This window comes from Spongiibacter taiwanensis (assembly GCF_023702635.1).
In the GTDB taxonomy this organism is placed as follows: domain Bacteria; phylum Pseudomonadota; class Gammaproteobacteria; order Pseudomonadales; family Spongiibacteraceae; genus Spongiibacter; species Spongiibacter taiwanensis.
The window spans coordinates 913209-970879 of the sequence record NZ_CP098455.1 but is presented as its reverse complement, the minus strand read 5'-3'; the positions used below and the strand labels follow the sequence as shown (position 1 = coordinate 970879).

The window sequence follows — 57671 nt, the reverse complement described above, 5'->3', positions numbered from 1 at the left end:
TTCGCTAGTGGGCAGCGACGAGGATACCGAAGCGCTTTTGGCGTTGGCCCTGCAGCGCGCCAAGCATCGGGTAGTGGTCAAGCGCCCGCCCCATGCACCGCCAATCGCTGGGCCGTTACCCCAGTTTGCGGTTAGCGGCAAAGCGGTGCGTTTTGATATCTATCCGCTGCGGGCTTTTCCCACCTGAACAGCCGATCGCTCAAGCCAGCAGCTTTTCCAGCATCACTTCATACAGGTTTGAAAGCGTATCGAGATCGGCAGCGCAGACCTGCTCATCGACTTTGTGGATGGTCGCGTTGACCGGGCCTAACTCGACAACCTGGGCACCGGTGGGCGCAATAAAACGGCCGTCAGAGGTGCCGCCAGCGGTGGACAGCAAGGTCTCCCGACCACAAACCTGGGCGATGGCCGCCTGGGCCGCTTCCACCAATGGGCCTTCTGCGGTGAGGAAGGGCAGGCCGCTTAAATTCCAATCGATCCGGTAGTCAAGGTCGTGCTTATCCAGTATCGCCAGGGTGCGGCGCTTGAGGTCGTCCTCGGTCAGCTCGGTGGAGAAGCGGAAATTAAATACCACTTCGACCTCACCGGGGATGACGTTGGTGGCACCGGTGCCGCCATTGATATTGGAGATCTGGAAGGAGGTTGCCGGGAAAAAGTCGTTGCCTTCGTCCCAGACTTCGCTGGCCAGTTCCGCCAGTGCCGGCGCCGCTTGATGAATAGGGTTCTTGGCCAGATGGGGGTAGGCCACATGGCCCTGGATGCCGCGCACTTTTAGCACCGCGCCCAGTGAGCCGCGGCGGCCATTCTTGATAACGTCGCCGACTTCTTCAGTGGAAGAGGGCTCGCCCACCACGCACCAGGTAATTTTTTCATTTTGTTGCTCGAGCCATTCCACGACTTTTACCGTGCCATTGACCGAGGGGCCTTCTTCGTCACTGGTGATCAGAAAAGCAATACGGCCAGTATGGTCGGGATGTGCAGCCACAAAGCGTTCACAGGCGGTGACCATCGCCGCCAGGCTGCCCTTCATATCGGCGGCGCCCCGGCCCAACAACATGCCGTTTTCAATGACCGGTTCAAAAGGCGGTTGCTGCCAATTTGCCTCCGGCCCGGTAGGTACGACATCGGTATGCCCGGCAAAACACAGTATTGGGCCTTGCTCGCCCCGCACCGCCCAGAAATTGTCTACCTCGGCAAAGCGCAGGCGTTGGCAGCGGAAGCCAATGGCCTCCAGACGAGCCATCATCACTTCCTGGCAGTCTTCGTCTTTGGGGGTCACAGAGGGGCGGCGAATAAGGTCGCAGGCAAGTTCCAGAGTCGGGCTTAACGAGGTCATAGTTTGCGTCACAACGGAAAAGCGCAGAGTTTATCAGATTCCCGCCCGGCGGCGGCCGTAGGAGTTCGGAGCTGCCGCGATTTTGTCATAAAAGCATCGTTATTCTGTCATCCCCAAGCTCTAGTCTTTCCGATGCCGGGGATGGGCCCGGCTAGGATAGGCCTGGACAGGCACTGTCCGGAGCGATCATTCCTGGTTAGCACTTTTTTTAAAGCAAGGACAGGTGAGACGATGAGCCGATTTGAAAGAATCCACGGTAGCCACTCCCAAACCCACCAGCAGACCGTTCGTGCTGAAATTGCCCGCCAAATTGAGGAGTTTATTCAGCATGGTGGCCGCATTGAACAGTTGTCCGGCCCGAATTTTCAGCCCCATAAAGAAGTGCGAATCAACGGCGCTTCATTGAAAGATTCGCTATAACCACGCGGCACTTGCACCGCCAGCGTCTGGCATTAATGCCATTACTGGTTAAGATAAAATTCAGAACTCCGAGTGCAGTATCAGGTACTAAGCTATACGCCATGATGGCCGCTACGAGGAGATGGATATGAACAAAACAGTGATGGCATTGACCGCCGCGTTGGCGATGAGTATCTCTATTCCGGTGCTGGCAGCACCGCCCCATGGTCTGCCGCCAGGCCTGCAAAAGAAGGCGGCCCACGGCAACCTGCCTCCCGGTTGGCAGAAGAAGCTGGCCGTGGGGCATCGGCTGGATCGAGATATTTATGCCCACGGTCATATCATTTCGCCAGTGGATGATCGCGGCTATATCACGGTAGAGATTGAAGACCGCCGCCTCCGCCTGTTGGCTGCCACACTCGAAATTGTCGATATTCTCAACTGATCTCGGTGAGAGTCGAGAGAGAATCAAAAAGCCGCGTTCGTCGCGGCTTTTTTGTGTGCGAGTGCCCTAGATAAAGCGCAGTAACTGCTCTGGGGTATCACTAAAGTCTCTGACTGGGTTTGCCGTGCGAAGGGCCGTTTTCTCCCGGCCTTTGGAGTAGCTGTAGCAGGCGCCAGGTGGAGGGCCAAAGGTATCTGCAGGCTCTCCGGCGAGGGCCGCCATATCCCAGCGGCGGGCATTGGCGACCATCAGGCCCCGCTGCAAGCCAAAGGCGCACAGCAGAGCATCACCGCTGAATTGGGATTTCGCCCAGTGGGCAAAGCCCTTGAATGCCGACTGGCCAGCAAATTCGGTGGGTTCAGCCAGCTTACCCTGACGCACTACCCAGTGGTGAATGAGCCGATGGTTGAGAAAAATTTTGCCATCGATCGCCCCGTCAACTTCGTCACCCACCGCCACATCAAACTGCTGCAGCTCTTCTTCGCGCTGTGCAAATTCGATGGCCAGCAATGCCATGTCATACAAGTGGGTGCAGTGATGGTGTTGCGGGCTGTGCTGGCGGTAGATATCGGCATTGTCGCTGAGTGGTAGACCGATCAGATCGGTGAGTTGGCCCGGTGCGCCTCGACAGCTGGTTACCGGCGCGCGAATGACCTCACCCTGTAAGTCGGTAATGTTCCCGGCCTGATGTTGCATCAGCAATTTCATGGCATGGGAGCAGTCTTCCATAACGACTTCAATGGCGCCTGGCTTACGGCTTAGGAGGGTGCGTCGCCGATAGATTCCCTGACCGTAGCCGGAATTTGGTGGAGCGAATTCTTCTGGCGTGCCCATAACCTTTTACCTTTGTGGCACCTCATTTAAACGGTAACCACTATTATCTACTTTTGTTAGATAATAGTGGTTGAGGCGTCCCTTGGCCACTATCTCTTTATCTATTGACATTAGATTAATGCCTGCCTAAGCTATTTGCCGATAAATCGAATAACTGTTCATACGCCCTTGCCAAGGGCGTGTGCGACGTGAATTGGTAGCGCGAATAGGTAGACAGGAGAACGGAAATGGAAGCCAAAAAGGCAAGCGTTACGGCGGCTCCCATGGGCTTGACCGACAGTCAGTGGGAGGCCATCCAGGCGATTCGTCCCCTCGAAGAAATGGCGATGCCGACTGACGAAGCCAGCCGTCCGGTCAGTATTTATTTGAGCGATCAACGCTTTGAGGCAGAGCAGCGAGATCTGTTTAAAAAGGCGCCGGTGGTGGCGACCATGTCGGCGTACCTGCCAGAGCCGGGTATGTCCCTGGCCCAGGATTGCTACGGCGTGCCGCTGCTTATCACCCGCGACCGGGAAGGGGTTGCCCGGGCGTTCATTAATGCCTGTCGTCACCGGGGTTCAAAACTGGTGGAAGGCAATGAGCCAGTGAAATCCGCGCGGATTTCCTGCCCCTATCACGCCTGGACCTATGCGGCTGACGGCCAGCTGATTGGTATCCCCCGGCAGGAGACATTTCCTTCGTTGAAGAAGTGCGATCTGGCGCTGGTTCCCTTGGAAACCTTCGAGGGCGGTGGCTTCATCTGGGTGGGTTTGGATCACAAATATCAGCCCGCGCCGCTGGAAGGCACCGATCAAATTTGTGCCGATCTGGAAGCGCTGGGCCTGGACAAAATGTACGTGTACGGCCGTCGGCATTACGATTTGCCGACCAACTGGAAGTTTGTGATTGAGCCCTTTCTGGAGGGCTATCACGTGCAGCGCCTGCACGCCCAGTCAATTGCCAAGCTGTTTGATGATGTACCCAGTGTCTACGACCAGATTGGCCATCACCAGCGTCAGGTGTCCGGCAAAGCCAACTTCGATCCGGCCATTCTCGACGGCAATATTGACAACCTGCACAAGTACATTACCCATGCCTACCTGGCATTTCCCAACACGATTGTGGTGACCAGCCCCTACTATATCAGCGTGATGGTGCTTTGCCCCCGGGCCGCCAATCGCACGGTGGTGGACTACTACATGCTGGTGAAAAGCAAACCCGACAATGAAAAGGCCGAAGCGCTTTATGCCAAGTCTTACAAATTGATTGACGAGGTCTTTGGTGGTGAAGACTTCCGCGCGGCGACCATTCAGCAAGAGGCTCTTTCGGCCGGCGGTGTCGATACCGTGCATTTCGGTGGCCTGGAACGGATGATCGGTCCCTTCCATGACTCGGTGGAATCCTTTCTTACCGAGTGAGACCGTCGCGCCGAAAATAAACCTATAAATAAAATGCCAGCACTAAGGTAACGGGGGATACACCAATGGATTTTTCCTTTACTGACGAGCAACAATTATTGCGTCGCAGTCTGCAGGGATTTCTCAGTGATCGTTATCGCTTTGAGCAGCGCCGGGAAGTCGCGGCGGCGGAGCCAGGTTGGCAACCGGCTATTTGGCAGGCCTTTGCGCAGGAACTCGGTATTCTTGCGCTGCCGTTTCCCGAGTCCCAGGGCGGTTTGAATGGCGGCGCCGTCGACATCATGTTAGTGATGGAGGAAATGGGGCGGGCGCTGGTCGTCGAGCCCTTTCTTGAAACGGCGGTACTCAGCGGCACCTTGTTAAAAGCCGATGGCGGCCCCAAGGCCCAGCAATGGATTGGCGACATTATCGAAGGGCGCGCGGTGGTGAGTCTTGCCTGGTCGGAACCTCACAGCCGATTTAACCCAGCGGCCATAGAGACCGTCGCGCAAAAGGACGGCGACGGCTGGCTGATCAGCGGACATAAGTCGGTCGTGATTGCCGGCCCCTGGAGCAATGCATTTATTGTCAGTGCCCGCACCGCCGGTGGCCCTGGTGACGCAAGTGGTGTCTCGTTGTTTTTGGTGAGTGCCGATGGGGCCGGGCTCAGTGCTAAACACTATCCGACCATTGACGGCCGGCGGGCCTCGGATCTGCAATTTGATCAGGTTCGGGTGTCCGCAGATGATCTTCTGGGGCCTGTGGATGGCGGATTACCGCTGTTGGAAATGGCGCTGGATACCGCGCTGGCAGCCCAATGCGCCGAAGCGGTCGGGGTGTTGTCGGTGCTTCAGGAAGACACGGTGAGCTACAGCAAAACCCGAAAGCAGTTCGGGCAGGCCATCGGCAACTTTCAGGCCCTGCAGCACCGCATGGTGGATATGTATATGCAGCTGGAAATGGCGCGCTCGGCCTGTTTGCTGGCGACCCTGAATCTTGATGCCGACCCGATCGAGCGGGCGATTAACACCTCAGCGGCGAAGGTGACCGTGGCCAAGGCGTGTCGCTTTATTGGTCAGAATGCGGTGCAGTTGCACGGCGGTATGGGGATGACCGACGAGTTGAATATCTCCCACTACTTCCGGCGCGCCACCCAGATCGAGGTCGAGTTTGGTAGTGTCGATTTCCATCTGGCGCGCCATGCCCGCCTGCGCAAACAGGCGGCCTAGGGCCTGTTAATACTAATTGGATTGCGCCTGTTGCGGCTAAAAAATCGCCAATCAAGGAGTGAGGAGAGAGGTTTGGTGGTTCCAAATGAACGAAAGCTGGCCCCGCGAGCGCAGCGAGTGCTTTGGGTCCGAACAACGAAGAGTGGCGGGTTTTTAGCCACAACCCGGAGGGCTGGGGCCATTTTTTCCCCCCAGCTTTGTTGGAGGTCGCTTATTTGGAATGACCAAACTGCGTTCCCTCCGCCCGGGCGGCGTACCAGCTAGCTGGAGGCAAAAATGACCTCCAGCTGGTGCAATTCAATTAGTGTTAACAGGCCCTATTCTCCATCAACGGCGCGTTGAGATAACAATCACAGCCTCGCGCCCCATTTCACGGAGTAAAGCTATGTCTACGGTTGCAGCAAGTCAGTCGTCCTTTTGCGCCGAAGCCGATGTCGCCTCAGCGCTAATGGCGCGGCTGTCACTTCAGCGTCGCAGTTTCCATGAGGCGGGTATCCCCGACCTCTCGGTCAGGCTCAACCGTATCGAGCGCTGTGTGGATTTTGTGCTCGAGCAGCAGGATGCCATTGTTGAGGCGACCATTGCTGACTGGAAACACAAGCCCGCGGCGTTTATTAAAGCGGTGGAAATCATCCCCATCCTCAATCATGCCAAGCACATTAAAAAGCACCTGAAAGGGTGGATGAAAGACCACAAGGTCACGCCGGATTTCCCCTTTAATCTGGTGGGCGCAAAAACCTATATCCGTCACCAACCGCTGGGGGTTGTGGGTGTCATGGTGCCCTGGAACGGCCCTCTGGCGATGGCCATGGTTGCCGCTATGGATGCCTTTTCCGCCGGCAATCGGGTAATGGTGAAGGTCTCTGAGTTTTCGCCAGCCACCGCCGCGCTGATGGCAGAAACGTTGCCGAAGTACTTTGACGAGTCGGAGCTGGCGGTGGTTTTGGGAGAGGTGGAGGTCTCCAAGGCCTTTGCTGAATTGCCCTTCGATCACCTGATGTATACCGGCAGCGCGGGCACGGCCAAACATATTATGGCCGCTGCTGCCCGTAATCTGACACCAGTAACACTGGAGCTGGGTGGCAAGTCACCGGTCTTTGTTGCCGCTGATGCCGATCTGGCGTATACCGCGAAACGTTGCATCAGTGGACGTTTGATCAATGCCGGTCAGGCCTGTATCGGGCCGGACTATGTGCTGTTGCCCGGTGACAATATTGCGGCTTTTGTCGGTCACGCCAAGGCCTGCATTAACGCGTTTTTCCCATCGGATCGCGGCGCAGAGGATTATGCGTCTATTGCCACCGATGGCCATTTTCAGCGTATGCACCGCCTGCTGGCGGATGCCCGAGAGCGCGGTGCGGAAGTTATCACCATCGATATTGGTGCAGATGAGTCCCTGCGCCAGTTCAATCCCTGTTTGGTGATTAACCCGCCCGCCGACAGCCTGCTGATGCGCGAGGAGGTATTCGGCCCCATTCTGATTATCAAGGGCTACCAGAATATGCAGGAAGCGATTGACTACGTTAATGCCGGTGAGCGGCCGCTGGCGCTCTATTATTTTGGCAAAGACAAACAGGGTCAGCAACAGGTGATCAACCAGACCCTCTCGGGCGGTGTGGCGGTTAACGAGGTGATGATGCATCTCAGCCAAAGCCGCTTGCCCTTCGGTGGCGTCGGTCACAGCGGCATGGGGAGCTACTGGGGCGGGGATGCCGGCTTCAAGCGATTCTCCCATGCCCGCTCGATCTTTGAGCAGGGTTGGTATCGGGATATCGCTGGAATGATGGACCCACCTTTTGGCAGTACTATCGCCAAGGTGCTGAAGATGCAGCTTAAAAAATAGCGGCTTTGCAACACAGGTACATCACACCGCCGCATATTTTGACCCGCCTGCTCGATTTACGGTGACTCGGCCCGATTTGCCACTTTGAGCATGTATATCGTCATTACCACCATCCACACAAAGAAATCGGTTAGCGGCAGCCAAAAGGTGATCAGGCCATCCCAGGCAAAGGGGCCTGTCTTAAAGAAGAAAATAAACGCGGCGGGCAGAAACAAACTGCCCGAGACCAGGCAGTAAAAGCCAAGCCAGTGGGGCAGTACCGGCTTGGCCGATTTGTCGTTGAGCAGTCCTAATCCCAGCGCGATAAACTGAATCAAAAACGGGGCCACCGTGGTGGTAAATATCAACCAGCCCAGGTCGTTGATCAGGTAGGTGATTTGTGGGTCTCGATCAGGCCGGTAAGTGGCGGCCAGCCAGAAAAATAAGGCCAAATAAATAATGATGGCGCCCATGCAGCCCGATGCCAGTTGCGTCCAGGCCATGTGGGGGGCATTGCCCTCAATGCGTCGTAACTGGGTGGACAGGGCCGTTACCCAAGGGAAATAAAAGGTCACGGACAGGGCCGCGAGGATCAGGCCCAGCTTTATTTTCCAGGTGTCGGTTTGATAAAAGGTCGCGACTTCGGCTGCGCTGGCAGTTGGTTCTATCGGGGGCAGCATGCCGCCAATGATCACCCAGCCAAGGGCGAATAGGATCATAAACACGACCCCGGAGTAGATGCAGAGTTTTTGATTAGTAGCGTTCATATCTGTTTCCAGCAGAGTGTTTTCGTCAGGGTATGGTAGTGAATTTGCTGGTGCAGGTTCTATCACTTTTGTTCGTGAACGAATAATTTTTATTGATCGATAGCGCTCACCGCCGTTTTCCCTTTATGTCATTGACGGAGAAACGGTGGTGAGCGTCGGGGCGGGCCGATTAAAGACCTAATGCGGCCTTGGCGAGGATGTTGCGTTGAATTTCATTGGAGCCAGCGTAAATCGAACCCGCCCGCTCGTTGAAATAGCGCAGCGGCGCGAGGGCCGCTTCGGTGGGCCCAACAAACTCATCGGGATTGTATGGATAAAGCACTTTGCCGCCAGGGGCGCCGGCCTGAGGTTGAAAGGGCAGGCCAGCGTAGGCGGCCGCATCAATAGCCAGTTCGGTGACGTGTTGCTGCAGCTCGGTGCCCAGAATTTTCATTACCGACGCCGACATGCCGGGGGAGCCACCGGCAGAAATTGCCGACATGGCCTGGCGCTCGTACATTTCCAGGGTGGCGGTTTCGATTTCCACGCTGGCGAGTTTGGCAGCAAAAATCGGATCTTCGATTAAGCGCGGGCTGTTATCGCCGGGGATGGTCTTGGCCAGCTCGCGAATATCATTGAGCCGTTCGTGCATCAGCGGTGCGTAGGCGGCACCGCCCCGCTCAAATTCCAGCAAGTACTTGGCCACCGTCCAGCCTTTGCCCTCTTCACCAATAACATTGGCTTTGGGAACCCGCACATCATCGAAGAATATTTGATTCTGAATATGCTCACCGGTGAGTGAAACAATGGGTTTGACCACAATGCCGGGGGTGCTCATATCAATCAGCAAAAAGGTGATGCCTTTTTGGGGGCGATCTTCCTTGGCAGTGCGGACCAGACAGAAGCACCAATTGGCCTCATCTGCGTGGGTCGTCCAGATCTTGCTGCCATTGCAAATATAGTGGTCGCCGTCACTGACCGCCGACATTTTCAGTGAAGCCAGGTCGGAGCCGGCTCCGGGCTCGGAATAGCCCTGGCACCAGAAGTGTTCGCCACTGAGCATGCGCGGTAGAAAAAAGTTCTTCTGCTCCTCGCTGCCAAAGGCAATGATTGCTGGGGCGCACATCTGAATGCCCATGGGCGACAGCGGTGGCGCACCGGCGATGGCTCGTTCCCGGGCAAAAATATAGTGCTGGGCAATGCTCCAGTCGCAGCCACCGTATTCGACGGGCCAGTGGGGGGCGGCCCAACCCTTGGCAACCAGTTTTTCCTGCCAGTGCATGGAGGCCTCGTGATCGGCGTAAACGCTGGTCATGCCTTTGGCGGCCCGGCGAATGTCGTCAGTCAGGGCTTCGGCAAAAAACTGTCTTACTTCCTGTTGAAAGGCTTTGTCCTTTTCGCTCCAGGCAATATCCATCATCTGCGCCTCTACAATGTTGACCAGTTGGGACGCCCATCGGCGTCAATGCTGACTTGGCCGGGGCGGCCCACGGCGGATTGGGATTCATCCAGCAGCAGTGCAAGGCTGGCCGTATCACCTGGGTCGACCCGACACAGACAACGCTGACCCTGCTTGCCCAGGGCAACCACCACACCCTGCAGAGGCTGGCCATCTCGGTCATATTGAATGGTATAGGTTTCGATTGCCGCCTCACCGGTGTAATCGTCTTGCAGTGGCGGCACTTCTCCGTAGGCGGCATCGGCCACGCTCTGAACTGAGTAACCCTCTGCCAGGGGCTCCCGGGGCGCCTTGCTACTAACAATCAGGCTGTGGTGCTTGCTGACAAAGCCACCCTGACCGTAGAGCAGCCCGGTTTCCCCCGGGGCGGCGCGCAGGGCTCTTACCATGGCGCAGGTGGCGTGGCTCATATAGTTGTTTAGCGGTCCGCCGAAGAAGGTGAGTCCGCCGGTGACGGTGGGCTCGCTGCTGTTGATATCGATACCCAGGCAGCGCAGTGCGAGTTTGGGGACAATTGGAAAGCAGCTGTACAGCTCCATCTTGGCAAAGCCTTTGGCATCGCCACCGACAAATTCCAGGGACTTTTCCAGTACGGCAGTTTGGGCGGCGCTGCGATCATAGCGGTCGCGCAACAGATAATCGTCGGGCTCGCTGGCGGCGGCGCCGCCGTGAATATAGATCAGGTTCTCCTCGGGCACGCCGGCGGCCCGGGCGGCGGCCAGGGAGCTGACGATGATGGCTGCGCCCTGGTTTACCGATGGGTTGGCGACCATCAGCTTGGGGTAGGGCCAGGAGATAATCCGGTTGCTGGGGGAGACCGTGCCAATCTCGTCAGCGCTGGGCGCGCCGGTTAACCAGGCAAAGGGGTTGTTTGCGGCAACGGCCGCAAATTTCTGCCACAACTGGGCCGAGTGCTGTGCACCCTCTGCGGGGGATTCCTGCCAGGCCTTTTGCGCGGCCATTTCATACAGGGGGTACATCTGGGAGGGGTCGCGCACGCCGATCAATTTTGATACCGGGCTGATCGCAATGCGGTCATTGGCAAAGCGCACGGCCTCTTCCTTGCTCGCCAGCGGTGTCCAATCCAGTTTGACACCCTGCTTGCGGGCCTTGGCCATGGCGTTCATTGCTTCGCCGCCAACAAAGGCGGCGACGCGCTGCTCGCCCCGAGCGATGGCCAGCGCCGCGTCGTGGATGAGCCGAATCGGGGTTTCGCCGCCCATGCTGGCATTGTGTTGCCGGGCGGGCGCAATGCCGAGCTTTTCACATAGCAGCCCGACGGGATTGGTATAGCGCCAGGTGATCAGGCCAACCAGGTCAATGCTGTCGATTTGCTTCAGCAGGCCGCCGCCCGCATCCGCGTTAGCAGCTTCCAGGGCCTTGGCCATCAGCGCGACCGGTTCGAGGGCCTGGCTGATGTCGGCGGGCTTATCAGTGATCTCGCCAACGGCGACAATAACCGGGGTGGTTTCCGGGTTCATCATGGTGCTCACTCCCATACCGCCAGGCCATCCAGGGCCTCAATGCCGTGGTCAGAGGCGAGAATTGGATTGACTTCCAGGGAGACCAGCTCTGGCCCCAGGGCCAGCGCGGCATTGCCAATGGCGACCACAGTATCGGCCAGGGCATCCAGGTCGACCTTGGCCGCACCCCGGAAGCCATCCAACAGCACGGCGCCGCGTAGTTCACTGACCATCTCTTTAACCTCGTCGCGGCTGACAGGCAGCAGACGCAGGCTGGTGTCTTTCAGAGCTTCAACCCAAATGCCGCCCAGGCCCAGGGTGATGGCCGGACCCCACTGGGGATCGCGCATGGTGCCCACAAACAGCTCCACCCCCTTGCCGCGCATGGGCGACACTATCACCCCTTCAATTTTGGCACTGGGCGCTTTGCTGGTAACCGAGGCCATAATCTCTTCGTAGGCCTTGGCCGCCGCTTCCGGGCCAGCAATATTCAATGCTACGCCGCCGACTTCGGTTTTATGTTGAATATCCTCCGACAGAATCTTCAGCACCACTGGCCCGGCCAGGGTTTCTGCCGCAGTGGCGGCCTGTTCGGCCGAGGTGACCACATGGGCGGGAATCACGGCAGCGCCGTGGCTGGCCAGGTAATCCAGCACCGCGCGCTCGCTGTTGGGGCGGGCGCTGGTGGCGGCGCCGGTACTGCCAGGCAATACGTCAGCCGAGGCGGCATCGCTTGCGAGGATGTCGGTCATTGCGGTGAGCACATGATTGACGCCGCCGCCGGAGTAGACCATACCAAACTCGTCGGTCATGCCGCGGCCCTCGCTGCTGACGGCGCTGAAGGTGTGGCTGAGCATCAGGCCGGGAATATCGATGGCCTTGAATCCGGCGGCGACCTCGGCAATGAAGTTCTTGGCAAAATTGCGTTTGTCGTTAGTGGCGGGCACGTCAAAGACAAATCCCACCGCGCCTACGTTCGGGTCTTGGGAAATAATACGGATCGCAGTGCTGATCAAGCTGGGGTCCACCATGGCGCCGCCGGTGAGATCCAGCGGATTGTTCGGTGTGGCAAAGGTGGGCAGCGCGTCGGCCAGGGCGGCCTTGGTTTCGGGCTGGAGCTGGGGGATGTTCAGGCCAATTTCTTCGGCCTGGTCTACGGCAATCTCGCACAGCCCGCCAGACATCGCCATCAGGGCAAGCCCTTTGCTCTTGACGATCTTGTCGCTAAAGCTGGCGAACAGGTCGGTGGTGACAATGAGCTGCTCCAGTGAGTGCACCCGGACAATACCGAGCTTTTTGCACAGGGCATTGAACACCGCGTCGTCACCCACCAGGGAGCCGGTGTGGGCCTGGGCGGCCTTGGCCGCTGCCTCACTGCTGCCGACCTTGAGCACCACAATCTTTTTGCCGGCCCGGTTTGCCGCTGCGGCGGCTTTGATAAAGCCCTCGGGGTCGCGCACTGATTCGAGGAACAGGGCAATGGCTTTGGGTTCGGGCTGGGCACTCAAATACTCGATGACCTCGGCAACGCTGACATCGGCCTCGTTCCCGGTGGAGATCATGTGAGTCAGCGATACCCGTTGCTGGTGGGCGAATTGAGCTAACTGGGCGGCCAGCGCGCCGCTTTGGGAGACAATGGCAACGGCGGGGTTGGGCGCTGGGCCGCGCAGGGGCGTTGACCAGATGGTGGTGCTGTCTAGGTAGTTGGCAAAGCCCAGGCAGTTTGGGCCGAGCAGACGTATCCCCAAGGAGCGCGCTTTTTCGGTCATGGTTCTTTGCTTGCTGGCGCCTTCGGCCCCGGCTTCGGCAAAGCCCGAAGACAGAATGACCGCTGCTTCAACACCGGCGGCATGCAGGTCTTCAAAGGTGTCTAGCAGTACCGACTCTGGCACCATCAGCAATGCGGCGTCGATTTTCTCGCCAACGGCAGCGCAGCTGGTGTGGGCCTCGCAGCCGTGAATCACCCCGCCTTTGGGGTTGATAAGGTGGACCTTGCCGCGAAATCCGGCGCGCTTGAGATTATCGAAGGCCGAAACCGACCAGACAGAGCGGTCTTTGGCGCCAACCAGCGCAATGCTTTTGGGCTTGAACATACGGTCTAGATGGGCGATGGCGTCATCCACTGGAGGGCTCCTTATTAGAGTTGGTGTTTCGAGCGCGGGTTTTGCCGCGCCCGAGAGCGTAAAAGGATTCTAAATCAAACAAAAATTTAATTAAACGATTAACTAATTTTTATTCTGCGTATATGCTGTAGCAACAGATTTGATGCCGTGCCCTTGTGCGGTCCACCTGCGTGCCCGCAAGCTGGGCTGAGTATCATATCTGGGCCGCCAGGGCTCTTGACGCCGCTGCGGCCTTGCACAAAACTAACATCATAAGATAACTTGTCGCCCTATAAAAAGATAATGAGAGGAGTCATCGTGGCCAACACCCTGACAGAGGTTTTCGATTGGTGGGCGGTGGAGCGCCCCGAGCAACTGGCCATCGTCACCGCTGATGATCAGCTGACTTACCGGGAGTTTTACCAGTGGAGCCATGCTGTGGCCGACTGGATGGCCGGCATCGGTTTAGAGAAAGGCGACCGGATCACCATTTTGGCGACCAATCGCCTGGAGTGGTTGATTGTCTCCCAGGCCGCTATGGTTGCCGGGTTGATTCTGGCGCCGGTAAATCCCAAGTTCACTGTCTCCGAGGTGAGCTACCTCGTTGGAGAGCGCTACCAGTCCAAGGTGTTGTTCCACGACGATGATCGCAAATCCTTGGCAGAAAAGACCGCAGAAAAAGTCGGCAACACCCGGATTGAGTCGCTGTCGTTTGTCCATGAATTGCGCCACCAGCCGCGAGATACCCGTGTTGTGCGGCCGATCATTACCCCCGATGACGATGTGGTGATCATTCCCACTAGTGGTTCAACCGGCTACCCCAAAGGGGTGGTGTATACCCATCGCACCCTCACAGCCTATGCCTCGGATACCGCCGTCACCTTCCCCTTTGTTCCTGTGGCCCATTGCAAAGTGGTGATTTTCGGTCCGTTCTGCACCTCGGCTGGCTATGTGGTGTCCACCCAGTATTTTCATTACGGCGCCACCGTGTTTATCGAAGAGAGTTTTGACCCGGATCGGGCGATCGACCTGATTCAGCAGCATCGGATTACCTCAGTGCAGGGCGCGCCGATCTTTTTGGAGATGATGATGGCGTCGCCGAAATTTGCCGATGCTGATCTGTCCTCGATCCGTTTCTGCACCGTGGGTGGGGCTCGGGTCACGCAAAAATTGCTGGAGGCGTGGTTGGCCAAGGATGTGCTGGTGCGTCAGCTGTATGGCCAAACTGAGGCTGGTGGTCAGGCGACCGTTAGTACCGACACCAGCGCGATCAGTGATCCAGATAAGTGTGGCCGGGGCTCGGCCTTCACCAAGCTCGCGATCAAGGACGACAGTGGCAATTTCTGCCCACCCAATACTCCGGGGGAAATTGTGATTCAGGGGCCCGGTGTTATGGACCGTTACTGGGACGACCCGGAAAAAACCGCCGAAACGATCAAGGACGGTTGGCTGCATACTGGTGATCTGGGCATGGCCGACGAAACGGGCTTGATCACCTTCCTGGACCGTTTGAAGGACATCATTATCTCCGGTGGTCTGAATATCTCCGCGATGGAGCTGGAGCGGGTGATATCCGAGGTACAAGGGGTTGCTGAGGTTGCCGTGTTTGCGGCGCCGGATGACAAATTTGGCGAGACACCACTGGCTGTTATTTATGGCGAGGGGGTTTCCGTCGAGGCGGTGATCGCTCACTGCAACGAGCATTTGAGCAGTTACAAAGTACCTCGCTATGTTGCGCTGGAGAGTGAGCCGCTACCGCGGCTGGCCACCGGGAAAATTGCCAAACCCGCCTTGAGGACCAAGTACAAAGACGCCCATGAAACGCTGCCCCGGGTACGTTGAAACACTCTCCTAGGAGCCGGTGCAGTACACACACACAGTGATGCCAAATTGATTACAGCCAATTGGCTGGGTATTGCTATCACCAGCGTATCCCGGTGAGCATGGGGTACCACAGAGGTTAAGGTTATGACAGCAGAAGTAACGATGACCATCAACGGAGAAGGGGTTGCCTCCGCCGAGGTGTTGGAGGTCGTTAATCCGGCAACCGCTGAGGTATTTGCCCAGGCGCCCCGGGCGAGCGAGAGTCACCTGAATGCGGCTGTTGCTGCAGCCCAGGCGGCGCTGCCCGCCTGGAAGGGTTTGCCCCACGCGGAGCGGGCCGCGCTGATGGTCGCCGCGGGCGACGCGATTCTCGCCAATGCCGACGAGCTGGCGGCCCTGTTCACCGCTGAACAAGGGCGCCCGCTGAAACAGGCTCGGGAAGAGGTTATGGGTGCGGGCATGTGGTTTAAAGGCATGGCCCGATTTGAATTGCCGGTTGAGGTGGTAGAAGACTCCAAGCGTCGCCGGGTAGAAGTTCACCGGGAAGCCATTGGGGTGGTGTGTGCCATCGTGCCCTGGAATTTTCCCGTGCTGCTGGCCTCATGGAAGATGTCCCACGGCTTGCTCGCGGGCAACACGATGGTGCTCAAGCCGTCGCCCTTCACCCCGCTGGCGACCTTGCGGATTGGTGAGATCCTGCGCGATGTGTTGCCTCCGGGCGTGCTGAACGTGATCAGCGGTGGCGATGAACTGGGCCCGATGATGACTGCCCATCCCGGCTTCGCCAAAATTTCCTTTACCGGTTCGACCGCCACCGGCAAGCGCATCATGGCGTCAGCGGCCCAGGACCTGAAGCGGGTGACCCTGGAGTTGGGCGGCAACGATGCCTGTATTGTCTTGCCAGATGTTGATCTGGACGAGGTCGCCCCCCAGCTGTTTATGGGGGCCTTCTTCAACACCGCCCAGGTCTGTATTGCCACCAAGCGTCTGTATATTCACGACAGCATTTACGATGCCCTGCGCGACAAATTGCACGCGCTGGCCAAGACCATGAAAGTGGGCCCGGGTGACCAGTCCGACAGCGTGTTTGGCCCGCTGCAAAACCGCCCCCAGTTTGAGCGGGTGAAAGGCATTATTGCCGATGCCAAGTCTAGAGGCCTTACGGTATTGGACGGCGGGCCAGTGCCTGATCAGGGCTACTTTTTGCCGCTGACCTTAGTGGATAATCCGCCTGAGGACGAGGTGGTGGTGAAGGAGGAGGCCTTTGGCCCGATTTTGCCGCTGCTGCGCTATCAGGATATTGACGAGGTGATCGCCCGGGCCAATAACAGCGAATACGGGCTGGCCGGTGCGGTTTGGTCCAAGGATATTGATCAGGCAGTGGCGGTAGCCAAACGCCTGGATACCGGCACGGTCTGGATTAACCAAAACCTGCAAACCACACCGAGCACTCCCCTAGGCGGGCACAAGCATTCCGGGATCGGGGTGGAAAACGGTTTGGAAGGGCTGCTGGAGTTCACCCAGGGCAAAACCATCTTCATCCCCAAGGCGGCTACAGGGTAACCGTCTGCCGACCGCTGGGCTGATGGCAGCCCAGCGGCTCTTTTGGTCGCAAAATACGAAGCTGATGTTATGAAAGCAATTCGCGTACGCAAGCCCGGTGGCCTGGATAATCTTTACCTGGACGAGATCGCCTCCCCGCCGCCGGCGCAGGGGGAGGTGACGGTTCGTCTGCATGCCAGCTCCCTGAATTATCACGACTACCTCGTTGCGATCGGCGTACTGCCCACTGAAGATGGTCGCATTCCCCTGTCCGATGGTGCCGGGGAGGTGATCGCCCTTGGTGACGGGGTAACCGAGTTTGCCGTTGGCGACAAGGTAGTGGGCACCTTCTTTGCTGATTGCCCTGCCGGGAAAGCGTTGATGCGCCATCACGGTGGCATGATGGGGGATCGCCGCGACGGCTACGCCCGTCAGGAAATTACCTTGCCGGTCACTGGGCTGACACCAATGCCGGCGGGGTACCACTTTGCCGAGGCTGCGACGCTGCCCTGCGCTGGGGTTACCGCCTGGCGAGCACTGGTCATCAATGGCGGCATCAAGCCCGGCGATTCGGTGTTGGTCCAGGGGAGCGGCGGGGTATCGGTGTTTGCCCTGCAATTTGCCAAGGCAGCAGGCTGCCGAGTGATTGCCACGTCATCATCCGATGAAAAACTGGAACGGCTGAAAGCCCTCGGGGCCGACGAACTGATTAATTATCGCAGCCATCCCAAATGGTCAAAGGAAGTGCAACGGCTTACCGACGGCAAGGGGGTCGATCATGTGGTGGAGGTTGGCGGTGCCGGCACCTTTGGTCAGTCAATATATGCCAGCGCCGAGGGCGGGCATATCGCCATGATTGGCGTGTTAGCCGGGCGCAATGAGGGCGCGGTGCCCACCGATGTGATCATGGGACGTCAATTGCGGGTGCAGGGTGTGATTGTCGGCAGCCGACAGGATCAGCTCGATATGATCCGCGCCATTGACCAGCTCGGGATTCGGCCGGTGGCTGATACACACTTTCCGCTGGAGGCGCTGGCCGATGCTTTTCGGTGCCAAGAGCGCGGCGGTCACTTCGGCAAAATTGTGATCGATATTGATTGAGGTGCCGGGGTGAATTTGCAGCTCAGCGCCGAGGACCTGGATTTTCAGCAGCAAGTCAGGCGATTTTTTGCTGAGGACTACCCCCTCGACATCAAGCAGAAAATTGCCCGGGGGGAGCGCCTTACCAAGGCTGATCAGGTTCGCTCCCAGCAGGCCTTACAGGCGCGCGGCTGGCTGGGCATTGGTTGGCCGAAAGCGCACGGAGGGCCGGGCTGGACACCGGTGCAGCGGTATCTATTTGAGTCTGAGCTGGAGCTGGCCGGTGCGGCGAATATCATTCCCATGGGGGTGATTTATCTCGGTCCGATTCTGGCCGCCTTTGGCAGCCCCGAGCAACAACAGCGCTGGCTGCCGAATATTCTCAGTTCCACCCACTTTTGGGCTCAGGGCTATTCCGAGCCCGAGTCCGGCTCCGACCTTGCCAGCCTGCGCACTGCCGCGGTGGTGGATGGCGACGATTATCGGGTCAATGGCACCAAAATCTGGACGACACAAGGTCACTGGGCAGACTGGATCTTTTGCCTGGTTCGAACCAGCCGGGGGGGGCGCAAGCAGGAAGGGATTACCTTTTTGTGTATCGACATGCGCTCGCCCGGGGTGTCGGTGCAGCCGATTATTTCGATGAATGGCGCCCATGAGTTGAATCGGGTCGAGTTTGACAATGTGCGGGTGCCCCAGTGCAATCGTATTGGCGAAGAGGGCAGGGGCTGGCATTACGCCAATGTGCTGTTGGGTAACGAGCGCCTGTCTTACGCCCATATCGGCAAGAAAAAGGCCGACCTGGCGCGACTGCGCCGCCTGGCCAGTAAGTGTCGTGATGGAGTCGGTGGGATCATGCTGGATGACCCCTTGTTCGCCCACAAATTGGCGGCCATGGAGGTGCGCGTTGCGGTGCTGGAGGTGTCCGTGCTGCGAGGGCTGAGTGGCGATCTGCCCCCAGCGGCGATTTCCAGTCTCAAAATCCAGTGCACTGAATGCGCCCAGGGGATCACCGAGCTGTTTACTGAGCTGGCCGGTGCAACGGCCTTTCCCGACATGAATTGCAGCGACTGGTTTGCCCGCTTGGGCGCCACGCCGGCCTTTGTGGTGAAAGCCTGGGATGATTACTTGTTTGAGCGCGCCCAGAGCATTTATGGTGGGACCAACGAAATTCAGCGTACTATAATCTGGCGCGCACTGGAGGCAGGCTAGACTGCCACTGGGACTGTTTTCAAGCGGTGGCCAGCCGGTTACTTCTTGAAAAGCCGTCCCGGTATTTTGTCCGGTGCGGGTTGTAGGAGTGCAATACATGGAACTGGTCGGGCCCACCTCGCATACTTATTATTCCCAGCGCCTGCGTCTGCATTATGTGGACTGGGGCAATCATGGCGCGCCGCCGTTGGTACTGCTCCACGGCGGCCAGGATCACTGCCGAAACTGGGACTGGATTGCCCGGGAGTTACGCCATGACTGGCATGTTATTGCGCCGGATCTGCGCGGACATGGTGACAGCGCCTGGTCTCGCGACGGCTATTACAGCTACGATGCCTACCTGTGCGATCTGTATCAGCTGATTGACCAAAAAAATCTGGCGCCGGTTACTATGGTGGCCCACTCCATGGGCGGCACCATCGCCATGCGATACGCGGCAATCTACCCGGAAAAAGTCCGCAAGCTGGTGTTGATCGAAGGCCTGGGGATGAACCCCGACATTATCGATGGCGCCCAGACCCGAAGCTACGCCGAGAAAATGCGCGACTGGGTGGCCTACCGCCAGGGCTTGTCGTCGCGCACCCCGCGTCGCTACACCTCAATTGACGAAGCCCTCGCCCGGATGCAGGAAAAGAACACCCATCTAAGTGATGAAATGGCGCGGCATCTGACGGTGCACGGCATTTGCCAAAATGAGGACGGCAGTTACAGTTGGAAGTTTGATAATTACTGCCGCCACCTTAGCCCCATGGATATTACCGAGGCGCAGATCAAGGAGCTGATCGGCATGATTCAATGCCCGACGCTGTTGGCCTGGGGGCGGGAATCTTTTATGGAATCACCCGAGGATAATGGGCGTTTTCAGTGCTTTCAGGATGCGCGAATCATTCACTACGAGAAAGCCGGCCATTGGTTGCACCACGATCAGTTGACCGCGTTCCTGGCCGATCTCAAGGGCTTTATTTAGGGTTTAAGACCAATTGAACTGTGACGCCTTTTTAGCCGTAAGCCGAGGGGCCGGGCGGCGCTGCTCTCAGTCATAATCTAATCAGTGTTAACCGGTCTTAGGCTGCCCAATACACGAAGGGTACGAAACATCGGCGTTAGAAGGCTGATAAAAACCGCCGTACCGTGGCTTCGAAAATAGTGTCCTCATTGCCCTGGGCCGCTTGGGTAGCCCGGGCGAAGTGCTGATATTTTTCGCTATTGATAGCAAATCCGGGGTCGATGCCGTTGGCCCGGCTCATGGCGCCGAGCAGAGCGGAGCCAAAGGTCAGTTTTTCCACCCCTTCCAGCACCATCATCTGCAACTCTGGCTTGACGTCGTAGCGCTTAATCCAGGATTCGTAGGCCCCCATCATCAGCTGGCGCGGAAAAAACTGCAGCATCAGCGGCGCCGCATTGGGGTGAAGAAGAATGGAGTGACGGGCGGCAATGGCCTGCTGGACCAGCGTTTCCCGCCAATCTGTACCGGGGGTCGCCTGGGGAATGGCAGCCTGATTCAGAATCAGTCGTGCGACTGATGCCAGCATCTCTGCTTTGTTCTCAAAGTGGTAATAGAGCGACGGTGCTTTCACACCCAGCTTTTTTGCGACCCGTTGCAGGCTAAGCCCATCAAGTCCTTCGCTATCGATAACCTCAAGAGCTGCAAGTGTGGCGCGCTCTTTCGAAATAATCGGTTTGGATGGTCTGCCCAAAGTCACTCCCAGGTGTTATTTGATTTGCCGGCAAGCCAGGCAGGCTGATGTCCTGATTGGCTTTGTTGCGCTGAATAATAGTGTCTGACGGGGAGATTGTACAATGTCGCCAAGGGCAGCGAGCCCGCCGCCGCTGGGTCAGCGCAGGGCAGGTTGGGCGCCGCCTGCCTAGACGCGGCGTTGTTGACCTTGCCAGTAAGGTTCGCGCAGGCTTTTCTTCAGAATTTTGCCCGAAGGATTGCGCGGCAGCTCGGTGACAAATGCTACTCGCTTAGGGCATTTGAAGGCCGCCAGATGCTGTTTGCAGTAGGCAATAAGTTGATCGGCCTCAATGCTCTGTCCGTCGGCGAGCACTATTACCGCCAATACCGCTTCGCCCCAGCGTTCATCTGGCACTCCGATGACCGCAGCGTCGGTGACCGCGGGGTGCTTGTAGAGGACGTTTTCGACTTCGATGGGATAGACGTTTTCGCCGCCGCTGATAATCATGTCTTTCATGCGGTCGAAAATATAGAGATAGCCGTCGTCGTCAAAATACCCGGCGTCGCCGGTGTGGATGTAACCAGCAACCAGGGTTTTTTGGGTAGCCTCGGGCAGGCCGTAGTAACCGAGCATGACCGCCGGTGATTTCACGATAATTTCGCCCACCTTATTGGCGGGCAGTGGCCGCCCCTGGTCGTCGATGATGTTAATGGTGGTGCCGGGCAGGGGCAGGCCCGCCGCGCGCAGCCTGGGGCTGCCGGGCACGTGGTCTGCCGTGGGAAGATGGACCACGGTGCCGCACAATTCAGTCATGCCGTATTGCTGGGCAAATTCGCAGCCCAGGGTTTGCATGGCCTCAAGCAACAGCGACTCGGGCATGGGGGCCGCGCCGTAGAGCATCAGTCGCAGGGAAGACCAATCGGCCTCCTGTGCGCCCGGGGTCAATATCAGCGCGCGGATGGCGGCGGGCACCAGAAAACTCTTGGTGATGCGGTGCTCGGGCACCAGGGTCATTACCTGCACGGGGTTGAATTCGGCCTCAATGACCGTCGTCGCACCGCCACGTAATGCCATACACAACAATCCCACACCGCCGACATGGAACAGCGGCATGACCAGCAGCGAGACGTCGTCATCTCCCCAGTCATTCCAGGATAGGCGGGCATCGTTCTCAAATTGCCAGGGGTCAAAAAATGCCCGCTGGGGCAGTACCACCCCCTTGGGGTTGCCCGTGGTACCACTGGTGTAGAGCTGCACTATCGCACGGTCTGGGGCGCTGTGGGGATCGAGCGCCTTGATTTCGGGAGCCGGCGATGTCGGCGCGTCGTCCAACCATTGCGCCAATGATGGCCAGGAGGATGTCTGGTCGTTGTTGCCATCGATAATCACCACCTGTTGTAGTGCGGGGAGTTCAGGTGCGAGCGCATGCAAGAGCGGGGCGAACTCGCGGCTGACAAAGAGAATGCCCGCCTGGCAGTCATTGATGATGTACTTTAATTCCGCTGCAGCCAGGCGCCAGTTGAGTCCCACACACACCGCGCCTTGGTTGCTGCAGGCCAGTAATAACTCGACAAATTCGGCGCAGTTTTTGGCCAGCACTCCAACCCTGTCCTCCGCGCCCACACCATGGTGACTCAGGGCGGTCGTCAGACGGGAGGCGCTGGCCTGCAAACCAAGGTAGGAGAGGGTGCGGTCGCCGCAAATTAAGGCGGGGTGCTCCGGCCGAGTCTGGGCATGGTAATCGATCAGCGCGGTGAAGCTGCGTATGCTGGAGGGGATGGCGGTGGTCATGGGCTGGCCTCGCGGGTATTTGTTCGATATTTATTGTGATTGACGACGGCGTACTCGCTGGATGGCAGCTTAGATTGGCGACTCAACTAAACCGCCGTCCACGGTAATACTGCTGCCATTGATGTAGCCGCCAGCATTGTTACTCGCCAGAAGCAGCAGTGGCACGGTGAGTTCGTCAAGGCGACCAAGGCGCTTGGTGGGAAAGCCTTTGATGTATTTCTCGCCCGCTTCAGAAGAAAAATAATCTTCGTTCATCTCTGTGTAGAACCATCCAGGGCAAAGGCTATTTACGCGAATGTTATTGCGGCTAAGCTCCATCGACATGGATTTTGTCAGCTGCACCACGGCCGCTTTGGCAACGTTATAGTTCGCTTTGAGCACGCCAGTATGCAGGCCATAAATGGAGCCGACGTTGATGATGCTGCCGGCTGTCCCTTTCGCGATCATCTGTTTCGCGGCAGCTTGTGCCATTCGCCAGGCGCCATTGAGATTGGTATCCAGCACCCAGTGCCAGTCCTCCTCAGACATTTCAACGAAGCGGGTGGGGGCGGTGGCCACACCGGCGTTGTTAATCAGAATATCGATGCCGCCGATATCGCGCTCGACGGTGGCAAAGGCGTCTGCGACGCTATTCTTGTCGGCCACGTCGAGTTTTAGGGCGTGTGCTGTACCGCCATTGGCGTTTATGTCGGCCACTAATTCGGCCAGCTTCTCCTCCCGGCGGGCGGCCACCACCACCGTCGCGCCTTCGCTGGCCAGCACCCGGGCAAAGTGCTCGCCCAGGCCACTGGAGGCGCCGGTGACTAGGGCCGTTTTGCCCGTGAGTTGGAAGTAATCGATGGCCATGATGTTCTCCTGCAGGTTCTTTTTATAGCGGCTTGCGACAGTTGGGTTATTCGGGTTGCGCTTACTCTGCCGCACCGGCGGCCAGGCATTGCCTGGCAAATTCGATGATCTGTTGCCGGGCCTTTTTCGCCTCTGGCATGAATCCCAGCAGGGGGTATACGTGGCATAGCCCACGGGCCATAGACAGGGTGCTGTGTCCGCCGCTGGCGCGGATCTTGTCATGAATTTCCACCGCAGTATCGCGCATCAGTTCGGTGTCGCTGGTAGTGATATAGCTGGGGGGGAAGTTGCTGAAATCCCCCGATAAAGGTGACATGCCGGCAATCAGATCGTTGTCGTCACCGCAGTAGAGTTTGCGAAAAAACAGAAAGGACGCGATGTGAAACATCGGGTCTTTTCCTTGATTCAGGTAATAGGACGCGCCAGTCAAATGCCAGTCACCCGCCGGTGAAATCAGCACCAGCCCGCAGGGCAGCGGCAGATTGGACTGCTTTAGTGCCTGCAGGGTCGTCAAACTGAGACCGCCCCCAGCTGAATCGCCCATCATCACAATATTGGCCGGTGAATAGCCGAGGGCCAGCACTCTGCGATAGGCATCCAGGCAGTCGGCTTCGCCCGCAGGGTGGGGGTGTTCCGGTGCAAGCCGGTAATCGGCCATGAACCCCTCACTCTGCAGACCATCGCAGAACGTCCGCAAGGTCATACCGTAGAGGTGGGGGGCGCGTAGGCAGTAAGCGCCGCCGTGGTAGTAGATCACTACTTTGCGCTTGGCAATGGGCAGCGCCGCGACCCGGTCGGGGCAGTAGTGATCGCAGTCGTACTCTCCCCATTGTTCCCGGCGCATGCCGGGCACGACGCCGAGTTTGCGCCCCCGCCGGCCGTCAAGTTTGGCCACCTGCTCGCGCAGCGCATTGAACTGGTCGTGATGGCAGAGTATGCGTCGGCGCAGGCGGAGAAATAAATTGAATAGAAAACTTTGCCAGCTCATCAGTAGATCCTTAGTAAGTGCCAGAGGCCGTTGTGCCGGATGTGGTCTGATTGGCCTTTTTAGCCGGGGCCTTTTTTGCCTGAACTTTTTTTGTCGGTGCTTTGTTTGCCGGGGCCCGCGTTGCTGTCGTACCCGTTGTAACTGCTTTTTTCGATCGTGTACTTTTTGCCGAGGCTTTAGCGGTTCTGCTCTGACTGGATGAGCCTACTGACTTTGCCGGAGCAGACTTTTTGGCCAGCGCCAGAGACTGTTGTTGCAGCTCATGAAAAGCGCCGGTGATGCACTGATGGTAAAAGTCGGGGTCGGGCATCATTTTTCGGCAGCAGATAAAGGTGAGGGTGATACTGCCGTAGTAGCTGTTAACGGTGTGAAACAAACCCGTGCCATCGAGTGGGCAGCCTGCACCGAGCCACAATCCTGCTTTGGCCCCCGCCATATACATTGGGAATTGGGGGCCGGGTACGTTGGTGATTATGGTGTGGAGCAGGGGCGCCCGGGCCGCCAGGTGGGTGGAAGACACCACCCGCATTCCCACCGAAGCAAGACCTGCGGGAATGGAGTTGAGAATGGTGGACATACGCTCCACCCCGATGGCGTTTGCGTAGGCTTTGGAGGCGACGGCGTCCTGGTGAATCAGCCGCAGTCGCTGCAAGGGATCGGCGATGTCCGTGCGCAAATGCAAGCGCATGCCAGCCACCTGATTGCCGCCCTCGGTGGTGTTTTGTTCGACGCTGCGGGTACTGATGGGGACACCCGCCACCAGCGAGTGCTCGGGCAATTCGCCTTTCTCCATCAGGTAACGTCGCATGGCACCGCCGACAATGCTGAGCACCACGTCATTGAGAGTGCAGTCGCCAACGATATTTTTTATCTCTTTCAAATCCTGCAGGTTCATCCGAAAGCCGCCGAAAACCCGGTGGGGCGTGATCGATTCGTTGAAACGAATGCGCTCCTTCACCTCGTGGTTTTCAAAGGCGCGCCCCTGAAAGCCCTTTTTCTCAGCGAAATGGGAGGTGTAGGCGTGCTTGGCTAGCTTGGCGGCCCGGGATGGCGAGCGCATGGCGTTGACGGCGGCGTTTTTGAGCAGCGTGAGGGTGCTTGGCGGTGCCTCACCTTGCCAGTTATCGGGATAGCTTGTAGGACGCGCATCGGGTTGCAGGTCGTGGAGGGCCTCAATGATCTGGTTGCCGGTAGCGCCGTCGATAGCACAGTGATGAATTTTCAGGTACATGGCAAAGGCGCCAGGAGGCATGCCATTGATGTTGTCCAGGCCTTCAATGATATATGCCTCCCAGGGCGGCCGATTCAGATCGAGGGGGCGACTGTGCAGACGGGCCAGCAGTATACAAAACTGCCGCCAGTCGCCGGGCTTGGGCAGTGACAGGTGGCGAACATGAAACTCCAGATCGAAGTGCTCATCTTCTACCCAGTAGGGACTATCCAGATTGAGCGGCACCCTGACCAGACGTTGCCGAAACACCGGAGATTTGTGAATGCGCTCCTGAAATCGCGCCAGGATATCCTTGAAGCGCACACCATTTTTGGCGGTGCTCTGGTCATAAATAAGAATTGGGCTGATGTGCAGTGGCTGGTGGGCGCTCTCGTTATATACAAAGATGGAGTCGATTTGTGAAAGCTGTTTCATCCCGGTTCCATTTTATGGCGGCGGTAAAAAGTCCGCTTTGTGATTGAAATATAGCGGGGCTTCGGGGCGCTTGATGGTGGTCGTCGCGCGCTTCGCTGAGGTTAATAAACGGAAAAAGCCTTGTGCTTGTCAATCGCTGTTAGATTAATCCTGAGTCATATTTTAAAAACATCAGAATCTGTATTTTTATGTCAATTCTGTGTCGTCTTCAGGGTCAATTTCACGTGCCGCTTGCAAGGTAACAGCGGCTGAAAGGGTGTCGCACGGGCTGTAAAAAATTATCAAATTATCTGTCTGCCGGTGTCATTGTCCCGGTGCCGGGGGTGCCAGACAATGTCGTTCGCTTAAGGCGAGTCGCCAGATTGGCTGCTGTGGCTTTGGGCCAAACACTTCGCTTGCGGACAGTGATAAAAATAACTGATAGGTAAGTGATTGATAGCCGTCAGGCAAGCATCAGATTGCAAAGACCAGGTAATAGGAGACGCGGCCAGTGCTACGCACCTGTTTCACAGAAGATCAGCAAATATTTCGGGAAGCCTACCGGCGCTTTCTGGAGCAGGAAGTCCTTCCCCATCGTGAAGAGTGGCGCAAGGCCGGCATTGTTCCGCGGGAAAAATTTCTGCAGATGGGCCAGCAGGGGTATTTGCTCACCTGGGCCGACGAGGATTTTGGTGGCCTGGGTGTAGAAGACTTCCGCTACCAGCAGATCATGATTGAGGAAGACGGTCAGCTGGGTGAGCCGGGTTTCTTCCACACCTTGCACAGTCGTCTGGTCGCGCCGTATTTAAAACACTTTGGTACGCCCGAACAGCAGGCCAAGTACATTCCCGGCTGCGTCTCCGGCGAGTGCATTATGGCCATTGCCATGACCGAGCCCGACGCCGGTAGCGACCTGGCCGGCATGAAGACCCGGGCCGAGGACAAGGGCGATCACTGGTTGCTCAATGGCTCCAAGGTCTACATCTCCAATGGCATTTTGGCTGACTTGGTGATTGTGGCCGCCAAAACTAATCCAGAGAAGCCCCGCGAAATGACCTTGTTTTTGGTCGAGCGCGGTATGGAGGGGTTTGAGCGGGGACGCAATCTGGACAAGCTGGGGCTTAAGGCCCAGGACACCGCCGAACTGTTTTTTAACGATGTGAAGGTGCCCAAGGCCAACGTGCTTGGCGAAGTGGGCCGCGGCATGCAGCAGTTGATGCAGGGACTGGCGGAAGAGCGCCTGATCACTGCCTGTATTTCGCTGGCGGCGGCCAATGCGGCTTTTGATCTCACCAAAACCTATGTGGAAGAGCGCAAGGCCTTTGGCGGGCCGCTGTCTCAGCAGCAGAACACGCGCTTTACCATGGCCAATATGCGCACCGAAATTGATGTGGCCCAGGCCTTTGTCGATCAGTGTGTGGCGCAGCATAACGACGGCAAGCTCACCTCGGTGGCAGCTTCCCAGGCCAAGTACTACTGTTCAGAGGTGGAAGGCCGGATGGTCGACCTCGGTGTGCAGTTGCACGGCGGTGCCGGTTACATGCAGGAGTACGAGATTTGTAATCTCTACGCGAATGCGCGGATCAGTCGGATTCTCGCCGGCACCTCGGAAATCATGAAAGAAATTATCGCAAGGTCCTTTTTTACTGCGAAATAGTCACCGCTGAGCGCCGCTGAGCGCTTGGCCAATTTAGTGTTGAGGAGAACAACGATGGATATCAGCAATAAAGTTGCCGTGGTCACCGGCGGTGCTTCCGGTCTGGGTGAAGCTACCGTGCGCGCTTATGTCGCCAAAGGCGGCAAGGTCGCCATTTTTGATATGAACGCCGAGCGGGGCAATGCCATTGTCGCCGAGCTGGGCGAAGACAAGGTGGCGTTCTTCAATGTGAACGTGGCCGACGAGGAGTCGGTGCAAAATGCGGTGAACGCGGTGATGGACAAATTTGGCGCGATCCACATTTGTAACAACTATGCCGGCATCGGCAGTGCGGCCAAGACCCTGAGCAAGAATGGTCCCTTCCCCTTTGCGGAATACACCAAGATTATCAATGTAAACCTGGTGGGTACCTTTAACGTGGCCCGTCTGGTTGCCGAGCAGATCGCCAAAAACGAACCCTACGACGGTGCCAATGCCCGTGGTGTGATCATCAACACGGCGTCGGTGGCAGCCTACGAAGGTCAGGTTGGTCAGCTCGCTTACAGCGCGTCCAAGGGCGGTGTGGTCGGTATGACCTTGCCGATGGCTCGTGATCTGGCGTCCTACGGCATCCGCGTGAACACCATCGTTCCCGGCCTGATTCACACGCCCCTGTTTGAGTCACTGCCAGAAGCCGCTTACAAGTCGCTGGAGCAAAGTGTGGTCAACCCTCAGCGTCTGGGCCGGCCTGAAGAAATTGCTCACCTGTCGGTGATGATTGCCGAAAACGAATACATGAATGGTGAATGCATCCGTCTGGATGGCGCCATTCGCATGCAGCCTCGCTAAGAAGGCTATTGGCGGGCTGTCGGCGCAGATCGGCACCCGCTCCGCGCTGGGATTTACTTCAGGAGCCTCTGCACAACCCGGTGATACCTCAGGCTTTGCATGAAAGTGTTCCGCAAGGCGGCGTTATGCGGGAAGGCTGGTTGCCTTTCGAATAACGTCAACGCTGCGGAGCGCTTTCAGGAAAAGCCCCGGAGGGCGGGCCTTTGGGGCGCACTGGACGGCGTTGCTACGCTCACCAAGGACAACCAGCCTTGATCTTCGCGCAGCGCCTTGCCAGTACGCCCCAAAGACTCCGCTGAGGCATTACCGGGTTGTGCAGAGGCTCCTTAACACCTAACACGGCGCTCATTGAGCCGCGCCGGGGAGAAATAACATGACAGACGCAGTTCTGGTGAGTGTCGAAGACGGCATCATGGTCGTCACTATCAACCGTCCCGAGGCCAAAAACTCGGTCAATAAAGCGGTGGCGGTAGGCATTGCCGAGGCGATGGAGAAGCTGGACAGCGATCCGGACATTCGCGCGGCCATACTGACCGGCGCCGACAATACCTTTTGTGCCGGTATGGATTTGAAGGCTTTTGTCAGCGGCGAGTTGCCGATGGTGCGTGGCCGGGGCTTTGCGGGCCTGTGTGAACAGCCACCCCGCAAACCCTTGATTGCCGCGGTTGAGGGCTATGCGCTGGCCGGTGGCTGTGAATTGGCCCTGAGCTGCGATCTGATTGTAGTCGCCGAGAACGCCAAGTTCGGTATCCCGGAAACCAAGCGTGGCCTGGCTGCCGCTGCCGGTGGCTTGATGCGCCTGCCTCGCCAGATTCCGCCGCGTATTGCCAAAGAGTTGGCGCTGACCGGTGAATTTATCAGCGCCCAGCGCGCCTATGAGCTTGGCCTGGTGAATCGCATTGCGGCCAAGGGTGAAACGCTGGATGGCGCGATGGCCCTGGCCCGGACGATTGCGGCCAATGGCCCGCTGGCCGTTATGGCTTCCAAACAAGTCATCGACGAGTCCCAGGATTGGTCGACCGAAGAGATGTTCAAAAAGCAGGCGAGCATTATTGATCCCGTGTTCTCCAGCAAAGACGCCATTGAGGGTGCCAAGGCCTTTGCTGAAAAGCGCGCCCCCAACTGGACCGGGCAGTAATTGCCACCGACTGAACTGCGATAGAGGACAACAAGATGAGTGAAGCCTGGATTATTGACGCCTGCCGGACCCCACGCGGCATTGGCAAGCCCGGCAAGGGCGCGTTGTTTGGTATTCATCCCCAACACCTGGGTGCAACGGTGCTCAAGGCGCTTGCTGAACGCAACAGCCTCAACACCGCCGAGGTGGACGATATTATCTGGGGCACCAGCTCCCAGCGCGGCGAGCAGAGCGGCGACCTGGGCCGGATGGCTGCCCTGCAGGCCGGTTATGACGTGCACAGCAGTGCGATGACCCTGGACCGCTTCTGCGGCTCAGGGATCACCACCGTCAACTTGGCAGCAGCAACCATTGCCTCGGGTTTTGAAGATCTGGTCATTGCCGGCGGCACCGAGATGATGTCCAACTACGGCCACGCCGGTAACGATTTGCCAGCCTTCATGGACAACGGCAATATGGTGCTACGGGAAATGCATCCCCAGCCCCATCAGGGTGTCTGTGCTGACGCCATTGCCACGCTGGAAGGCATTGATCGCCGGGCACTGGACGAGCTGGCAGCCTTGAGTCAGCAACGCGCAGCCAACGCCATTGAGAAGGGTTACTTCGACCGGAGTCTGGTTCCAGTTTATCGCCAGGACGGCAGCCTGGCCCTGGATAAAGAAGAGTTTCCCCGCCCGGGCACCACGGTAGAGGGCCTGAGTGAGCTGAGAGCCTCTTTTGAGAAACTGGCCTATATGCCGCTGGATGAAGCGGGCACCACCTATGCCAGCCTGGTCAACAAGGTGTACCCCGATCTGAAAATTACCCACGTTCACCACGGCGGTAACTCCTCGGGTGTGGTCGACGGCGCCGCCGCCATGCTGCTCAGCTCGCCAGAGTACGCCAAGAAAAATGGCCTTAAGCCCCGCGGCCGGATTGTCGCCATGGCCAACATGGGTGATTCACCGACGTTGATGCTTAACGCGCCGGTGCCTGCCACGCGCAAAGTGCTGGCCAAGGCTGGGCTGACGGTTGATGACATCGATCTGTTTGAAATTAACGAAGCCTTTGCGGTCGTTGCTGAAAAGTATATTCGCGACCTGAACCTGGATCGTAGCAAGGTCAACGTGAACGGCGGCGCAATGGCGCTGGGCCATCCCATCGGTTGTACCGGCGTGATGCTGATCAATACCGTGCTCGATGAGCTTGAGCGGCGCGATCTGAAACGCGGCCTGGTGACCATGTGCGCCGCAGGCGGCATGGCGCCGGCCATTATCATTGAGCGTTTCTGAGGGTCGGCCAGTGAAAACGCGCATTACTGAAATGCTGGGCATCAAATACCCGATAATCCAGGGCGGTATGATGTGGGTGGGGCGAGCCGAGCTCGCCGCCGCTGTGTCGAACGCAGGCGGGTTGGGTATTTTAACGGCCCTGACCCAACCTTCACCGGAGGCCTTGTATCAGGAGATTCTGCGCTGCAAGGAAATGACCGACCAACCCTTTGGCGTCAACCTGACCATTTTGCCCACCATCAAGCCGGTGCCCTACGCCGAGTACGCTGAGGCGGCAGTGAAGGGCGGCGTTAAGGTGATCGAAACGGCGGGGCGCAGTCCCAAGGACTTTATGCCCTTCTTTAAGGCTAACGGTGTTCGGGTTATCCATAAATGCACGTCGGTTCGCCATGCCATGTCGGCAGAGCGCCTGGGGGTGGATGCGGTCAGCGTGGATGGCTTTGAATGCGCCGGCCACCCCGGCGAAGACGATGTCACCAACCTGATTCTGTTGCCTGCCGCCAAAGCCAAGCTGAGTATTCCCATGATCGCCTCCGGCGGTATTGGCGATGCCCAGGGCATGCTGGCAGCCTTTGCGTTGGGCGCGGAAGGCATCAATATGGGCACCCGTTTTGTGGCTACCAAAGAAGCGCCGGTCCACGAAAAGGTGAAGCAGGCCATGGTGGAGGCTGACGAGCGCCAGACAGCGTTGATCTTCCGCACGCTGAATAACACCGCCCGGGTATTCCGCAATAGCATCGCCGAGCAGGTATTGGAGATTGAACGTCAGGATGGCGAAACCGACTTCAGCGATCTGCAGCCGCTGGTTGCTGGTGCGAGAGGCCGGGAGCGTGTGCTGGAAGCCGGTGACACCGAGGATGGCATCTGGACTGCGGGGATGGTGATCGGCTTGATCAATGATATTCCCAGCTGCGCCGAGCTGATCGAACGGATGGTGACTGAGGCTCGCACCCTCGCTGCCGAGCGAATGCAAAGCGTATTTCTCTCCTGAGCGGAAAATAAGCTCAGCATAAAACGCGCTTTAATCAGCGCGTTTTTTTATGCCTGTCATTTTTCTAAGCAGAAGGGGTACGGGTTATCTTGCCTTCATCCCTGCGGCGGGCTAGGGTTGCGTGAAATATCGGTGAGAGAAAATCAGTGGCTGCGTATCGGCAGGTGATCATTTTTGTTCTAGTGTGCGGCCCGCTTGCCCTCAGTGGTTGTACCCGGGGCGATGTCGGCGAGTTCTTCTTCAAACGCAGCCTTGTGCAACGCCTGGTCGAACTCTGCGGCAGCGACGACCCGGACTGTATTGCCGCCGTACATGAGCAAACCGATGGCTGCATGGTAGAGAGTAACTTCCCCCGGCTACTGCTCAGCGACTACCGCGACGATGAACTGCAACGTTTTACCGAAGCATTTTATGCCTGCCTGGTAGACCCGCTGGGTAATCCGTATTTTGTGGTTGCTCCTGGATGACTGCCGGTAAAGCGAAAGCTTCTTTTACAGCGCACACGCGCTGGCTATGTTTACTCAGCTCCACCGCCCCAGCATGAATCCTTGTATTTGATGGTATGCATTTAAAAGTCATACTTGACGAACTCCCACTGAGCGACTGGAGTGGAATGTAGTTCTGTCGGGGTCAAGGTCTGTTGCTGGTCAGAAGCAGACAGTCATCAAGGCTCCTTCGGCGAAAACAAAACTGCTCCCAAATCGCCACTTTCTCTTTTTTCAGGAGCCACAAGCTCACTATCACCTTTTTGCTGATGCTAACTTATTGATTTTTATGTGAGTCGGTATATGATCAGGTGAAAAGGAGCTTAAATCAGATAGAGGGACCTGGTCTTGCTAATATCAATCACTGATTCCACAAAATGTGCCCAAGTCCATGAAGTAGCAAGGATTTCGGACGTCATTCCAAATTTAGTCCCCTAGATAGGGAGCCTCAGTGATATAAGGCCCCGGTCTTTATAATAATGCTGTTATATGTCACGAGGAATTTCAGGTTAATGTGAATCGAAGGGAGTGGCTAAACTCTGGGGCTTGTATTGCTTTCGCCTATGCATATATAGGCAGGCGTTTACTTGTAACAATTTAGCCGGGAAACCGGGTTCACCGCGGATATTTATTGAATGAGTATTTCACCCAAAACAAGAGACTTCCGCGTAGATTCCCCAGAACCCTTCCCCTCTACCGTATCCCCATTAGCTACAAGCCAAACCTTCCTCCGTTTGGGCCAGTAATGGGGAAGTCAAAAATTTGGCCAAAATGGTATCCTCCTTTTCAACACCCCCTCCCAGTGCGGGGACTAGCGGGGCAAATGCTATGTTAGAAAGATTAGAAAGACAACACATAACAAAGTGTTGTTGTCGCAGCGCAGAAAGCCGCTCTGCTGGGACGCCTTCGCTGGCGCTCCGGCGCCCCAAAACACGGCGTGTGAGGCTGCAGAAAAACTAAAAGCAGATTAGTGGCTCGTCGTGTGATCTTTTTTTGATCTAAAAATCGAGCTATTTTTTGAAATTAAGGGAACAGTCTATTGCGCAAATACTCTGGATTTTGCATAGGAGCGCATGGTGAGTTTGATTTTTAGAGAGGTTCTAGTTTTTCTACAGCCTCTTATGCGTAATACACCTACTGGATAATTGACTAACACCCGGGGCTACTAACCAGCCAATAAACATTCAGTTATTTAAGACTTTATATGGAAATTAACTTCTCTCAAATTAGAACACATGATGGTAGTAAAAACTCAGGCTTTGAAGAGTTGATTTGCCAAATTGCCCATCTTCAAAAACCAGATGATGGAAAGCGGTTCATTAAAAAGGATGGCGCTGGAGGTGATGCCGGTGTTGAATGTTACTGGATTCTTGAAAATGACTCGGAAATATGTTGGCAAGCTAAATATTTTTTAGATGGAATGAACTCCTCCCGTTGGCAACAAATAGATGAATCATTTACTACAGCCTTAGAAAAGCACCCCAAGTTAACACATTATATTGTCTGCTTACCTCTAGATAAAGCTGATAGCAGAAAGAAAGGAAAAGGTGGAAAAAAAGTAGTTTCTGTCGAAGATGAGTGGCTAGAACACATTAAAAAGTGGGAGGGCCAAGCAAATGCTGTTGCTCGTAAAATTACATTCTCATACTGGGGTAAGCATGAGATTACTACTTTTCTTTCGATTGATGACCCCCTTTACTCTGGTAGAGCTTTGTACTGGTTTAACGAACCATTTCTCGGAACAGGGGTATTCAGAAATATCGCAAAAAGGTCGCAAGACAGCTTGGGAGATAGGTATACCCCTGAGTTTCATGTTGAACTTCCCATTGCAAAGAGTTTTGACGGCCTATGCTTGAATTTCTCATGGTGGGATCTTCTCAAAGAAAGGAGATCAGAGCTAAAAGACGCCAGCTCAGATGTTATTTATTTTTTAAAAAAAGAAGACAAAAAAGGAAACATTTCATTAAACAGTGAAAGAATAAATATCTTAGATGATCACCTTAATGATTTTTTGGATGAATTTGGTAAAGGGATTGCAGGCAAGGATTTTCACAATCGAATTTCAAAAATAAACTCTTCACTAGAAGAGATATCTAAACTATATGCCGAAGTATATAAAGATGTCCATGATAAAATCGATTGGTCTGAAAGAAATGATAACTCTAGAAGTAGTCTGTATAAATTAGACAATGTAATAGATGAGCTGGCATCTTTCATAAAGCAAAAAAAGGCCATCTCGTCCCAGACAAAAGCTGCACTTCTTTACGGGGAAGCAGGAATAGGTAAATCACACCTCCTATGTGACTTGAGCTTTGATAGAATCAATATGAATTTACCCACATTGTTTTTATTAGGTGCTCAATATCAAGGTGGGAACCCAACGGGTTTTTTAAAGGAATCATTAGACTTAAAAAACTATAGAAGCTCCCAAGTCTTAGGTGCTATAGATGCAGCCGGTGAAGCATCGGGGGCAAGAGCACTCATTGTCATTGATGCTATAAATGAGGGAAATAATAGAGATGACTGGCATAACCAAATAACAGGATTTTTGTCGGATTTATCGCGATTCCCATATATTGCTGTTCTGTTTAGTTGCCGCAGCACTTATCTAAGTTACATTCTTCCCGATAGTGCAGACGAAGGCTTGTTGCCACGTATAGGGCATTATGGGTTTAGAGGGCATGAGCATAGGGCTGCGGAGAAATTTCTTTCCCAGCAAGGTATATCCAAACCAAGCGCACCAATATTGGCGCCTGAGTTTACAAATCCACTTTTCTTGAAAACATGCTGCCGAGCGCTAAGGCAAAACAACCAGAGCTCATTTCCAAAAGGGCTTAATTCTATTACCTTATTATTTGATTTCTATGTTTCAAGTATTGAAAGGGTTGTAGCAAAAAAGAAAAGATTCAATCCGAATGAGAATATCGTTAAGTCCACACTTATCAATATCGCTTCAAAATTATTACCAGATAATCTTGAGGGGCTTCTGAAGCCGTATGTTAGAAAGCTGGTCAATGATTACGATCCAAACCCGAATTATGGGGATAGCCTTTTCGATATATTGATCGATGAGGGCATTATTTCTGAGGATGTTTCTTATAAAGGCGAACAGCGTGGAAATCTTATTATCAGATTCACATATGAACGATTTAGTGATTATTTTATTGCTCAGGAATTAGTAAATCGGGAAGATAACATTGAAGCTGCCTTTTCAGATGGAGGTTCTATAGGGCAATTACTCAAAGATAATGGTTACTACCGCTTTTCTGGAATATTCGAAGCATTGGCCATCATTATTACTGAGCGTTTCAATAGGGAATTAGAGGATTTGCTGCCTGATGATATTGAAGTTGGGAAGTGGCAGCTTGATGAGACTTTCCAGAATACTGTTTTGTGGAGAAGTCCAGGCTCTTTTTCTGAAAGGACTCTGGAGCTTTTAAATAACTTAGAAGGTCATTCCTACAATCACCCAGCACTGGATATTTTGTTGAAACTATCCACGGAGCCCAATCATCCATGGAATGCTGAGTTGCTTCATCGAAACCTTGCGAAGAAAGAGATTGCTGAACGAGACCACTTTTGGTCTATACATATAGCACACGGTGATAGCTCTGAAGAAGATGATGAATATGAATCCATCATTAGAACAATTATTGAGTGGGCACATTCTGGTGAAATAGAGTCTGTCGGAGAGGAAAGAATTAGGCTCTGTGCTATTGTCCTTATTTGGTTTTTGACTACTCCAAATAGGCGAATAAGGGATCGATCTACGAAATCCCTGGTTAGAATTCTTTCTTCTTACCCCCATCTTGTTGAAGACTTATTAAAAGCATTTTCGAGCCTAGAGGATACATACTTATCCGAAAGGCTTTATGCAGTTGCATATGGTGTCGTTTGCAACACCGACAAAGAAGATACTATTGAGGATATAGCGAGCACCACATTTAATTTGATATTTAGGGGTGGTGAACCAACGCCGCATATTCTGCTTAGAGATTATGCTCGCGGGATTTTAGAGTATGCCTTGCATATTGGAGTACTTCCGGCAGAAATTGCTCCCGAACAATTCAGGGCGCCTTATAACAGCACCCCAGAATTGGATAATCCATCCAAAAAAGAGATAGAAGGCATAGCTAGAGACGAATTTTCATCAAGAATCAAAAGTTCTTTAATGGGTTTTCCTGGCGACTTTGGAAACTACACCATGGGCTGTGTTCATAATTGGTCTTCAACACCTATTGCCTTACCAAAAATTGAAAATGGCCATGAGATCAAGGTACGATTTGCACACGAGCTATTAACTGGCGATGTGCAAGAAGAATATTTAGAAAAATTAGAGCTAATAAAAGCAGATAATTCTTCACTTTCACCAGAAGAGTTATTAATGGCTATTAGAAGAATTGAGCGCGATTCCGAAGACTACAAGCGCAGCTTTGAGGATCAAAGAAAAGAACGAGAAAAGTTTGATTGCCGGATAAACGCGCAACTCAATGACGAGCAACAAGAGTATTATCGTTGGCTTTCTGGGATCAGTAATGATAGGCCAGCAGCCTTTAGTAGGAAATGGGCTCAAAGATGGGTGTGTAAGCGAGCTCATGAGTTTGGATGGACTGAAGAGCTATTTGGTGATTTTGAAAGAATGTGCTCACACGGAAGGGGTGGTGGTCCCAGTGGTGGAGCAATGGAGCGTGTCGGGAAAAAATACCAATGGATGGCCCTCCATGAGTTTTTGGCCAGACTTTCTGATAACTACCATTGGACTAATCGAGGTTATAGCGATGTTCCTGATGATGATATTTATGAAGGGCCTTGGCAAATATACAAACGTGATATTGACCCTACTATCTGGGCAAGACAATCTGGAGAATTCAAAACCTATCACAACAAGCGTTGTACTTGGTGGCAACCTTACAGCTTCCCATTCCCAAATGAAAATGACTCTGCAGCCAAGGCTAAATTTTTGTGGGACGAAGATGTTTTGCCTGAATTCTCTGAGTTACTGCAAAGGACAATGCCTGCCGACAATTCTAATTGGCTAGTTTTACATGGCTTTTGGTCTGAAAACAGGAAATATTCAGATGATAAAACTGAAAGCCCCTATCTTGATGGGTGGTTCAGAATTAATTCTATCTTAATCCGTAAAGGAGAGTTTGATTCTTTAGCTAAAGGAGTTGAGGGAAAAGCGCTTTGCGATCCCCACATAGTTAGCGCGCCATCAACTCAACACGAAGGCTTTTTAGGAGAATATCCTTGGCATCCAATATATCGCCACCTTTCTGGGTGGAGGGAGCCAGATGAAGTCTTTAGGAAACAGATTGCAGTCGAACACCTTGTTCCATTTGCTAAATACGAGTGGGAGGATGGTGGTAAAGATTATTCTCTTAATAGTTCACTTTATTTCCATATGCCAGTCAAGGAGCTGATTGAGGAAATGGACTTGGTTAGACCCCCGGGTCAATGGGGGCGATGGGAGCACAAGGAGCAGCCTGTATTTTTTGATCCAAGCCTCGAAGAATACGGCCCTTCATATGCGTTAATGCGAACTGAGAAATTACAGAAATGGCTTGAAGCTAATGATATGGAGATCGTTTGGTTGATAGGCGGGGAGAAGCAAATGTTTTCTTCCGGTGCAGGGCAGTTTTTTGGTCGTTTGGTTTATAGTGGATTGTTTAAATATAAAGATGGCAAACCTGTAGGCAGTATATGGTACAACAGGGAAGAGCCGACAAATTGAGCAATAAAAATGACTTTCAGTAGTTATCTGCATAATCACATAACAACAGCGCTGTACTCGGACAATTTTTCCGCTACGCTCCAAAGTTGCCGGAGAGCTTGGTCGTTGAGGTTGTAGAATTCGTCCTCTGTGACTGTCCGCTATGTGACTAATGCGGTAGTACGTTCTCGAGGTGGCGGCCTTCATTTGCAAAATTCAAACTCCGTTACGCCGCTAGCGCCATTACACATTTACTAGCTTCGCCAGCATTCAGCCCGCATTCACGATTGACGATGGATCATTGTGGCAAAACCGGGTGGTGTGGCCGCACCAGACGAACATTCCGCCCGTTTGCGAATCTATTGCCCCATCAGGTAGTGCGGAGTGCATGTCATGATCAAGACAAAGTTGCTGATCGGTATCGCGGGGGCTGTGGTTCTGAGCGGTTGTACGGTGTATCCGCACGGTGTCGGATACAGCAGTTACGAACGCTACCGGGGCCACTATCATTCCTACGGCCAGTATTACGGCCAGCCCTACCACAGGGACCGGATTTATTATTACCGCGACCGTGATCAATATCGCCGGGATGATGGCCACCGCCATTCGGGTGGCCGTTCGCCTACCCGGGTAGATATTCAGTATGACCGGGATTCACGCTGGCGAGGCGACGATCGCCAGCGAGATAACCACGACCGTGACCAAGGACATAACCGCGATCAGCGTGACCGTCGTGATGGTGATCGCGGCAAAGATCGGGGCGGCGACCGTCACCCGCTCGCTGGAGACCGCGATCGAGATAATCGCTTTCTGGGTGGGCATGATCGCGGTGGTCGGGATGAGGGTGGTCGGGATCACCGGCAGAATAGTCAGCCGCACGCCAATACGCGGGGGCGGGTGAATGATGGCTGGCAATCCAAGCGCCCCGGTCGCTCATTGGGCGGTAGTGAGCGCGGGCAGGAGAAAAAGCGAACACCGCGGATTTTTCAGTGAGCTGCAGTTTGGTCAGTTGAGTTGCAGAGTGGTCTGTTTTACTGGGCCACTTAACTTAGCCCACCGCTGCCCCTGTTGGCAGCGGCCCGCGTTTACTTCTTAGGTGTTGGTGAGCATTGACGAGTCGCGCGAGTGTGCCCGGCCTGGTGTCTTGTAGCTAGTGGGCACTAAACGCCTGAATGCAATAGCCCTTCTTCAGTGCTTCCTGAATCTGCGGATCGCGTCCCAGGCCGCTGTCATTGTCCATTAACACCTTGTCATCGAGGTGCTTGCGCTTTTCGATTTTGACGTCCCGAAACCCCTCCCGCATGACTAGCAGTTTGGCCAATTGCTCGGCGCCAAACAGGTCAGCAAAGTGAATGTAGACGATAAAGGGGACATCTTCTCCCTCTTTGAAATCGCCTTGGGTGGATTTGGATACGGCATTGACGGAAAACAGAAACATCGCGGGCCCCCTAGTTGCTGACCACGGCCAAGCGCAAGGCGGCCATATTGAGTTGCAGGGAAGATAGCGCCTGTTCACCCCGTTCAGTGTCACTATCAAAACTTGCCAGGGTGGCGGCGTCAATGTCTGGGTTGCGCTGGCTGAGATTCTCCAGCCGTTGCCGCTCCTCGTCGCGCTCTTGCCGGTAGTTCTCCAGTGCTTGCTGTTGCCACTGGCCACTCGCCGTTTGGGCCAGTGCTTCGAGGTGTTGAATCATTTTGCCGAGGGGTTCTCGCACCTGACGGAGCAGGGCGGGGGCGAGGGTTTTCTTTACGCCTTTGCACAGTTGATTCAGTTTGCTGTGGGCCACCGCCTGACTTAAATCCCGGTGCTGGTCGTCAATGACCAGACGCAGGCAGTGACCGGGCAGCTGGCGTTGCAGCTGCAGCCAGGCCGGCGCGTTGAGGCTGGGATTAAAGAACACTTCCAACAACAGGGTGCCGGACTTCAGGCCCTTGACGGGCAGGGTACACAGTGACGCGCTGCCGAAGTCACTGGTCATGATCACGTCCATGGCACTTCGCAGCAGGGGATGCTCCCAGCTCAGGTAAACCATATCTTCACGGCTGAGGGCGCGCTGGCGGTCAAAGGTGCCGGTCAGTCCCTCTTCGGGCAGGTGGGGCAGGGCCTCAATCTGCATGTGGTCGCCGGGGCGCAGAATCACCGCATTCTCGCTGTGTTCTTCGTGTTCAAGACCGAATTGGTCGGCAAAAATGTCGAGGTAGTTGGCCAGGGCGTCGCTGCGCTGCTCGGCCTCCAGCTGGGCAACCAGCTCTGCAGCCTCCAGGGGTTTGCAGGAGTTGAGTTCGAGCAGGCGGTTACGGCCCCGGCTTAAATTGTCGCGCAGTTCGGCAACGGTTTCCCGAGCCTGATTAAACAGGGTGTCCACTTCGCTTGCGGCAGGCGCGGGCTGTAACAACAAAGCCTGCAGGGAATGGCCGAAGGCTTTCACCATGGCATCGCCGACGGTGCAGGGCGCGTCGAAAATACCCAGCGCCTGTTCATACCAGCGCAGCATCAATGCCTGGGGGCTGTTCTCGTAGAAGGGGACATGGAGCTGGATATCGCCCTGTTGGCCGATGCGGTCGAGGCGACCAATACGCTGCTCCAGCAGATCGGGGTGCCAGGGCAGATCAAACAGCACCAGATGCTGGGCAAACTGAAAGTTGCGACCCTCACTGCCAATCTCCGAGCACACCAGCAGCTGGGCGCCATCTTCCGGGTCGGCAAAATAGGCGGCGGCCCGGTCGCGCTCGACCAGGCTCAGGCCCTCAAAAAACACGGCGCTGGCGATACCCCGGCGCAGGCGTAGATACAATTCCAGATCTTGGGCGGTGTCGGCCTGGGCACAGATCAGTAGAACTTTTTCGTCCTCCATCTGCAGCAGCCATTTTTCCAGCCAGGCCACTCGCGGGTCGGTGCTCAGCCAATCGTCGCCCAGTACCTGTTCGGGGCGTAGCAGATCATTGACTGAATCCGGCGCGGCATTGCGATAGCCCTCTGGGGCCGGTAGCGGATGGGGCATTAACTGGCGCTGGGGAAACCCGCCGACTGAGCTGCGCGTATTGCGAAACAACAGGCGGCCGGTGCCAAAGCGGTCGAGCAGGTCGCGTACGGCCGCTTCCCGCTGCTCGCTGGAGCTGGCCTTTTTAAGCGTGGCAATTTGCGCTTCCGGCAGATAACGGGCCAGGGCGGCGATAAAGTCGCTGTCTGCCAGACTGGCCTCGGGGGTATCGAGCAAACCCTGGATCAGGTTGCTGATATCTTCATAGCCCTGCTGCTCTTCACGGAAGTGTTCCAGGCTGGGGAAGCGGGCTGGGTCCAGCAGGCGCAGGCGAGCAAAATGCCCCTCAATGCCGGTGTTTTCCGGTGTGGCCGTGAGCAGTAAAACAGCCGGGGTTTGCTCGGCAAATTGCTCCACACAGCGGTATTCGGCGGAAACGTCGCCGTCTTCTTGCCAGTGCAGGTGGTGGGCTTCGTCGACCACCAAAACATCAAAGCCTGCCGCTAAGGCCTGCTCCCGGCGCTGGATGTCGTCGGTTAACCAGTCCAGTGAGCAGAGCACCAATTGGGCGCTTTCAAAGGGGTTGTCGGCGCCTTCCATGGCGGCCAGCGCCGATGCATCCGGCTCATCCTCAAGTTCATCCATGGCGAAGAAGTTGTCTTCTTCGTCCTCGGCACCAAGGGCGCAGCGCGTTTCATCGAGGACCGAAAACTGCAGGTTGAAGCGGCGCAGCATTTCCACCAGCCACTGATGCACCAGGCTGTCGGGCACCAACAGCAACACCCGCTGGGCGCGCTCCATCAGCAGTAGCTGATGGACGATCAGGCCGGCTTCAATGGTTTTACCCAGGCCAACTTCATCTGCCAGCAGGGCTCGCGGTTGCGGGCGGCTGGCAATTTCTCTGGCGAGGAAAAGCTGGTGAGGGAGGAGCTGAACCCGGGGGCCGAGCAGGCCAAAGGTGTTGGCGGCTCGGGTGGCGTTGCCCTGCTCCAGCGTGGCCGCGCGCAACTCGAAGCGTTTGGGGTGCTCAAGTTGGCCCGCCAGCATGCGCTCTTTGGGGCCGTTCAGGCTGATAACCGCGCTGAGAATCTGTTCCGGCACCGGGTGAATCTGGCCGTCTTCATCTTCGGCCATATAGACGATGCAGCCGTTGTGTTCCTGATGGTCCGTGACCACCAGGCGGCCCTGGTCGGGAACCGAGATTTCGTCGCCAACCTGGAACTGCACCCGGGACAATGGGGCGGCAGCGGCGGCGTAGGTTCGTTCTTCTTCAACGGCGGGAAAGGCGATGACCACGCGGCGATTTTCTGCCTCAAGGATGATGCCCAGGCCTAAATCAGGCTCGGGGTTACTGATCCAGCGTTGGCCGGCAACAAAAGCTAATGACATGGGACTCTGCGTTCTGCTTCTCCGGGGCCGGGAATGGTACGCGGCAGCGGCCACAAGTGGAAGGTGTTGAGGTGGAAATAGGCCATATCCGGGCTGCCAAACGGGGCAGGGATGTCATTTTTGGTGCGTTAAATTGGTGCAGATTGGTGCTGGGCGCATTTGCCGCAAAGTGTTCGGTTATGAGGCAATTTTAGATTGATAATGGTGCAAAAAATTTGCATCTTTAAGTTTTGCGCCCGCACCGCTTCTGATTCGGTGCAAATAAAACGAAATAAAAACAATGACATAAAATCGGCTGCGGAAGGTGGCAAGCAATTTGCTGAAGCTTGAGCAAATTCCCCGCGCTTGGCTGGCAAAAGGCGAGCGTGGGGCTGATTGAGAGAAGCGATAGCCGATGACCGAGCTCCATATCGTCAAGTCTGAACCCGCTGCGTCCCTGCCGATTATTATCGTTGGCACTGGGCCGGTGGGTATTCGTCTGGCGGAAGAGCTGGTGGCCCGGGGTTGTGTGCGGCCCATTGTGATGTTTGGCGATGAGCCCTGGGAGCCTTACGACCGGATTCGCCTGTCGTCGCTATTGGCGGGGGAGGCAGATCTGAGCGAGCTGCAGGCCAGGCCCCGCTTTGGCGACACCTCGGTGAGCTGTCACCACAACTGTCCGATTGTATCGATTGATACTCAGCAGCAACAGGTGGTGGATGGTCAGGGCCGGGCGCACCGCTACAGTCAGTTGGTTTTGGCCGTGGGTTCTCAACCCTTCCGGCCGAGTATTCCCGGTGTGGATGCTCAGCGGGTGTATACCTTTCGGGATCTGAATGACACCCAGGCACTAATGGCCAGGTCTGCTGGCAGTCGCCGTGTGGTGGTTATTGGCGGCGGCTTGCTCGGGCTGGAAACCGCCAGAGCCATGCAGCGGGCCGGCACCGAGGTAACCGTGATTCAGCAAGCCGACCGCTTGATGAACCGGCAGCTGGATCACGAAGCGGCAGCGCTGCTCCGGGACAACATCAAGGCCAAGGCGATTCAGGTTCGGCTAGGCGAAGGTGTCAGGGAGATTCTGGTTGAGGATCAGGGTACCCAGCGGCCACGGGTGGCGGGTGTGCGTTTGCGCAACGGTGACGAGCTGCCCTGTGACACGGTGGTGTTGTCTGCCGGTATTCGGCCCAACGTTGAGCTGGCCCGCAATGCTGACATTGCCGTGGCCAAGGGCATTGTGGTGGACGACACCCTGAAGACCTCGGCGCCGAACGTGTACGCGGTGGGCGAGTGTATTGAGTTTAATGGCCAGCTGTTTGGCCTGGTGGCCCCGGGCTATGAGCAGGCCGCAGTGCTGGCCGCCCGGCTTTGCGGTGAAGAGGCCGTCTACACCGGGTCCATTAGCGCAACCGAGTTAAAGGTGGTGGGCTTGCCGGTGTTTTCCATCGGCGAGCTGGAGGAGGACCGCAAGCGCTCCTGGCGCTTTGCCACCTGGGTCTACCGGGATCGGACACAGGGCACCTATCGCAAGTTGATTTTTCGGCAGGGCCGCTTGACTGCGGCCATTGCCATTGGTGAATGGCCGGAAGTGAAACGGGTGCAGGAGGCGGTTTCCGCCCAGCGCCGGATCAATCCGATGCAGTGGCTGCGCTTTGTTGGCAGCGGCAACCTGTGGTCGAGCGATGGCGGTAGCGATGTTGCCCGTTGGCCGGCCAGCGCGGTGGTCTGCAATTGCCGTGGCCTGACCCGGGGCTACCTCAGCGACTCGTTGACCGAATGCGGCAGCAAGGTTGAATTGATCGCCCGAACCGGGGCCAGCTCGGTATGCGGTTCCTGCTCACCGCTGATCGCCGAACTGTGCGGCGAGTCGGCGCCCAAGCCGCCCCTGCAAAGTGGGTTGCTGGTTGCTGCGGTGATGGCACTGATTCTGGCGATTGCCATTCCGCTGGGGTCGCCGGTGCCCTATGCCCAGTCGGTGCAGGAATCACTGCATCAGTTTGCACTGCTCTGGTCCGACGGTCTGTACAAGCAGATCAGCGGTTTTAGCTTGTTGGGGCTAACGGTGGTGGGGCTTTATCTGTCGCTTAACAAGCGGGTCAAGAAGCTGTCCTTTGGCAAATTTACCTTCTGGCGCTTGCTGCACACCGTGCTGGGGCTGCTTTGCCTGATGATCTTACTGGCCCATACCGGGCTGCGTATGGGCGAAAACCTTAACGCTTACCTTATGGCGAATTTTCTGGCGCTTGCGGGTTTAGGGGCGGTGACCGCCATGGTGATTGCCGGGGAGACGTCCCTTGGCGCGATGATGGGAAAGCGCCTGCGGCGTTGGTGTAGCTGGGGGCATATTGTGCTGTTCTGGCCGCTGCCGACCCTGCTCGCCTTCCATGTGATTTCGGTTTACTACTTTTGATGCTTTTGTGAGAAACCTGGATGGGTGGTGGAAAAAAAGTCTTTTGGGGCCTGTGGCTGATCGCGACGATCGCAATCGCCAGCTATTTTGCCCTGCCACTGATCCAGCAACGGGACCAGGGAGTGTTTCTTATGGGTGATACCACCCACGGACACCACCAGATAGAAATGGAATGCAGCGCCTGCCATACCGATCCCTTCGGCGGCAAAGAGGTGCTGCAATCGGCCTGTGTTGCCTGCCATGGTGATGAACTGAAAAGTGTGAGTGACTCCCATCCCAAAGCAAAATTCACCAATCCACGCAATGCCGACAGGGTGGAGGCCCTCGACGCCCGCTACTGCATCACCTGTCATGTGGAACACCGGCTCGATAAAACCGAAGTCATGGGGGTGACGTTGCCCGAAGACCTGTGTTTTGAGTGCCACCAGGATGTGGCCGAGACGCGCCCCAGTCACGAGGGCATGGGCTTTGAAACCTGCGCCAGCGCCGGTTGCCACAACTTTCACGACAACATGGCGCTGTATGAGGATTTTCTGCTTGAGCACGCCAATGAGCCCATGTTTGCCGAAGTGGCCCGCGTGATTGGACGCAATGCCGGCGAGTTTCGCCGCAACCCCCATCAACGCCTGGACCTGGCCAGCGCTGATGGCGGCAGCAAAATGACCGCGGAGGTTGCCGAGCAATGGCAGCACACCGCCCATGCTGAGGCCGGGGTGAACTGCAGCGGCTGTCATGCGCCGAATGCCGCCAACGGTGCAGGCAACGAGTGGGTGGATAAGCCAGATCACACGATCTGCGCCAGTTGCCACACCGACGAGGCCAAAGGCTTTCTCGCCGGTAAACACGGCATGCGCCTGGCCTTGGACCTGCCGACGATGACGGTCGCCCAGGCGCGTATTCCCATGCATGCGGAGGCGGCCCACAAGGAACTTACCTGTAATAGCTGCCACAGCCCCCACGCCTTTGATACCCGGCAGGCGGCGGTGGAATCTTGTGTGGGCTGCCACGCGTCGGAGCATGTAAACAATTTTGCCGACTCGCCCCATGCCCAGATTGCCAAGCGCGACGGGGTGCATCCCGATGAAATCGTTACCTGTGCGACCTGCCATATGCCCCGGGAGCAATTGCCCAATGGCAGGGTAGTGGTGCAGCACAATCAGAATGCCAATTTACGACCGAACGAAAAAATGATTCGCAGTGCCTGTATGAGCTGCCACTCCCTGGAGTTTTCCATCGATGCCCTGGCTGATCCGGCGTTGATTAAGAACAACTTCAAAGGCCTGCCATCGGTGCATATCAAATCGATCGATATGGCCGTTCAACGGGATGAAAAGCTGAGTCACAAAAAATCGGTTTACAACTGAATTTGGCCGCGTTTGGGCCGAATCGAAGAGGTGTCTTTGGGACGGGCAGCTCTTTGCCTCCCACCCGATGGGGTAGCGCGGGCGGGAAAAGCAGAGCAACACCTTTGCCTATTTGGGGTTTACAACGAGGAGAGACTTATGAAAAACATGCTAGTAATTGCATCCGCGGCAGTTATGCTCACTGCCTGTGGCGGCGAAAAATCCAGTGGCGGCATTGAACCAAAGATATTTACCGACTCGCTGTTTGCGGTAATGAAAGCCGACCGGACCAACTACACCAAAATGATTATCGGTCGTCTTGGTCCTGCTGGCGCGGCGGCCATTGCGCCTGATGAGCACTGGGAAGACAAGGCCAACGGCGCGCCATTGCCTGCCCAGATGTTTCGTTACGGTGCCGAAGCGGTGGCCGAAATGACCAGTGATTTCAGCTACAGCCTGCAGTCGCTATGGCCGATCAATTCTCAGAATGGTCCGCGCACCGAGCTGGAAAAAACCGGCCTGCAGTTCATCGTCGATAACCCCGGCGAAAACTACTACGGCGAAGAAGAGCTGGGCGGGGTGAAGTACTTCACCGCGGTTTACCCGGATGTTGCCGTTGCCGCGCCCTGCGTAGATTGTCACAACGGCCACAAAGATTCGCCCAAAACCGACTTCACGCTGGGTGATGTGATGGGCGGTGTGGTGGTTCGGGTGCCTTTGTAAGCCAGACGGCTTTTTGGGAGAGCAGTAATGAACAAAAGTAACTGGATGGTAATGAGCCTGTTCGGACTATTTTTGTGTGCCTGCGGCAAGGACCCGCGTTTGGAAAAGGGCGAGGCCATCGTCCTGGCCAACTGCAAGGTCTGCCATGCCCAGGGCATAAACGGTGCTCCCATTTTAGGCAATGAAAAGATGTGGGCGCCGCGGCTCAAACAGGGCCACGAGGTGCTGGTGTCCCACGCCTTGTCCGGGTACGGCTTGATGCCGGCCCGGGGAGGCAAACCTCATCTCAGCGACGAGGATATCGCTAACGCTGTGCTTTACATGATGTCGACCGTAGAAACCAATTAGGAGCAACGCCATGACCCCTGAACAGAAAGACCTGGTGCAATCCAGCTTCGCTAAAGTGGAGCCCATTGCGGCCACCGCTGCCGAGCTGTTTTATGCGCGCCTGTTTGAACTGGACCCCTCGCTGAAATCCCTGTTCTCCGGTGACATGGAAGAGCAGGGCAAGAAACTGATGACCATGCTCGGTACCGCAGTGCGGTCACTGAATAACCTGGACGGACTGGTGCCGGTGGTAAAACGACTCGGTGAGCGCCACGTGGGTTATGGTGTGGAAACCGGTCATTACGTGACCGTTGGCAATGCCCTGCTCGACACCTTGGAAAAAGGCCTGGGTGATGACTTTACCCCGGAAGTGAAAGAAGCCTGGACGGTAGTTTACGGCGTACTTTCCAGCACCATGATTGCCGCTGCCGATGAGGTGAAAGGGGCGTAAGTTTTTGGGTGGGCCTGAGATCGGACGCCCGACATGGCGCTTTCGGAGGATTCCAGGCAGCCGTCATTCCTGACGCGCCTTTTATGATCCGGGATCCAGTGGGGTTTGAGCATGGGAGCAACTGGACCCTGGCTCGGGGCCAGGGCGACGAAGAGCGGATTGGGACTGACGTCGGATGCCCGACGCGGCGCCTCCGGAGTATTCCGAGCATCTGTCATTCCGGACGCGTTGTTTGCGATCCGGAATCCAGGAGTTTTGAGCATGGGAGTCACTGGGCCCCGGCTCGGGGGCCGGGGCGACGAAGAATGGAGCGGGTCTGACGCCGGGTGTCCGACGCGGCACCTCCGGAGTATTCCGAGCAACCGTCATTCCGGACGCGCTTTTTGCGATCCGGAATCCAGTGGGGTTTGAACACGGGAGCAACTGGGCCCAGGCTCGGGGGCCGGGGCGACGAAGATCGGAGTGGGTCTGACGTCGGGTGTCCGACGCGGCACCTCCAGAGGATTCCAGGCATCCGTCATTCCGGACGCGCTGTTTGCGATCCGGGATCCAGTGGGGTTTGAATACGAGAGCAGCTGGGCCCCGGCTCGGGGGTCGGGGCGACGAACAGCGGAGTGGGTCTGAAGTCGGGTGTCCGACGCGGCACCTCTGGAGGATTCCAGGCATCCGTCATTCCGGACGCGTTGTTTTCGATCCGGAATCCAGGAGTTTTGAGCATGGGAGTCACTGGGCCCCGGCTCGGAGGCCGGGATGACGATGAATAGAGATCGGCGTTGACGTAATTAAAGTGCGCTAAAAGCTTGACGTGCGCAGGCGCCAAATTATGCTTTTCCAGCGTCCAGCGTCCAGCGTCCAGCGTCCAGCGTCCAGCGTCCAGCGTCCAGCGTCCAGCGTCCAGCGTCCAGCGTCCAGCGTCCAGCGTCCAGCGTCCAGCGTCCAGCGTCCAGCGTCCAGCGTCCAGCGTCCAGCGTCCAGCGTCCAGCGTCCAGCGTCCAGCGTCCAGTGTTCTACTACCAAGGTCTCATGCGGCAAGCTCGATGCTGCGCTAGACTGACCCTCAGAAGCATATCGAGGTCAATCTGTGCAGACCAATCAATGGCTGGCGTTGTCGGCGTTTCTTTACGTTGGCGTTCTCTTTTTTATCGCATGGTGGGCTGACCGTCGCGGCCATCGGCGGCCTGTGGCGCAAGCTTTTATTTACAGTCTTTCGCTGGCCGTTTACTGCAGCTCCTGGACTTTCTTTGGGGCGGTCGGCAAAGCGGCGCAAAGTGGTTGGGCCTACGCCCCCATCTATCTCGGCCCCATTCTGCTCTTCCTTTTTGCCTGGCCGTTTCTGCGACGTCTGTCTGCGGCGGCCGCCCGAAACCGGGTGACTTCAGTGGCCGATTTTGTCGGCGGCCGCTTCGGTAAAAGCCAGGCCCTCGCGGCGTTGGTGACCGGCATTGCGGTGCTTGGCAGCCTGCCCTACATTGCGCTCCAGCTGAAGGCGACCACCCAGGCCTGGGCGTCGGTGCAAGGGGTATGGAACGGCGGGGCTACGGTGGAATCCGGCAGTGCCAGTTTTGTCGCCGCGCTATTGCTGGTGTTGTTTACGGTTGCGTTTGGTACCCGCGTGGTGGATGAACGCCATCGTCATCGCGGGTTGATGGCCGCCATTGCGGTGGAATCCCTGGTCAAGCTGCTGGCGTTTTTTCTGGTGGGGTGCTTTGCCCTGATTTACCTGCTGGATTTAGGTGGCGGCCTGAAACTGGCCGATAGCAGTTTTGGTCAACTGCCGGAGCCGGTGAATTTTGTCACCCAAAGCCTACTCGCGGCGGCGGCAATATTCTGTCTTCCCCGGCAGTTTCATGTGATGAACGTGGAATACCACAGTCGCCGGGATCTGCGCACTGCACGCTGGGTTTTCCCTCTTTACCTGCTGCTGTTCGCGTTGATGATCGTACCGATCACCTTGATGGGGCAACAGGTATTCATCGGCAATCAGGCCGGGGCAGATATGTTTGTGGTCTCGGCGCCGCTGGCCCTGGGCAGTCCGGAGCTGGCCTTGATTGCGCTGTTGGGCGGGCTGTCGGCCGCGACAGGAATGGTGATAGTTGCCAGCCTGACGGTCTCGGTCATGGTCTGTAACGAGTGGGTGATGCCACTGTGGCTGGCTATCCGCCGGGAGCATCAGATTGACGCGCGCTGGTTACAACGGGTGCGGCGAATTGCTATTGCTACCTTGCTGGTTGCGGCTTGGTTGCTGGAGCGGCGGCTGGTGGGGTATGGCGGACTCGCTTCGCTGGGACTCATTTCCTTTGCCGCGGCGGCCCAGCTTGCGCCGGTGGTGCTGGCGGCAATCTACTGGCGCCGCGCCCATCGGCGGGGTGTCATCGCGGGACTGCTTGCTGGGGGTGGGCTGTGGTTTTACTGTTTATTGTTGCCCGCCGTACTCGGCCAGCAGCATGAGCTGATTGCGTTTGGCCCTTGGGGCTTGACGGTGCTTGCGCCAGAGAATCTGGCCGGTTTGGGCGCGCTACTAGACCCGCTAAGTCACGGCGTTTTCTGGAGCCTTTCGGCCAATACGTTGTGCTTGGTGCTGGTCTCCCTTTGGTCGCGTTTTCGGCCGATTGACCTGCGTCAGGCCAGAGCCTTTACCGACCTTCACTTGCGACAACGTCAGCGCCGCTCAGATCTTGAACTGCAAGCAATAGAAGTGCGCCAGCTGCGGCCCTTGTTGGCACCGATGTTGGGTGAGGCCCGTGCCCAGGCGTTATGGCGTCGGTTTGAGGCCCGTTTGGGACATCGCCTGCTGCCGACAGATCGGCTGCCTCGCTTTGTGGTGAAGGATATTGAAGAGGCGCTCGCGGGGCTAATCGGGGCGGTGTCTGCCCATCGCACTATCGAGTTACTGCGCAGCAAACGCTCTCTGGAGGTAGAAGAGTTTGTCACGCTGATCGGCAGTACCTCCCGGGACATCAAGTTTGGCCAGGATCTTCTGCAGATCACCCTGGAAACCATCCCCCAGGGGGTCAGCGTGGTAGATGAAAATTTGAATCTGGTCGCCTGGAATCGCCGCTATGTTGACCTGTTCGATTTTCCGGAACGGCTGCTCTACATCGGCTGCCCAGTGGCAAAAATCTATCACTACAATGCCGAGCGGGGGTACCTGCAGGACGCAGATCACGATGTCGATGCGGCGGTGGACCGCCGTCTGGCCATGCTGCGCAGTGGCCAGGCCTATAAACTTGAGCGACGCCTGCCCAATGGTCGCACTATCGAAATTTGCGGTACGCCAATGCTGCGCGGTGGTTATGTGACCACCTACACCGACGTCAGTGAAAACCGGGAAGTGTTAAGGGCTCTGGAACACGCTAAAGAAGAACTGGAGCAGCGGGTGGTTGAACGCACCGCTGATTTGGCCCAGGTCAACCGCTCGCTGGCCGAGGAAAATACCAGTCGGGCACGTATCGAACAGGAGCTGAATGCGGTTTATACCAGTAAGAACCGCTTTATGGCGGCGGCCAGTCACGACTTATTGCAGCCGATCAATGCGGCGCGTCTGTTCGCTGCCACACTGGCGCATAAGACGGCGGGCCAGCCGTTGGCTAATGACGTGAGCCATATTGACGAGGCCCTGGCGAATGCCGAGGCATTGATTACCTCGCTCCGGGAAATGTCCCAGCTCGATTCCGGGCGGATGACGGTGCGTCGGGAACGATTTCCACTGCAGGACCTACTCGACACCTTGGGCCGTGAGTTTTCTGTAATTGCCGAGCGCAGTGGTTTGTCATTGAAAGTGATGCCCTGTTCGCTGTGGGTAGAGACCGATCCCCACCTGTTGCGGCGGGTCGTCCAGAATTTACTCGGCAATGCCCTACGCTACACCCGCCGCGGCAGGGTGCTGTTGGGATGCCGGCGGGTCGGTTCCAGCGTTGCGATTGAAGTATGGGACACCGGTCCGGGAATTGCCGAGGCTGATCAGCGACGGGTGTTTGGCGAGTTTGAACGAGGCGTGGATGCCATTGGCGACAGTGAGGCTGGTTTAGGGTTGGGGCTGTCCATCGTGCAGCGCATCAGTCAACTATTAGGGTGCCCGATTGAGCTGGCATCAAGCCCTGGAAAGGGGAGTAAGTTTGCGATTGTGCTGCCGACTGCCGATCCTGTGGCTGCTGCGGAGAAAGCAGTAGGAGAGGTGCTGCAATCAGAGCTGGCAGGCTTGAAAGTGTTATGTATCGACAACGAGGCGGCCATTCGGCTGGGCATGCAGGGGTTGCTGACCCAGTGGCAGTGCGTGACCCGGCTGGCCGATTCCCTCGGCGAAGCGCTGGCCCAATGGAACCTGCCCCAGCCGCCGGATATTGTACTGGCCGATTATCATCTGGATCAGGGAACAACCGGGTTGGATGTACTTAAAGACTTGAGCTATCACTGGCAGCAACCGTTAAGGGCCATTGTGATTAGTGCTGACAATACCAGTAACATCCGTGAGGCAGTGATCGGTGCCGGCTTCCAGTTTTTGGCGAAGCCTGTCAAGCCAGCGGCCCTGCGCGCGGTGATGCGGCGGCTGGCTCAAAAATAACGTATCTAACGATAATTATTAGCTGTTAATGGGGTTAGGAAAATAGCGCTACCTTAGGGCCCGGGCGCGCTTACATCCAGCTGGCTCAACAGTAATACTGCCTGGGTGCGGGAATGTACGCTGAGCTTGCGAAATATCTCGGTAATATGAGCCTTGATGGTGGCCTCGGTAACGTTGAGCTCCCAGGCGATCTGTTTGTTGAGCAAACCTTGCACCAGATAACTGGCGACTCTGAATTGCTGGGGTGTCAGGCTGGCGACCACGTCGGCAACACTTTTTTCCTCGCCATTTTGAGCTGGCTGGTAGCGCACGTTATCCGGTAGCCAACGCTCGCCGCCCAATACCGCGCGGATAGCATTGCCGATTTGCTGCGGGTCACTGCTTTTTGGCAAAAAGCCGCTGGCGCCGTGATCCAAGGCTCGGCTCATAATCTCGTCGGACTCAGAGGCTGAAATCACCATCACGGGAATCGCCGGGTGCTGGGCCTGCAGATGTACCAGCGCGCTAAAGCCCTGAGGGCCCGGCATATGCAAATCCAGCAGCAGTAGATCGATGTTGTCATCACTCTCGATGGTGGCAAGCAATGCCGTGATGTCACCCACCTCTCTGAACCCCGCTGCTGGAAAGGCCTGCTGCAAAGACTGGCGCAGGGCGCTGCGAAACAGGGGATGGTCGTCGGCGATAATAAAGGCCGGTGAAGTCATGGCGGGGCCCATCTACATTATTGTTGTAAGGCGTTCGAGTATAGAAAAACGGCACCGAAAGGGGCAAGCGCCGGTTGCCGGGATATTTGCTTTAGCGCAATGCCCCCATCCCCTCGAGCTAATCACAATGGCTCAAGCCATCCTCTCGATAAATCTGATCTTACGGTCTGATGATGATCATGGCTTCATAGACTTTGGTCGATGTTTGACTAATGGCTAATACGAAGCCGCCCGTTAGAAGCCTATAACTCTGCTTACACCATTCACCGGCTGGCTGGTGTTGGGCCGAGTTGAGCGTGACATTGATAATAACGGGAGAATCTCTAATGAGTACCAATAACAAATGCGCCGAAACGAAACGGTTTTTGCCGGCCTTGGCCGCATTACCCTTGTGTTTGATGGCCGCCTCTTCCCAGGCCGAGAGCCTGGAGGAGCGGGTTGCACGTCTGGAAGCGGCGCTTGCCGCCCAGCAGCCTTCGGAGAATAAGACGGCGGCCAAATCCAGTAACGGCAAGACCGAATACAGCTTTGGCGGCTATATCAAGCTTGATGCCATTTCCAGTCAGTACAGTGGCGGTGAGCGGGCCACATCGGCGGTAGGGGATGATTTTCTCGTCGCCTCGACTATTCCGGTAGGTGGCGAATCCGGCGATGCCAATTTTGATATGCAGGCGCGGCATTCTCGATTGTGGTTTAAGACCGTGACACCCACCGCGGCAGGTCAGGTATCCAGTTACATTGAAATGGACTTTGGCGTAAACCAGATCGGTGATGAGCGCATCAGCAATTCTTCGGTGAACCGCATCCGCCAGGCCTATGTCAGTTGGCAGTACGATGCCGACAGCTCCCTGTTGGCGGGCCAGTCCTGGTCCACTTTTTTCAATGTGGCAAGCCTGCCCGAGACTCTGGATTTTGTCGGCCCGGTAGGGACGCTGTTTGAGCGTCAATCCCAATTGCGCTGGACCCACGGGCTGGGCGACGGTAGCAGCGTGATGTTTGCTCTGGAGAATCCCTCCACCGGTTTATACGGCGCGGCGGGCTCTGATGCGGGTGGCGGTGCCTACGACAATAACAGCCTGCCCGATGTGGTGCTGCGCTATAACGGCACTAGCGGCTCGCTGAGCTACAGCCTGGCCAGCGTGATTCGGGAAATCGCCTACAAGCAGGATTTTAACAACAGTGCTGCGGTGGCGGTATCCGGTGACGAGAGCGAAATGGGCTACGGCGTAAGCGCGGCAATGATCTGGAAGCTGGGTGCGGATGACCTGAAAGTGCAGCTCAATGCCGGTAACGCCCTGGGCCGTTACATGGGCTTACAGAGCTATCGGGACGGGATGATTGAGGACAGCGGCGACATCGAACTGATTGATGAGATTGGCGGCTTCATAGCCTATCGCCATTTCTGGAACGATCAATGGCGCAGTTCTATCGTGCTGTCGGCATCTTCGGCTGACAACCCCGATGAAGTTGCCGCGACTACGTCCAAATCTTATCAAAGCCTTCACCTGAACCTGCTCTACAGCCCGGTTGCAGCGCTTACCCTGGGCGCAGAATTTATTCATGCCAGTCGCAATATCGAGGGCGAGGTGAATGGTGATGACAGCGGTGAACTCGACCGGCTGCAGTTCAGTGTGAAGTATGTGTTTTAAGGCGGACGACTAAAGTCCAATGGTCTTGTCAGCGTTTTGCCACCTATAGTGCAAGGTGTCGGTAACGCGAATCAGCAGGAGAATAACAATGGCGTTTAAATCGAAAGAAATGGCCCAGGCCTATTGGCGGGAGAACCTCCGCCTGATGTTGATACTGTCGGTCATCTGGTTTGTGGTTTCCTACGGTTGCGGAATTCTGTTGGTTGAACAGCTCAACAGCATTCGTCTTGGCGGCTTCAAACTTGGATTCTGGTTTGCCCAGCAGGGGTCTATCTACACCTTTGTCGTGCTCACTTTTGTGTACGCAAAGCAGATGGGCAAACTCGATCGTAAATACGGCGTCGATGACGAGAGCTGAGGACTGACATCATGGATCTGCAATTTCTGACTTACATCGTGGTGGGCATTACCTTTGCCATATATATCGGCATTGCCATCTGGGCGCGGGCAGGCTCCACCAAGGAATTCTACGTGGCCGGTGGCGGTGTGCACCCGGTTGCCAACGGTATGGCCACCGCGGCTGACTGGATGAGCGCGGCGTCGTTTATATCCATGGCGGGCCTGATCGCCTACATGGGTTATGGCGGCTCGGTGTTTCTGATGGGCTGGACCGGCGGCTTTGTGCTGTTGGCCATGTTCCTGGCGCCGTATCTGCGCAAGTACGGCAAGTTCACCGTACCGGAGTTTATCGGCGATCGCTTTTACTCGCGCACTGCGCGCATTGTGGCGGTGCTTTGCCTGATCATCATTTCGGTAACCTACGTTATCGGGCAGATGAAAGGGGTAGGGGTGGCGTTCTCGCGTTTCCTGCAAGTCAGCTATGAAGCGGGTTTGCTAGTGGGGATGGCAATTGTGTTTGTTTACGCCGTAGTCGGCGGTATGAAGGGGATCACTTACACGCAGATCGCCCAGTACTGTGTGCTGATCATGGCCTACACCATCCCGGCGATTTTTATCTCGCTGAACCTGACCGGCAACCCGATTCCACAATTGGGGCTAGGCGGTACCTTGAGCGGCACCGACACCTTCTTGCTGGATCGCCTTGATCAGGTGATCACTGAAATCGGCTTTGCGGACTACACCAACAATATTCGTGGCAACACGCTGAATATGTTTGTGTATACCCTGTCGCTGATGATCGGCACCGCAGGCCTGCCCCACGTGATTATCCGCTTTTTTACCGTGCCCAAGGTTAAAGATGCGCGTACGTCGGCAGGCTGGGCACTGGTGTTTATCGCCCTGCTTTACACTACCGCGCCCGCGGTGGCGGCGATGGCGCGCCTTAACCTGCACAACACTATCAACCAGCCCGATTCGGCAGAGAGTCTGGTGTACGAGGAACGGCCCCAGTGGTTCAAAAACTGGGAGCAGACCGGCTTGCTGGCTTTCGAAGACAAAAACGGTGACGGCAAAATCCAGTACACCGCCGATGCGGCCACCAATGAAATGGTCACCGTTGATCGGGACATTATCGTGCTGGCCAACCCGGAAATCGCCAAACTGCCTAACTGGGTGATTGCCCTGATTGCGGCGGGCGGCCTGGCGGCAGCGCTGTCAACTGCTGCCGGGTTGCTGTTGGCGATTTCCTCAGCCATTTCCCATGATCTGCTCAAAGGTGTGCTTAAACCGGATATCTCTGAAAAGTCCGAATTGCTCGCCAGTCGGATTGCGATGGCCGGGGCGATCGGGGTGGCCGGTTACCTGGGCTTTAATCCACCCGATTTTGCGGCGGGAACCGTGGCGCTGGCCTTTGGTCTGGCGGCATCCTCAATCTTCCCGGTACTGATGATGGGCATCTTCAACCGGCGGGTAAACAAGGAAGGTGCCATTGCCGGTATGGTGGCGGGTATTGGTGTCACCCTGTTCTATGTGTTCCAACACAAAGGCATTATGTTTATCGCCAGTACCGCTTTCCTTGGGGATATGCAGCCCAATTGGTTCCTGGGGATTGAGCCCAATGCCTTTGGAGCCGTGGGTGCGGTGGTTAACTTTGCGGTCGCCTTTGCGGTGTCGGCCATGACCAAAGAACCGCCCCAATCGGTGCAAGAACTGGTGGAGCACATTCGGGTGCCAGTGGGGGTTAACGCGGCTCAGGATCACTAGCAGCCCAGGGCGCTTGGCATTACCGGGCGCCCCAACCCCCAAGACCATTCAGAACAACAGGAATAATCATGTTAACCAACAAGCATGTAGTCGCCGCGCTAATCATTGCGCCGATCCTCGCGGTGCTGGCTTACCTGGCGGTGGACATCTCCCTGAGTGAGCCCGGTGCGGCGCCTCAGACCGGGCAGAGCTACCCACTGGTGTCCGGCGCAAAGTGTCGGTATCAGAGCGGCCAATGCGTAATGAAGAATGGTAACTTCAAGATCGTCCTGGTCGCTGACCGGGTTGACGCGAATACGCTACAGCTAACGCTTCGCTCGGATTTTCCGTTGGATGGCGCCAGAGTGGCGCTGGCCTTCGAGGACGGTACTGAGAATCCGCCGACAGAGATGGTGACAACCGGTGACGACCGCCGAGAATGGCAGGTGCAGTTGTTGGAGCGTGATGCGAGCGCCGAGCTGTTACGGGTGGTGGTAGCCAGTGGCGACAGCTATTATTTTGGCAGTACCGGCCTGGTGTTTAGCGATTATAAAACGGGTTACCACAAAGATTTCAGGGCCCAGCGCGATGACTGAACTCACTGGCTGCCGGTGACGAGTTATCGATGATCAAGAGGCATTAATTCGTAACCAATACAGAGAGCTGGGAGACGCGGGGCGGGTGATGACCACAATAGGCAATCCAGAGCTCGATGTTGTCCGGGACTTTCTCGACCACTGCCTGATTTTTGAGGGGCTGCCAGGTCAAACACGCGATGACGTTGCCCGCCATATGGCGGTCCGTTATTTTCCCGCCCCTCACCGATTTGATATTGAAACAACCCCGCCCGGGATATACACCCTGCGCAGCGGTCTGGTGGACATTTTTGTTGATGGGCAGCTTTGTCAGCGCTTGGATGCCGGCGACAGCTTCACGCTGCCCTTGCTCGGTAAGGAAAGAAACCAATGTCTGGCGAAGGTCGCCGAAGACTGCCTGATTTATCTGCTTCCAGAGGATGCCAGTTTGGCGCTGCGCCGGCAGTTTCCCCAGCTGGAGGGCCTGCTAGCACTCGAAGCGAAGGTCCCGGCGTCCAATGCTGATGGACTGCATTTATTGCTCCAGCCATTGCAGCGCTGGATGAGCCGGGATCTGGTTACCGTCGCACCCGAGCAGCGGGTTGCTGATGCCGCCAGGT

At 56.2% G+C, this 57671-nt stretch carries 45 protein-coding genes (2 of these 45 cut by a window edge); 30 read left to right on the top strand and 15 right to left on the bottom strand.

Going from position 1 to position 57671, the window contains the following annotated elements; translation table 11 throughout:
- On the top strand, positions 1 to 187 hold the end of the coding sequence (locus NCG89_RS04550) for a class I SAM-dependent methyltransferase (protein WP_251088584.1). The gene continues 569 nt to the left of window position 1, outside the view; only the last 187 of its 756 coding nucleotides appear in the window; its start codon lies beyond the left edge, outside the window; the stop codon is at positions 185 to 187.
- Between the two features lie 12 nt (positions 188 to 199).
- On the opposite strand, the gene dapE is transcribed toward NCG89_RS04550, so the two are convergent.
- Entirely contained in the window at positions 200 to 1336 is a 1137-nt protein-coding gene (dapE, locus tag NCG89_RS04545) for a succinyl-diaminopimelate desuccinylase (RefSeq protein WP_251088583.1), read from the bottom strand.
- A gap of 231 nt (positions 1337 to 1567) precedes the next feature.
- Between dapE and NCG89_RS04540 the strand changes: the two genes are divergently transcribed.
- Complete coding sequence (locus NCG89_RS04540) at positions 1568 to 1756, top strand: hypothetical protein (protein WP_251088582.1); 189 nt, start codon at positions 1568 to 1570, stop codon at positions 1754 to 1756.
- Positions 1757 to 1883: 127 nt separating this feature from the next.
- Positions 1884 to 2180 (top strand): hypothetical protein, encoded by a 297-nt coding sequence (locus NCG89_RS04535; protein WP_251088581.1) that lies wholly within the window; start codon positions 1884 to 1886, stop codon positions 2178 to 2180.
- Between the two features lie 66 nt (positions 2181 to 2246).
- Here NCG89_RS04535 and NCG89_RS04530 read toward each other — a convergent pair whose 3' ends face one another.
- The gene (locus tag NCG89_RS04530) at positions 2247 to 3014 is read right to left on the bottom strand and encodes a DUF2889 domain-containing protein (RefSeq protein ID WP_251088580.1); all 768 of its coding nucleotides are present in this window, start codon (positions 3012 to 3014) and stop codon (positions 2247 to 2249) included.
- Positions 3015 to 3241: 227 nt separating this feature from the next.
- Here NCG89_RS04530 and NCG89_RS04525 point away from each other — a divergent pair, with 227 nt between their 5' ends.
- The 3 genes from NCG89_RS04525 to NCG89_RS04515 all read left to right on the top strand — a co-directional run bounded on the left by NCG89_RS04525 (position 3242) and on the right by NCG89_RS04515 (position 7462).
- Positions 3242 to 4411, top strand: a complete 1170-nt coding sequence (locus tag NCG89_RS04525; RefSeq protein WP_251088579.1) for an aromatic ring-hydroxylating oxygenase subunit alpha — start codon at positions 3242 to 3244, stop codon at positions 4409 to 4411.
- Between the two features lie 65 nt (positions 4412 to 4476).
- The gene (locus tag NCG89_RS04520) at positions 4477 to 5619 is read left to right on the top strand and encodes an acyl-CoA dehydrogenase family protein (RefSeq protein WP_251088578.1); all 1143 of its coding nucleotides are present in this window, start codon (positions 4477 to 4479) and stop codon (positions 5617 to 5619) included.
- Positions 5620 to 6004: 385 nt separating this feature from the next.
- Complete coding sequence (locus NCG89_RS04515; protein ID WP_251088577.1) at positions 6005 to 7462, top strand: aldehyde dehydrogenase family protein; 1458 nt, start codon at positions 6005 to 6007, stop codon at positions 7460 to 7462.
- A gap of 56 nt (positions 7463 to 7518) precedes the next feature.
- On the opposite strand, the gene NCG89_RS04510 is transcribed toward NCG89_RS04515, so the two are convergent.
- From NCG89_RS04510 to NCG89_RS04495, 4 genes are all read right to left on the bottom strand, one after another.
- A complete protein-coding gene (locus NCG89_RS04510) occupies positions 7519 to 8208 on the bottom strand; it encodes a hypothetical protein (RefSeq protein WP_251088576.1) in 690 nt (229 codons plus the stop codon).
- Positions 8209 to 8377: 169 nt separating this feature from the next.
- The gene (locus NCG89_RS04505; protein ID WP_251088575.1) at positions 8378 to 9607 is read right to left on the bottom strand and encodes an acyl-CoA dehydrogenase family protein; all 1230 of its coding nucleotides are present in this window, start codon (positions 9605 to 9607) and stop codon (positions 8378 to 8380) included.
- Between the two features lie 8 nt (positions 9608 to 9615).
- Positions 9616 to 11130, bottom strand: a complete 1515-nt coding sequence (locus NCG89_RS04500; RefSeq protein WP_251088574.1) for an acetyl-CoA acetyltransferase — start codon at positions 11128 to 11130, stop codon at positions 9616 to 9618.
- A gap of 5 nt (positions 11131 to 11135) precedes the next feature.
- The gene (locus NCG89_RS04495) at positions 11136 to 13232 is read right to left on the bottom strand and encodes an acetate--CoA ligase family protein (protein ID WP_251088573.1); all 2097 of its coding nucleotides are present in this window, start codon (positions 13230 to 13232) and stop codon (positions 11136 to 11138) included.
- A 297-nt stretch (positions 13233 to 13529) separates the two neighbouring features.
- Between NCG89_RS04495 and NCG89_RS04490 the strand changes: the two genes are divergently transcribed.
- From NCG89_RS04490 to NCG89_RS04470, 5 genes are all read left to right on the top strand, one after another.
- Positions 13530 to 15053, top strand: a complete 1524-nt coding sequence (locus NCG89_RS04490) for a class I adenylate-forming enzyme family protein (RefSeq protein WP_251088572.1) — start codon at positions 13530 to 13532, stop codon at positions 15051 to 15053.
- A 126-nt stretch (positions 15054 to 15179) separates the two neighbouring features.
- Positions 15180 to 16598 carry an aldehyde dehydrogenase family protein gene (locus NCG89_RS04485; RefSeq protein ID WP_251088571.1) on the top strand — a complete coding sequence of 473 codons (1419 nt, stop codon included), beginning with the start codon at positions 15180 to 15182 and terminating at the stop codon, positions 16596 to 16598.
- Positions 16599 to 16667: 69 nt separating this feature from the next.
- The gene (locus NCG89_RS04480) at positions 16668 to 17678 is read left to right on the top strand and encodes a zinc-dependent alcohol dehydrogenase family protein (protein WP_251088570.1); all 1011 of its coding nucleotides are present in this window, start codon (positions 16668 to 16670) and stop codon (positions 17676 to 17678) included.
- Positions 17679 to 17687: 9 nt separating this feature from the next.
- Positions 17688 to 18869, top strand: a complete 1182-nt coding sequence (locus NCG89_RS04475) for an acyl-CoA dehydrogenase family protein (protein WP_251088569.1) — start codon at positions 17688 to 17690, stop codon at positions 18867 to 18869.
- 97 nt (positions 18870 to 18966) lie between these two features.
- Positions 18967 to 19836: an alpha/beta fold hydrolase gene (locus NCG89_RS04470; protein WP_251088568.1), complete on the top strand. Its 870-nt coding sequence runs from the start codon at positions 18967 to 18969 to the stop codon at positions 19834 to 19836.
- Between the two features lie 136 nt (positions 19837 to 19972).
- Here NCG89_RS04470 and NCG89_RS04465 read toward each other — a convergent pair whose 3' ends face one another.
- From NCG89_RS04465 to NCG89_RS04445, 5 genes are all read right to left on the bottom strand, one after another.
- Entirely contained in the window at positions 19973 to 20566 is a 594-nt protein-coding gene (locus NCG89_RS04465) for a TetR/AcrR family transcriptional regulator (protein WP_251088567.1), read from the bottom strand.
- 168 nt (positions 20567 to 20734) lie between these two features.
- The gene (locus NCG89_RS04460; RefSeq protein ID WP_251088566.1) at positions 20735 to 22339 is read right to left on the bottom strand and encodes a long-chain-fatty-acid--CoA ligase; all 1605 of its coding nucleotides are present in this window, start codon (positions 22337 to 22339) and stop codon (positions 20735 to 20737) included.
- A 69-nt stretch (positions 22340 to 22408) separates the two neighbouring features.
- Positions 22409 to 23185 (bottom strand): SDR family NAD(P)-dependent oxidoreductase, encoded by a 777-nt coding sequence (locus tag NCG89_RS04455; RefSeq protein WP_251088565.1) that lies wholly within the window; start codon positions 23183 to 23185, stop codon positions 22409 to 22411.
- 61 nt (positions 23186 to 23246) lie between these two features.
- Positions 23247 to 24173, bottom strand: a complete 927-nt coding sequence (locus NCG89_RS04450; RefSeq protein WP_251088564.1) for an alpha/beta hydrolase — start codon at positions 24171 to 24173, stop codon at positions 23247 to 23249.
- A gap of 10 nt (positions 24174 to 24183) precedes the next feature.
- Positions 24184 to 25818, bottom strand: coding sequence for a WS/DGAT/MGAT family O-acyltransferase (locus NCG89_RS04445; RefSeq protein ID WP_251088563.1), 1635 nt, complete (start codon positions 25816 to 25818; stop codon positions 24184 to 24186).
- Between the two features lie 490 nt (positions 25819 to 26308).
- On the opposite strand from NCG89_RS04445, the gene NCG89_RS04440 reads away from it, so the two are divergent.
- The 8 genes from NCG89_RS04440 to NCG89_RS04405 all read left to right on the top strand — a co-directional run bounded on the left by NCG89_RS04440 (position 26309) and on the right by NCG89_RS04405 (position 38873).
- A complete protein-coding gene (locus NCG89_RS04440; RefSeq protein WP_251088562.1) occupies positions 26309 to 27454 on the top strand; it encodes an acyl-CoA dehydrogenase family protein in 1146 nt (381 codons plus the stop codon).
- 54 nt (positions 27455 to 27508) lie between these two features.
- Positions 27509 to 28282, top strand: a complete 774-nt coding sequence (locus NCG89_RS04435) for an SDR family NAD(P)-dependent oxidoreductase (protein WP_251088561.1) — start codon at positions 27509 to 27511, stop codon at positions 28280 to 28282.
- A 373-nt stretch (positions 28283 to 28655) separates the two neighbouring features.
- Positions 28656 to 29420: a crotonase/enoyl-CoA hydratase family protein gene (locus tag NCG89_RS04430; protein ID WP_251088560.1), complete on the top strand. Its 765-nt coding sequence runs from the start codon at positions 28656 to 28658 to the stop codon at positions 29418 to 29420.
- A 35-nt stretch (positions 29421 to 29455) separates the two neighbouring features.
- The gene (locus NCG89_RS04425) at positions 29456 to 30691 is read left to right on the top strand and encodes an acetyl-CoA C-acetyltransferase (protein ID WP_251088559.1); all 1236 of its coding nucleotides are present in this window, start codon (positions 29456 to 29458) and stop codon (positions 30689 to 30691) included.
- A 10-nt stretch (positions 30692 to 30701) separates the two neighbouring features.
- Positions 30702 to 31682: an NAD(P)H-dependent flavin oxidoreductase gene (locus tag NCG89_RS04420; protein ID WP_285236392.1), complete on the top strand. Its 981-nt coding sequence runs from the start codon at positions 30702 to 30704 to the stop codon at positions 31680 to 31682.
- Between the two features lie 146 nt (positions 31683 to 31828).
- On the top strand, positions 31829 to 32149 hold the full coding sequence (locus NCG89_RS04415; protein WP_251088558.1) for a hypothetical protein: 321 nt from the start codon (positions 31829 to 31831) through the stop codon (positions 32147 to 32149).
- Positions 32150 to 33371: 1222 nt separating this feature from the next.
- Positions 33372 to 37901 (top strand): NACHT domain-containing protein, encoded by a 4530-nt coding sequence (locus NCG89_RS04410; RefSeq protein ID WP_251088557.1) that lies wholly within the window; start codon positions 33372 to 33374, stop codon positions 37899 to 37901.
- 372 nt (positions 37902 to 38273) lie between these two features.
- Positions 38274 to 38873 carry a hypothetical protein gene (locus tag NCG89_RS04405; RefSeq protein WP_251088556.1) on the top strand — a complete coding sequence of 200 codons (600 nt, stop codon included), beginning with the start codon at positions 38274 to 38276 and terminating at the stop codon, positions 38871 to 38873.
- A gap of 157 nt (positions 38874 to 39030) precedes the next feature.
- On the opposite strand, the gene NCG89_RS04400 is transcribed toward NCG89_RS04405, so the two are convergent.
- Both NCG89_RS04400 and rapA read right to left on the bottom strand, forming a co-directional pair.
- Positions 39031 to 39318, bottom strand: coding sequence for a hypothetical protein (locus NCG89_RS04400; protein ID WP_251088555.1), 288 nt, complete (start codon positions 39316 to 39318; stop codon positions 39031 to 39033).
- A 10-nt stretch (positions 39319 to 39328) separates the two neighbouring features.
- Positions 39329 to 42250: an RNA polymerase-associated protein RapA gene (rapA, locus tag NCG89_RS04395; protein ID WP_251088554.1), complete on the bottom strand. Its 2922-nt coding sequence runs from the start codon at positions 42248 to 42250 to the stop codon at positions 39329 to 39331.
- A 394-nt stretch (positions 42251 to 42644) separates the two neighbouring features.
- Here rapA and NCG89_RS04390 point away from each other — a divergent pair, with 394 nt between their 5' ends.
- The 5 genes from NCG89_RS04390 (at position 42645) to NCG89_RS04370 (ending at position 47480) form a co-directional block, all read left to right on the top strand.
- Positions 42645 to 44636 (top strand): FAD-dependent oxidoreductase, encoded by a 1992-nt coding sequence (locus NCG89_RS04390; protein WP_251088553.1) that lies wholly within the window; start codon positions 42645 to 42647, stop codon positions 44634 to 44636.
- 20 nt (positions 44637 to 44656) lie between these two features.
- Complete coding sequence (locus tag NCG89_RS04385) at positions 44657 to 46000, top strand: ammonia-forming cytochrome c nitrite reductase subunit c552 (RefSeq protein WP_251088552.1); 1344 nt, start codon at positions 44657 to 44659, stop codon at positions 45998 to 46000.
- Between the two features lie 138 nt (positions 46001 to 46138).
- Positions 46139 to 46702, top strand: a complete 564-nt coding sequence (locus NCG89_RS04380) for a Tll0287-like domain-containing protein (RefSeq protein WP_251088551.1) — start codon at positions 46139 to 46141, stop codon at positions 46700 to 46702.
- 27 nt (positions 46703 to 46729) lie between these two features.
- Positions 46730 to 47050 (top strand): c-type cytochrome, encoded by a 321-nt coding sequence (locus tag NCG89_RS04375; protein ID WP_251088550.1) that lies wholly within the window; start codon positions 46730 to 46732, stop codon positions 47048 to 47050.
- A 10-nt stretch (positions 47051 to 47060) separates the two neighbouring features.
- On the top strand, positions 47061 to 47480 hold the full coding sequence (locus tag NCG89_RS04370) for a globin family protein (protein WP_251088549.1): 420 nt from the start codon (positions 47061 to 47063) through the stop codon (positions 47478 to 47480).
- A 792-nt stretch (positions 47481 to 48272) separates the two neighbouring features.
- On the opposite strand, the gene NCG89_RS04365 is transcribed toward NCG89_RS04370, so the two are convergent.
- The gene (locus tag NCG89_RS04365; RefSeq protein WP_251088548.1) at positions 48273 to 48512 is read right to left on the bottom strand and encodes a hypothetical protein; all 240 of its coding nucleotides are present in this window, start codon (positions 48510 to 48512) and stop codon (positions 48273 to 48275) included.
- A gap of 49 nt (positions 48513 to 48561) precedes the next feature.
- Here NCG89_RS04365 and NCG89_RS04360 point away from each other — a divergent pair, with 49 nt between their 5' ends.
- Entirely contained in the window at positions 48562 to 52041 is a 3480-nt protein-coding gene (locus tag NCG89_RS04360; RefSeq protein WP_251088547.1) for a PAS-domain containing protein, read from the top strand.
- Between the two features lie 53 nt (positions 52042 to 52094).
- On the opposite strand, the gene NCG89_RS04355 is transcribed toward NCG89_RS04360, so the two are convergent.
- Positions 52095 to 52745, bottom strand: a complete 651-nt coding sequence (locus tag NCG89_RS04355) for a response regulator transcription factor (protein ID WP_251088546.1) — start codon at positions 52743 to 52745, stop codon at positions 52095 to 52097.
- A 326-nt stretch (positions 52746 to 53071) separates the two neighbouring features.
- Between NCG89_RS04355 and NCG89_RS04350 the strand changes: the two genes are divergently transcribed.
- The 5 genes from NCG89_RS04350 to NCG89_RS04330 form a co-directional block, all read left to right on the top strand.
- A complete protein-coding gene (locus NCG89_RS04350; RefSeq protein WP_251088545.1) occupies positions 53072 to 54394 on the top strand; it encodes a DcaP family trimeric outer membrane transporter in 1323 nt (440 codons plus the stop codon).
- A gap of 88 nt (positions 54395 to 54482) precedes the next feature.
- Complete coding sequence (locus tag NCG89_RS04345; RefSeq protein ID WP_251088544.1) at positions 54483 to 54752, top strand: DUF4212 domain-containing protein; 270 nt, start codon at positions 54483 to 54485, stop codon at positions 54750 to 54752.
- Between the two features lie 11 nt (positions 54753 to 54763).
- Positions 54764 to 56497 carry a sodium:solute symporter family protein gene (locus tag NCG89_RS04340; RefSeq protein WP_251088543.1) on the top strand — a complete coding sequence of 578 codons (1734 nt, stop codon included), beginning with the start codon at positions 54764 to 54766 and terminating at the stop codon, positions 56495 to 56497.
- Positions 56498 to 56565: 68 nt separating this feature from the next.
- On the top strand, positions 56566 to 57072 hold the full coding sequence (locus tag NCG89_RS04335) for a hypothetical protein (protein WP_251088542.1): 507 nt from the start codon (positions 56566 to 56568) through the stop codon (positions 57070 to 57072).
- 88 nt (positions 57073 to 57160) lie between these two features.
- Positions 57161 to 57671, top strand: partial view of a DUF294 nucleotidyltransferase-like domain-containing protein gene (locus tag NCG89_RS04330; protein WP_251089336.1) — the 5' portion only. 1331 nt of this gene lie beyond the right edge of the window; 511 of the gene's 1842 nt are visible here — the first part of the coding sequence; the start codon lies at positions 57161 to 57163; its stop codon lies beyond the right edge, outside the window.

Excerpts from the sequence above, each read along its gene's own strand:
- NCG89_RS04340 (WP_251088543.1), top strand. The coding sequence starts at position 54,764 with ATGGATCTGCAATTTCTGACTTACATCGTGGTGGGCATTACCTTTGCC.
- NCG89_RS04335 (WP_251088542.1), top strand. The coding sequence starts at position 56,566 with ATGTTAACCAACAAGCATGTAGTCGCCGCGCTAATCATTGCGCCGATC.
- NCG89_RS04435 (WP_251088561.1), top strand. The coding sequence starts at position 27,509 with ATGGATATCAGCAATAAAGTTGCCGTGGTCACCGGCGGTGCTTCCGGT.
- dapE (WP_251088583.1), bottom strand. The coding sequence starts at position 1,336 with ATGACCTCGTTAAGCCCGACTCTGGAACTTGCCTGCGACCTTATTCGC.
- NCG89_RS04530 (WP_251088580.1), bottom strand. The coding sequence starts at position 3,014 with ATGGGCACGCCAGAAGAATTCGCTCCACCAAATTCCGGCTACGGTCAG.
- NCG89_RS04505 (WP_251088575.1), bottom strand. The coding sequence starts at position 9,607 with ATGATGGATATTGCCTGGAGCGAAAAGGACAAAGCCTTTCAACAGGAA.
- NCG89_RS04380 (WP_251088551.1), top strand. The coding sequence starts at position 46,139 with ATGAAAAACATGCTAGTAATTGCATCCGCGGCAGTTATGCTCACTGCC.
- NCG89_RS04390 (WP_251088553.1), top strand. The coding sequence starts at position 42,645 with ATGACCGAGCTCCATATCGTCAAGTCTGAACCCGCTGCGTCCCTGCCG.
- NCG89_RS04515 (WP_251088577.1), top strand. The coding sequence starts at position 6,005 with ATGTCTACGGTTGCAGCAAGTCAGTCGTCCTTTTGCGCCGAAGCCGAT.
- NCG89_RS04445 (WP_251088563.1), bottom strand. The coding sequence starts at position 25,818 with ATGAAACAGCTTTCACAAATCGACTCCATCTTTGTATATAACGAGAGC.
- NCG89_RS04400 (WP_251088555.1), bottom strand. The coding sequence starts at position 39,318 with ATGTTTCTGTTTTCCGTCAATGCCGTATCCAAATCCACCCAAGGCGAT.
- rapA (WP_251088554.1), bottom strand. The coding sequence starts at position 42,250 with ATGTCATTAGCTTTTGTTGCCGGCCAACGCTGGATCAGTAACCCCGAG.
- NCG89_RS04540 (WP_251088582.1), top strand. The coding sequence starts at position 1,568 with ATGAGCCGATTTGAAAGAATCCACGGTAGCCACTCCCAAACCCACCAG.
- NCG89_RS04345 (WP_251088544.1), top strand. The coding sequence starts at position 54,483 with ATGGCGTTTAAATCGAAAGAAATGGCCCAGGCCTATTGGCGGGAGAAC.
- NCG89_RS04385 (WP_251088552.1), top strand. The coding sequence starts at position 44,657 with ATGGGTGGTGGAAAAAAAGTCTTTTGGGGCCTGTGGCTGATCGCGACG.
- NCG89_RS04520 (WP_251088578.1), top strand. The coding sequence starts at position 4,477 with ATGGATTTTTCCTTTACTGACGAGCAACAATTATTGCGTCGCAGTCTG.
- NCG89_RS04410 (WP_251088557.1), top strand. The coding sequence starts at position 33,372 with ATGGAAATTAACTTCTCTCAAATTAGAACACATGATGGTAGTAAAAAC.
- NCG89_RS04450 (WP_251088564.1), bottom strand. The coding sequence starts at position 24,173 with ATGAGCTGGCAAAGTTTTCTATTCAATTTATTTCTCCGCCTGCGCCGA.
- NCG89_RS04355 (WP_251088546.1), bottom strand. The coding sequence starts at position 52,745 with ATGACTTCACCGGCCTTTATTATCGCCGACGACCATCCCCTGTTTCGC.
- NCG89_RS04460 (WP_251088566.1), bottom strand. The coding sequence starts at position 22,339 with ATGACCACCGCCATCCCCTCCAGCATACGCAGCTTCACCGCGCTGATC.
- NCG89_RS04485 (WP_251088571.1), top strand. The coding sequence starts at position 15,180 with ATGACAGCAGAAGTAACGATGACCATCAACGGAGAAGGGGTTGCCTCC.
- NCG89_RS04375 (WP_251088550.1), top strand. The coding sequence starts at position 46,730 with ATGAACAAAAGTAACTGGATGGTAATGAGCCTGTTCGGACTATTTTTG.
- NCG89_RS04370 (WP_251088549.1), top strand. The coding sequence starts at position 47,061 with ATGACCCCTGAACAGAAAGACCTGGTGCAATCCAGCTTCGCTAAAGTG.
- NCG89_RS04480 (WP_251088570.1), top strand. The coding sequence starts at position 16,668 with ATGAAAGCAATTCGCGTACGCAAGCCCGGTGGCCTGGATAATCTTTAC.
- NCG89_RS04470 (WP_251088568.1), top strand. The coding sequence starts at position 18,967 with ATGGAACTGGTCGGGCCCACCTCGCATACTTATTATTCCCAGCGCCTG.
- NCG89_RS04535 (WP_251088581.1), top strand. The coding sequence starts at position 1,884 with ATGAACAAAACAGTGATGGCATTGACCGCCGCGTTGGCGATGAGTATC.
- NCG89_RS04430 (WP_251088560.1), top strand. The coding sequence starts at position 28,656 with ATGACAGACGCAGTTCTGGTGAGTGTCGAAGACGGCATCATGGTCGTC.
- NCG89_RS04405 (WP_251088556.1), top strand. The coding sequence starts at position 38,274 with ATGATCAAGACAAAGTTGCTGATCGGTATCGCGGGGGCTGTGGTTCTG.
- NCG89_RS04350 (WP_251088545.1), top strand. The coding sequence starts at position 53,072 with ATGAGTACCAATAACAAATGCGCCGAAACGAAACGGTTTTTGCCGGCC.
- NCG89_RS04500 (WP_251088574.1), bottom strand. The coding sequence starts at position 11,130 with ATGATGAACCCGGAAACCACCCCGGTTATTGTCGCCGTTGGCGAGATC.
- NCG89_RS04455 (WP_251088565.1), bottom strand. The coding sequence starts at position 23,185 with ATGGCCATCGATTACTTCCAACTCACGGGCAAAACGGCCCTAGTCACC.
- NCG89_RS04510 (WP_251088576.1), bottom strand. The coding sequence starts at position 8,208 with ATGAACGCTACTAATCAAAAACTCTGCATCTACTCCGGGGTCGTGTTT.
- NCG89_RS04525 (WP_251088579.1), top strand. The coding sequence starts at position 3,242 with ATGGAAGCCAAAAAGGCAAGCGTTACGGCGGCTCCCATGGGCTTGACC.
- NCG89_RS04425 (WP_251088559.1), top strand. The coding sequence starts at position 29,456 with ATGAGTGAAGCCTGGATTATTGACGCCTGCCGGACCCCACGCGGCATT.